Annotated in this window: 46 protein-coding genes and 1 pseudogene (1 of these 47 only partly in view); 15 read left to right on the top strand and 32 right to left on the bottom strand. The window is 43.1% G+C overall.

Going from position 1 to position 56,066, the window contains the following annotated elements:
• From FPL27_RS06475 to FPL27_RS06455, 5 genes are all read right to left on the bottom strand, one after another.
• Positions 1–1,218, bottom strand: a 1,218-nt coding sequence (locus FPL27_RS06475) for an IS1634 family transposase (protein ID WP_221936579.1), incomplete at its 3' end; no start/stop codon positions are given.
• Between the two features lie 79 nt (positions 1,219–1,297).
• On the bottom strand, positions 1,298–1,486 hold the full coding sequence (locus FPL27_RS06470) for a hypothetical protein (RefSeq protein WP_143960313.1): 189 nt from the start codon (positions 1,484–1,486) through the stop codon (positions 1,298–1,300).
• 177 nt (positions 1,487–1,663) lie between these two features.
• On the bottom strand, positions 1,664–2,329 hold the full coding sequence (locus tag FPL27_RS06465) for a periplasmic heavy metal sensor (protein ID WP_143960312.1): 666 nt from the start codon (positions 2,327–2,329) through the stop codon (positions 1,664–1,666).
• A 13-nt stretch (positions 2,330–2,342) separates the two neighbouring features.
• Positions 2,343–2,669 carry a hypothetical protein gene (locus FPL27_RS06460; protein WP_143960311.1) on the bottom strand — a complete coding sequence of 109 codons (327 nt, stop codon included), beginning with the start codon at positions 2,667–2,669 and terminating at the stop codon, positions 2,343–2,345.
• A complete protein-coding gene (locus FPL27_RS06455) occupies positions 2,653–3,144 on the bottom strand; it encodes an RNA polymerase sigma factor (RefSeq protein ID WP_143960310.1) in 492 nt (163 codons plus the stop codon). The genes FPL27_RS06460 and FPL27_RS06455 overlap by 17 nt, the downstream gene beginning before the upstream one ends.
• Before the next feature lie 99 nt (positions 3,145–3,243).
• Between FPL27_RS06455 and trhA the strand changes: the two are divergent.
• Positions 3,244–3,886 (top strand): annotated as a pseudogene (gene trhA, locus FPL27_RS20275) (PAQR family membrane homeostasis protein TrhA).
• 304 nt (positions 3,887–4,190) lie between these two features.
• Here trhA and FPL27_RS06445 read toward each other — a convergent pair.
• The 3 genes from FPL27_RS06445 to FPL27_RS06435 all read right to left on the bottom strand — a co-directional run bounded on the left by FPL27_RS06445 (position 4,191) and on the right by FPL27_RS06435 (position 7,819).
• Entirely contained in the window at positions 4,191–4,586 is a 396-nt protein-coding gene (locus FPL27_RS06445; RefSeq protein WP_143960309.1) for a DoxX family protein, read from the bottom strand.
• A 98-nt stretch (positions 4,587–4,684) separates the two neighbouring features.
• Positions 4,685–7,162, bottom strand: coding sequence for an ABC transporter permease (locus FPL27_RS06440; protein ID WP_143960308.1), 2,478 nt, complete (start codon positions 7,160–7,162; stop codon positions 4,685–4,687).
• 327 nt (positions 7,163–7,489) lie between these two features.
• Positions 7,490–7,819, bottom strand: a complete 330-nt coding sequence (locus tag FPL27_RS06435) for an RNA polymerase sigma factor (RefSeq protein WP_143960307.1) — start codon at positions 7,817–7,819, stop codon at positions 7,490–7,492.
• A gap of 121 nt (positions 7,820–7,940) precedes the next feature.
• Between FPL27_RS06435 and FPL27_RS06430 the strand changes: the two genes are divergently transcribed.
• Positions 7,941–9,350 (top strand): alpha/beta fold hydrolase, encoded by a 1,410-nt coding sequence (locus tag FPL27_RS06430; protein ID WP_143960306.1) that lies wholly within the window; start codon positions 7,941–7,943, stop codon positions 9,348–9,350.
• A 121-nt stretch (positions 9,351–9,471) separates the two neighbouring features.
• Here the strand turns inward: FPL27_RS06430 and FPL27_RS06425 are convergent, their stop codons facing one another.
• From FPL27_RS06425 to FPL27_RS06415, 3 genes are all read right to left on the bottom strand, one after another.
• The gene (locus FPL27_RS06425; RefSeq protein ID WP_143960305.1) at positions 9,472–11,913 is read right to left on the bottom strand and encodes an FtsX-like permease family protein; all 2,442 of its coding nucleotides are present in this window, start codon (positions 11,911–11,913) and stop codon (positions 9,472–9,474) included.
• 296 nt (positions 11,914–12,209) lie between these two features.
• The gene (locus tag FPL27_RS06420) at positions 12,210–14,837 is read right to left on the bottom strand and encodes an FtsX-like permease family protein (protein WP_143960304.1); all 2,628 of its coding nucleotides are present in this window, start codon (positions 14,835–14,837) and stop codon (positions 12,210–12,212) included.
• Positions 14,838–14,840: 3 nt separating this feature from the next.
• Positions 14,841–15,185 (bottom strand): PadR family transcriptional regulator, encoded by a 345-nt coding sequence (locus FPL27_RS06415; protein WP_143960303.1) that lies wholly within the window; start codon positions 15,183–15,185, stop codon positions 14,841–14,843.
• Positions 15,186–15,474: 289 nt separating this feature from the next.
• Between FPL27_RS06415 and FPL27_RS06410 the strand changes: the two genes are divergently transcribed.
• From FPL27_RS06410 to FPL27_RS06390, 4 genes are all read left to right on the top strand, one after another.
• Positions 15,475–15,978, top strand: a complete 504-nt coding sequence (locus FPL27_RS06410; protein WP_143960302.1) for a hypothetical protein — start codon at positions 15,475–15,477, stop codon at positions 15,976–15,978.
• A 148-nt stretch (positions 15,979–16,126) separates the two neighbouring features.
• Positions 16,127–16,270, top strand: a complete 144-nt coding sequence (locus tag FPL27_RS20270; protein ID WP_143962093.1) for a helix-turn-helix domain-containing protein — start codon at positions 16,127–16,129, stop codon at positions 16,268–16,270.
• A 55-nt stretch (positions 16,271–16,325) separates the two neighbouring features.
• Positions 16,326–17,459 (top strand): serine hydrolase domain-containing protein, encoded by a 1,134-nt coding sequence (locus FPL27_RS06395; RefSeq protein ID WP_143960301.1) that lies wholly within the window; start codon positions 16,326–16,328, stop codon positions 17,457–17,459.
• Positions 17,460–17,733: 274 nt separating this feature from the next.
• The gene (locus FPL27_RS06390; RefSeq protein ID WP_143960300.1) at positions 17,734–18,843 is read left to right on the top strand and encodes a Fic family protein; all 1,110 of its coding nucleotides are present in this window, start codon (positions 17,734–17,736) and stop codon (positions 18,841–18,843) included.
• A gap of 297 nt (positions 18,844–19,140) precedes the next feature.
• On the opposite strand, the gene FPL27_RS06385 is transcribed toward FPL27_RS06390, so the two are convergent.
• Complete coding sequence (locus FPL27_RS06385; protein ID WP_143960299.1) at positions 19,141–19,719, bottom strand: hypothetical protein; 579 nt, start codon at positions 19,717–19,719, stop codon at positions 19,141–19,143.
• Positions 19,720–19,793: 74 nt separating this feature from the next.
• On the bottom strand, positions 19,794–22,217 hold the full coding sequence (locus FPL27_RS06380) for an FtsX-like permease family protein (RefSeq protein WP_143960298.1): 2,424 nt from the start codon (positions 22,215–22,217) through the stop codon (positions 19,794–19,796).
• Between the two features lie 358 nt (positions 22,218–22,575).
• Here FPL27_RS06380 and FPL27_RS06375 point away from each other — a divergent pair, with 358 nt between their 5' ends.
• From FPL27_RS06375 to FPL27_RS06365, 3 genes are all read left to right on the top strand, one after another.
• On the top strand, positions 22,576–23,652 hold the full coding sequence (locus FPL27_RS06375; RefSeq protein ID WP_143960297.1) for a helix-turn-helix domain-containing protein: 1,077 nt from the start codon (positions 22,576–22,578) through the stop codon (positions 23,650–23,652).
• A gap of 134 nt (positions 23,653–23,786) precedes the next feature.
• Complete coding sequence (locus tag FPL27_RS06370) at positions 23,787–24,299, top strand: hypothetical protein (RefSeq protein WP_143960296.1); 513 nt, start codon at positions 23,787–23,789, stop codon at positions 24,297–24,299.
• Between the two features lie 355 nt (positions 24,300–24,654).
• Positions 24,655–25,296, top strand: coding sequence for a hypothetical protein (locus FPL27_RS06365; protein WP_143960295.1), 642 nt, complete (start codon positions 24,655–24,657; stop codon positions 25,294–25,296).
• Between the two features lie 245 nt (positions 25,297–25,541).
• Here FPL27_RS06365 and FPL27_RS06360 read toward each other — a convergent pair whose 3' ends face one another.
• Positions 25,542–27,920, bottom strand: coding sequence for an ABC transporter permease (locus FPL27_RS06360; RefSeq protein ID WP_143960294.1), 2,379 nt, complete (start codon positions 27,918–27,920; stop codon positions 25,542–25,544).
• Positions 27,921–28,349: 429 nt separating this feature from the next.
• Between FPL27_RS06360 and FPL27_RS06355 the strand changes: the two genes are divergently transcribed.
• Genes FPL27_RS06355 through FPL27_RS06345 form a run of 3 tightly spaced genes read left to right on the top strand, consistent with a single transcriptional unit; the run spans position 28,350 to position 32,070 of the window.
• Complete coding sequence (locus FPL27_RS06355; protein WP_143960293.1) at positions 28,350–28,847, top strand: (2Fe-2S)-binding protein; 498 nt, start codon at positions 28,350–28,352, stop codon at positions 28,845–28,847.
• On the top strand, positions 28,844–29,833 hold the full coding sequence (locus FPL27_RS06350) for an FAD binding domain-containing protein (RefSeq protein WP_143960292.1): 990 nt from the start codon (positions 28,844–28,846) through the stop codon (positions 29,831–29,833). Before FPL27_RS06355 ends, FPL27_RS06350 begins: the two co-directional genes overlap by 4 nt.
• A gap of 2 nt (positions 29,834–29,835) precedes the next feature.
• The gene (locus tag FPL27_RS06345) at positions 29,836–32,070 is read left to right on the top strand and encodes a xanthine dehydrogenase family protein molybdopterin-binding subunit (protein WP_143960291.1); all 2,235 of its coding nucleotides are present in this window, start codon (positions 29,836–29,838) and stop codon (positions 32,068–32,070) included.
• A gap of 402 nt (positions 32,071–32,472) precedes the next feature.
• Here the strand turns inward: FPL27_RS06345 and FPL27_RS06340 are convergent, their stop codons facing one another.
• The 13 genes from FPL27_RS06340 to FPL27_RS06280 form a co-directional block, all read right to left on the bottom strand.
• On the bottom strand, positions 32,473–33,093 hold the full coding sequence (locus FPL27_RS06340) for a CatB-related O-acetyltransferase (protein ID WP_143960290.1): 621 nt from the start codon (positions 33,091–33,093) through the stop codon (positions 32,473–32,475).
• Positions 33,094–33,452: 359 nt separating this feature from the next.
• Complete coding sequence (locus FPL27_RS06335; protein ID WP_143960289.1) at positions 33,453–34,469, bottom strand: gluzincin family metallopeptidase; 1,017 nt, start codon at positions 34,467–34,469, stop codon at positions 33,453–33,455.
• Positions 34,470–34,484: 15 nt separating this feature from the next.
• Positions 34,485–34,715, bottom strand: coding sequence for a hypothetical protein (locus FPL27_RS06330; protein WP_143960288.1), 231 nt, complete (start codon positions 34,713–34,715; stop codon positions 34,485–34,487).
• Between the two features lie 5 nt (positions 34,716–34,720).
• Entirely contained in the window at positions 34,721–35,776 is a 1,056-nt protein-coding gene (locus FPL27_RS06325) for a DUF4932 domain-containing protein (protein ID WP_143960287.1), read from the bottom strand.
• A gap of 17 nt (positions 35,777–35,793) precedes the next feature.
• Positions 35,794–37,254: a S41 family peptidase gene (locus FPL27_RS06320; RefSeq protein ID WP_221936583.1), complete on the bottom strand. Its 1,461-nt coding sequence runs from the start codon at positions 37,252–37,254 to the stop codon at positions 35,794–35,796.
• A gap of 277 nt (positions 37,255–37,531) precedes the next feature.
• Positions 37,532–38,272, bottom strand: coding sequence for a LytR/AlgR family response regulator transcription factor (locus FPL27_RS06315; protein ID WP_143960285.1), 741 nt, complete (start codon positions 38,270–38,272; stop codon positions 37,532–37,534).
• Positions 38,262–39,335 (bottom strand): sensor histidine kinase, encoded by a 1,074-nt coding sequence (locus FPL27_RS06310; protein WP_143960284.1) that lies wholly within the window; start codon positions 39,333–39,335, stop codon positions 38,262–38,264. The genes FPL27_RS06315 and FPL27_RS06310 overlap by 11 nt, the downstream gene beginning before the upstream one ends.
• Positions 39,332–40,396, bottom strand: coding sequence for a sensor histidine kinase (locus FPL27_RS06305; protein WP_143960283.1), 1,065 nt, complete (start codon positions 40,394–40,396; stop codon positions 39,332–39,334). The genes FPL27_RS06310 and FPL27_RS06305 overlap by 4 nt, the downstream gene beginning before the upstream one ends.
• Positions 40,393–41,229 (bottom strand): sensor histidine kinase, encoded by an 837-nt coding sequence (locus FPL27_RS06300; protein ID WP_143960282.1) that lies wholly within the window; start codon positions 41,227–41,229, stop codon positions 40,393–40,395. Before FPL27_RS06300 ends, FPL27_RS06305 begins: the two co-directional genes overlap by 4 nt.
• A gap of 293 nt (positions 41,230–41,522) precedes the next feature.
• Positions 41,523–43,952 carry an outer membrane beta-barrel family protein gene (locus tag FPL27_RS06295; protein WP_143960281.1) on the bottom strand — a complete coding sequence of 810 codons (2,430 nt, stop codon included), beginning with the start codon at positions 43,950–43,952 and terminating at the stop codon, positions 41,523–41,525.
• A gap of 182 nt (positions 43,953–44,134) precedes the next feature.
• On the bottom strand, positions 44,135–44,959 hold the full coding sequence (locus FPL27_RS06290; RefSeq protein WP_143960280.1) for a tetratricopeptide repeat protein: 825 nt from the start codon (positions 44,957–44,959) through the stop codon (positions 44,135–44,137).
• 77 nt (positions 44,960–45,036) lie between these two features.
• Complete coding sequence (locus tag FPL27_RS06285) at positions 45,037–45,546, bottom strand: hypothetical protein (RefSeq protein WP_143960279.1); 510 nt, start codon at positions 45,544–45,546, stop codon at positions 45,037–45,039.
• Between the two features lie 287 nt (positions 45,547–45,833).
• The gene (locus tag FPL27_RS06280; protein WP_143960278.1) at positions 45,834–47,297 is read right to left on the bottom strand and encodes a S41 family peptidase; all 1,464 of its coding nucleotides are present in this window, start codon (positions 47,295–47,297) and stop codon (positions 45,834–45,836) included.
• Between the two features lie 231 nt (positions 47,298–47,528).
• Here FPL27_RS06280 and FPL27_RS06275 point away from each other — a divergent pair, with 231 nt between their 5' ends.
• Complete coding sequence (locus FPL27_RS06275) at positions 47,529–48,464, top strand: polysaccharide deacetylase family protein (RefSeq protein ID WP_143960277.1); 936 nt, start codon at positions 47,529–47,531, stop codon at positions 48,462–48,464.
• 182 nt (positions 48,465–48,646) lie between these two features.
• Here the strand turns inward: FPL27_RS06275 and FPL27_RS06270 are convergent, their stop codons facing one another.
• Positions 48,647–49,708: a PAS domain-containing sensor histidine kinase gene (locus tag FPL27_RS06270; protein ID WP_143960276.1), complete on the bottom strand. Its 1,062-nt coding sequence runs from the start codon at positions 49,706–49,708 to the stop codon at positions 48,647–48,649.
• A gap of 457 nt (positions 49,709–50,165) precedes the next feature.
• Here FPL27_RS06270 and FPL27_RS06265 point away from each other — a divergent pair, with 457 nt between their 5' ends.
• Together FPL27_RS06265 and FPL27_RS06260 are read left to right on the top strand one after the other, a co-directional pair.
• The gene (locus FPL27_RS06265; RefSeq protein WP_143960275.1) at positions 50,166–50,867 is read left to right on the top strand and encodes a LytR/AlgR family response regulator transcription factor; all 702 of its coding nucleotides are present in this window, start codon (positions 50,166–50,168) and stop codon (positions 50,865–50,867) included.
• Positions 50,868–51,040: 173 nt separating this feature from the next.
• Positions 51,041–51,349 (top strand): hypothetical protein, encoded by a 309-nt coding sequence (locus tag FPL27_RS06260; RefSeq protein ID WP_143960274.1) that lies wholly within the window; start codon positions 51,041–51,043, stop codon positions 51,347–51,349.
• 382 nt (positions 51,350–51,731) lie between these two features.
• On the opposite strand, the gene FPL27_RS06255 is transcribed toward FPL27_RS06260, so the two are convergent.
• The 4 genes from FPL27_RS06255 to FPL27_RS06240 all read right to left on the bottom strand — a co-directional run.
• On the bottom strand, positions 51,732–54,089 hold the full coding sequence (locus FPL27_RS06255) for an ABC transporter permease (protein WP_143960273.1): 2,358 nt from the start codon (positions 54,087–54,089) through the stop codon (positions 51,732–51,734).
• Between the two features lie 244 nt (positions 54,090–54,333).
• Positions 54,334–54,933, bottom strand: a complete 600-nt coding sequence (locus tag FPL27_RS06250; protein ID WP_143960272.1) for an HD domain-containing protein — start codon at positions 54,931–54,933, stop codon at positions 54,334–54,336.
• A 1-nt stretch (position 54,934) separates the two neighbouring features.
• Entirely contained in the window at positions 54,935–55,822 is an 888-nt protein-coding gene (locus tag FPL27_RS06245) for a YitT family protein (RefSeq protein WP_143960271.1), read from the bottom strand.
• A gap of 105 nt (positions 55,823–55,927) precedes the next feature.
• Positions 55,928–56,066, bottom strand: partial view of an adenylate/guanylate cyclase domain-containing response regulator gene (locus tag FPL27_RS06240; RefSeq protein WP_143960270.1) — the 3' end only. Its footprint extends 902 nt past the window's final position; 139 of the gene's 1,041 nt are visible here — the last part of the coding sequence; the start codon falls outside the window, past its right edge; the stop codon is at positions 55,928–55,930.

Genomic DNA, 56,066 nt, shown 5'->3' with positions numbered 1-56,066 from the left:
TATTTTCCACAGATTGTTGTAGTTTTCTATTATTTGGTCTTTCCCCAGTCGTGTATTGGTGATATAGCCTTTCAGGCCGTCCCACCTGGAATCCTGTTCAAATCTTGCCCGGTCGATCTCAATTTTGATTTCGCCCTCCATTTTTAGGTACTTGTTGTAGCCCCTGTTGTTGATGTGCGATTTATTGAGCTTTCCCGACCTGAGCTGCTTCTCCAGCTTCTTCAGGCCCCTTTCCCTGTTGGACCGGTCTTTTCTGGCCCGCTTCTCAGAATAGCTGACAACCATTTTGAGCCCTTCTTCCCAATCCAGGATGGTGCTCTCCCCGTTGCACAGCTCAAGTGAAAGAACCTTTGATTTTTGGCCCTTACCGCCGGTCTTCAGCCTGGCTCCCAAAATGAACTCATATCCCTTTTCAACGAGGTCTTCAATATTCTTTTTTGAAAGCAGGCCCGAATCAGCTATGATGACGGGGGCGGGCAGGTTATATTTAGTCTTGAACTTCTCAATAACCGGGATCATCGTGTGGCCTTCAAACTTGTTTCCCTCGAAAATTTCATAGGCCAACGGATATCCCTCCAGCCCGACAAGAAGGCCCAGTACGATCTGTGGATTCTGATGTTTTCCCTCTTTCGAAAAACCTGTTTTTCTAAGGTCATCTTCCTGGTCTATTTCAAAATAGAGAGTGGTCACATCATAAAACACGACATTGATCGATCCCCCGAGTATTTTCCTGGTATGCTCAAAGCTGATCAGCTGGACGGTTTCTTTATAATTGTTGTACAGCTTGTCCATATACCTGTACAGGGCATGGACCTCGATGGAAAGCCCATGGAAATTGAAGAGGTACTCAGTGGTCTTGAGTTTACTGCCCGGAAAACACAGCCTTGAAAAAACCAGCCACCTGAATAGTTCATCCTTGACAGCGTTAAAGCCAATCATGTCAAAAATTTTCCCCAATAAAAGCTCTGTTCCGGTTACCGTAATTCCCGCAATATTGTCGAGAACGTTTTGAACAGCCTGCTTTTCGTTGTTGAATGGGAGCTCCAGTAGCCCACGTTGGGACTTAATCCACTGTTCTCCTTCCTTGACAAGTCTTTCTACTGTGTCCAAATCCGGGCTGCTGCCGACGGTTTTGACGACTTTATATTTACCAGATTTTTTCTCGATTACCTGGACACTGATTTTCCCGCTTTTATTGGGTTTTTTCCGGACAAACATGGGTGAAAATAAGGAAAAAGAAGGCTGGGACACCCATTGTCAACCACTAAAAATTATGATTTAATTGAAAATCAATTATTTAATCAAAAATGGGACTGACGACTGTCGAAAACAGGAAAAGGGTCGCTGTAAGAAGCAATAAAATGAATGCCACTACATACTCTATTGCATTTGGATAAGGCAAATGATAATAATCATCCTTTATTTTATAGGAAATCGCCAGGCCAAGGCAGGTAAGAAACAAAAAAATGATATAGAATTTTCTCATATTTAAAGTGAATAAAAATAATCTTTTCATTTCTATTTCTCCTAATCTTGGTCGATAGGTTAACCATAATTAACGAATGAGGGGTCAATTCAGCATTAAACACTGACAGCCTCCCGTATTAGGGGAGGCTGTCGTGTAGAAAATTAAAATGGATTGTTTTATGGCAGGACAGGAATTTTACTGATTTTCTTCTTTGAGGTTAATGATGACTACCCCGTTTTTACCTTCTTCACCAAACCGTTCTTTGGCTTTGGAGTCCTTGAGCACTTCAATGCTTTGAATATTGTCGGAGCCTATGCTTTCAATACCAGGTACCCGCTTCATCTTCCCATCCGTTCGAATATAATAAGTAGGCTGACCGCTAACAGCCGTACCGGAAATACTGATGCTTGGAGATCCCTCCACAAGCTTGGCCGGCTTAAGATTGCCGTAAGAGTAAGTAAAAGCAGCAGGTTTTCGCAAACCGTCCAATTCCTTAACCTGTTCGGCATCCAGTTCATTTTTAATGGCCACCAAAGTCGAGAGTTGTTTCTTTTTAAGGTCATTTTCCAAGGCCAATACCTTGTCCATCTGGCTCATAACAGCTTTTTCATCCGGTTTTTCAGTATCCAAGAGTCCTTTAAGTTTTTCGTTGGCAGCACCCAGATCCCACTTTAAGTTGCTGAATTCCCCGGCATTGCGGCTATGGATGCGCTTGATGCGCTCGGCCTGCTGTTCGGAGAGCTTTATTTTCTCTCTGTTTTTCATGACCAAGTCGGCCGAAAATAGCGACTGCTGAAAAAGATCCTGAGCCTGTGCAAATCCGGTCAGGCATACGAAGGCAATTACAATTAGATTTTTCATGGTAGATTTTGCTTTAAAATTCGGTCAATAAACTGCTGGTCTGGGGTTCCCAGACATCCATATAGGTAGTTTTTTCTATTAGGAGCTCCTGCTCTTGGTTTTCCCCTTCCACGAGTGTGATAATGATGATATCTCCCTCTATTTGAGATGATGGTGGTGTAGGGTAAAAAAACCAAAGCAAAGCTATGAAAGTAGCTGCAATCCCTATCGGCAGCCACCCAATGTGTTTCTTTTTTTGAGGCTTGGGAAAATCAGGAATGGACAACTTTTCATCCCGTTTTTTCAGCTCAGAGAAGAACAGTTTTAGATCCCTCTCCTCTCCACTATCTTGCGTCTTCATGGGCTTTTTTCTTTTCAATGAGTTTCTTCAGGTTTTTCTTACCCCTGTCATAGTGCGTCCGGACTGTACCAATATGCAGTCCCATCACAGAAGCGGCTTTTTCCAGGGTCATGTCATGGTAAAATATCAACAGCAATACTTCCCGTTGCCTTTCAGGCAGGTACTGCAGGAGTTCCTCGTGATCTTCAGCTTGATGAACAGCTTCGGGTTCCGGCAGATCCATTCCATCCAGAAAGGGTATTTGTCGGCTGTTTTGTCGGTACTCTTCCGAAGCCGTGTAGCGGATGATGGAGAAAAGCCAGGTTTTGGCCTTGGATTTCTCCGAAAACTCCGCTTTTCCTTCCAGAATTTTGAGGTAAGCCTGTTGCAATACGTCCCGGGCCATATTCCCATCAAACCCACAGCATTGTCGGGCCCAGATGTAGGCTTCCTGGTGTACTGATTTGACGAGTTGTTCTAGCTGATGCCGATTCATATCTGTCCTTTAGTGTCTAAAAGTTAAGAATATATGACACACCGTAGAAAAATTTTTTCTTGCTTTTACTAACGAGCCGGTAAATGGTATCTTTGACCCATGGCCGGACCGGTAGAAAGAAAACAGTCACTTCAGGAGGAGTTTGCAAACAGTGTAACGCATGGGGTTGGCATACTTTTCAGTGTGGTTGCCATCTCTCTGTTGGTCACTTTCTCGGTGCTCAAGGGATCGGCTGTACATGTTTTTGCCTGCAGCATGTTTGGGGCCTCCATTCTGCTGCTTTATACATTTTCCACCCTTTACCATGCCATACAGTCCCCAACGGTTAAACCGCTATTGAGGACCTTTGATCATATTAGTATTTACTTCTTGATAGCAGGGACCTATACTATTTCTTCTAATTGCCTTGGGTGGGATGTTGGGCTGGATTTATTTTGGGATAATTTGGGGATTGACCGTAGTGGGGGTGGTATTCAAAATTTTCTTTACCCATAGGTTTGCTACTTTATCCCTGGTCCTTTACCTGAGTATGGGATGGTTGGCGGTATTTTTCATTCAACCACTGGTCAGCCGCCTTGACGTTACGGAGCTGAGCCTAATTGGTGCCGGGGGAATTGCTTATACCTTAGGTATTATATTTTATACCAACAAAACCATGCCCTTTGCCCATGCAATTTGGCACCTGTTTGTGTTGGCTGGAACGGTGACGCATTTTATTGCGATTATGTTTTTGATTTCTTAAAAAATAGCACAAAGTACTATGTACCATGAACCAAGTACCATGTACCACGAACCAAGTACCATGCACCATGTACTAAGTATATTACAGGACGGAGGTAATTTCTTGCCGTTTTGAGGCTTTTCGGAAATTGCCCGTTGTCCCGAGGCTGCGCCTCGGGACTATGAAAATTGAGGCTTTGCCTCTATTTCTACCGATTCTGGATAAATGGGATTTTCATTAAGCATTATCATTTGATATACTGGAATGGGGATTACAAATCCCCCGATCTGAGGTTCGAGATTGCAAATCACGAACAGCATAGTGCTCAGTGCTCAGCACTCTGGCTACTGTATACCACCAACAATGAAACCAGGAGCAAAACACTATACTCCACCCCGCCTTGTCCATGACCTACCACAAACCAGCCGTTTGGGAGGTGAACAAGAAATATACCCGCGACTATGATCAAGGCATGGAATAGAGAAAGGTATTTCACCCATAAGCCATAAATGAGCAAGCTTCCGCTTAGGATTTCGCCTATTGTGACTGTCCAAGCAATAAGGTCTCCCACTATAAGCCCTTGACTGTTGAGAAATCCACCAAAATCCCCCACTGAACCGTAGTACAGTCTAGCTGCTCCATGACTAATAAAAATGACGCCCAAAACTATTCTAAGAACAGTAACAGCCTTAGGTTGAGAAAATGATGGAAGCGGTTTCATCAAATTGATTTAATATGTATTGTAGACCCTATCTTTAATAACTCACCACAGATTACTCTATTATTTGGCAGGTTTGTGGTGATTTTTTTTAAAACCACTCACTCCGATTTCAAAGAGTCCACCGGATTCGACATCGCAGCTCTCCAAGTTTGCACCAGGATGGTTGGGAAAGAAAATATAATGGCCACCAGGAATGCCAGCACAAAATAGCCTATTTGTATTTCGACCTTATAGGCAAATTGTTCCAACCAATACTCCATCGCAAACCAGGCCAAAGGGGAGGCAATCAGGATGGCACAGATGACCAACTTAACGTAGTCTTTGGAGAGAATCCCGACAATATGGAATTCAGAAGCTCCCAATACCTTTCTTACACCTATCTCCCTTACACGCTGCTCAATGGTCGCCATCACCAAACCAAATAGGCCTATGCAACCGATCAATACGGCAAGCACTGTAAATAACCAGAAGGTAAACCCTGCACGCCTGTCGGACTGATACATGGCCTCAATCTCATCATCCAAAAAGGTGGCATCATATGGCTGGGTTGAAACGATAGTTCCCCATTTATCTTCAATGCTTTCCAAAATTGGCGTCAAGTTTCCTTTTTCTAGCCGGAGCGTGATGAAAAGTTGCCTTGGATAGTAAGATTTTGAGGAAAAATGAAACAGGCCGAAAGGCATGATTTGAGAATGCAGGGATTCGGTATTAAAATCTTTAACAACCCCAATTACCTCAAACATTTGATTTCGATTGCCCGGGTATTGAATATAATTACCGACAGCACTTTCAGGCGTCCAGCCTATATGCCAGATCGCTGTTTCATTCAAGATGACGGAAGTGGAGTCATTGAAATCCAAAGAAAAATCCCGACCGAAAAGCAATTCCATACCCATAGTGGTAACATATTGCTCATCCACCATAAATGACCCCAAGGCCAAGTCTTTAACCAGGTCTGTTTCATCTTCAGAAGTCATAGGCATATAAAAATCACCATATGTATTCTTTCCTGGTACTCCGGTGCTGAGACTGGCATTTTGGATCCCGGCCATTTGTCTCAGTTCCTCCGTCAATACCGCTTGGCTGCCCCCTGCTTTTTCCACCTGGTTCAGCAACAGAACCTGTTCCTTATCAAATCCCAAATTCATTTGATTGGCATATTGGATCTGTTTGAAAATCACAATGGAAGAGATTATCAAGGCTGTAGAGATCACAAACTGAAAAACCACAAGCCCATTTCTGGCTGTCTGCTCACTGAAGATACTGCTGGGGTTGGAATTTCTCTTAAAGATCGTCATAGGCCTAAATCCACTAAGGTAAAATGCCGGATACAGGCCTGAAAACAGGGAGGTGACCAAAAACAACCCTAAAAATGCGAGAAGATGCCCTGTAGTGAAGAGGTCATTGATTAAAAAGGGTTTTCCTGTCAGTTGATTGAAAAAAGGAAGCAAATAGACCATCATGAAAATGGCGGTCACGGATGCCAAAAAACTAAAGAGTGCTGCCTCTACTAAAAATTGACCTATAAGTTGCTGGCGGGCTGACCCCAATACTTTTTTCACTGCAACTTCCTTGCTCCTCCGAATTGCCTTTGCGGTGGTCAGGTTCATGCAGTTGATACAGGCCATCACCAAAATCAATAGTGCAGTAAAAATAAATGCATTCACCGTAGTTGCATTTCCGTGGGAAATCTGATTGCTGAAAATCCCTGAGGATCCCAAATGAATATCCTCCATGGGCTGCAATAAAAGGTCCCACCTTCCCCCATTCGCTATAAACTCATCAAAGGGTTTCCCTATCCGCTCAAATGCCCCGGCTGCCAACAACTTCACTATAGAAGGCAGCTTTGCCTCAATTTTGGCTACCGTTTCCGGATTGGCCGATTCAGGATGTAATTTGACAAATGTATTCATTTGTAGCCACACCCAACTCCAATCAAAACGCTGCACCACAGGATTGGCTTCATTGGGGATCAGCAGGTCAAATTGAATGGATGAATTGGAAGGTAAATCCTCCAACACCGCGGTGACCAAAAAAGGCTTGCTCCATTCGTCAAAATGCAGTTCCTTACCCAGAGCAGACTGATTTCCAAAATATTTCTTGGCGGTACTTTCTGTCAGGACCACAGAATAGGGATGTATAAGGCTGCTATTTACATCTCCTTCCAACATTTGGAACTGGAAAAAACTGAGGAAGTTGGTATCCACCGAAAACATCCTAGTTTCCATAAAAATTTTGTTATCGGTACCATCCTGAAAACTTACATATTCAGGCGAATTTAGATACAGCCTTGTATAGTCTGCCACTTCTGGAAAATTATTCACAAGGGCCTTTCCAACGGGAGGGGGCGTATTTCCACCCACAAATTCTTCGGGACCCATTTTGCCGTCAATGTTTACCCGGTAAATCAGATCAGCCTCAGGCAGGAATTGATCAAAGCTTTTCTCATGATGGACATAAATCCCAATAAACATGACGCAAAGAAGGGCAATCCCCAATCCGGAAACATATAGGATACTGGTCAGTCTATTTCGAAAAAGATTTCTCCAGGCGATTTTCAGGTAGTTTTTCCACATATGTTTCTTTCAATAAAAAAGTTACTGTTTAAGCTGATGTTCCTTTCCATTCCCGTGCCACCCAAATATTGACTCTAATTGCCTTAATGGCATTGTTTGAAAAGCCAACATTCATTAAAACCGCTCATTTTTGTTCGCAAGCGAACAAATTAATATACTGAGTATTAAACTCTTAATTAAAGTTAAGGAATTTTTCTTGACGGAAATTTAGATGAAATAGCTAATTCTTTAGTGGGAAAGAGTGTTATTTTGTATAAATTATCCACACATTAAAATAACCTTGCATTTAGCTTTTTAAAACTCACAAGATGAACAAACCTGCCCTTTTTACAATTGGATTAGCTGCTGTTTTCTTTTCCTCGTGGTTTTCTGCTTGATGAACAGCTTCGGGCTCTGGCAGATCCATTTCATCCAGCCAGGGCATTTGTCGGCTGTTTTGCCGATACCATTCCGAAGCTGTGTAGCGGATGATAGAGAAAAGCCAGGTTTAGCTTTACATTTCTCCGAAAACTCTGTTTTGCCCTCTAGGATTTTAAGGTAAGCCTGCTGCAACACGTCACGAGCCATTCCCTCGTCAAAACCACAACATTGCCGGGCCCAGATGTAGGCCTCCTGGTGTACGGATTTGACGAGTTGTTCTAGCTGCTGCCGATTCATATCTGCCCTTTAGTGTAGAAAAGTTAGGAATATAGGACAAGATGGCGAAAATTTTTTATGCTAACTAAACTCCAATAACAGACTTTGACTAATTTAGCAATTATAAAATTATCAGACCCTGATGGCAAAGCTTCTTATCTTATTTCTATTTTTTAGTTTCACCCAATTAATTCACGCACAAGAAATAACCGGCAACTGGTACGGGCAACTTCCGGACAGGGAACACCTGCTGCTTGATGTGAGGAAGGCATCGGATGGATATTCGGCTTTGCTGGATATCCCGGAGAAAAACATATTCAGGACAAGATTTGATAGCATAGCCTTTCAAGACGGGCAGGTATTCCTGAAGCATAGCGGCCTGGACTATGAATTCATAGGCTCAATCAACGGTACCACTATCAAAGGGGAAATAATCGAAAGCGACACGCAAAGCCCTTTAACCTGGCATCGGGAACCGCTTGCCCGACGAACACAAATCGTAGAGCATCCTTTCCCCTATTATGCTAAAGATGTTAGCTTCTTGAGTGCCGAAGAACACATTGAGCTTGCAGGAACCCTTACCATGCCCGATGAACAGGGAAAGTTTCCTGCGGTTGTCCTCATTACCGGGAGCGGTGCCCAAAACCGGGACGAAGAAATTATGGGGCACAAACCTTTCTTGGTGTTGGCGGATCACCTCACCCGAAACGGAATAGCGGTGCTCCGCTATGATGATAGGGGCACGGGGGAATCCAAAGGCAAGTTTAGGCCTGCCACTGCTGAAAATTATGCAAGAGATACCCAAGGCGCTGTGCAATTTCTCCAAAACCATCCCAACATCCTAGCCGAGCAGATAGGGTTGGCAGGACACAGTGAAGGCGGCAATATTGCTCCATTGGTGGCGACATGGGAAGATATAGGTTTTCTGGTGCTATTGGCTGCTCCTGGAGTTTCCAACCTGGACATGGACCTTAAGCAATTGGAAATGATTTTTGAAAATGAAGCTCCTGAGGATTACGATAGGGATTTTGCCCATTGGGAGCGGGTGTATAGAAGTATGGCGGAAATCGACGATAAAGAAACTCTTAAGGCCACCTTGGACACGCTCTTCGACAGCTGGATGGCTACCGTCCCCGATGAAGAATTTGTTATTGAAGGGGGTAAGGAGAAATTTAAAAGGGAACAAATCGAAAGCCACACCTCAGATTGGTATCATTACTTTTTACAGTTTGATGTCAACCAATACCTACCCCATATGGACATGCCTATTTTGGCGCTCAATGGCAACAAGGATATGCAGATTGAGGCAGGTCAAAATCTGGATGGCTTCAGGAAAACCTTGGAGTCACTGGGGCATCCCAATTATAAATTGGTCGAGCTCGAAAACGTCAACCATTTTTTCCAGCCTTGTGAGGTTGGAACCTTTCCAGAAGTATATTTCCTGGAAGAAACCTTTTCCGTAGTGGCTCTGGAAGAAATCAGCGGATGGATTAAGGAGAATGTCATGGGAGAGGAATCGGAAAATAAATTAAAAAATGCGGCCAGAAAGTAAAATCAATTTCCCTTCGTCAAGTAACAAAAAGGGATTCAGCGGGAAAAGGGAATGATTAGCTTTGAAATCCATATAGAGATAGAAAATCCAAGTCTTCTTAGACAGATTGGACATGGAAAAACTACTCACTTTTCAATGAGTAGACAGGATTCATCTTGGCAGCTTTGATGGATTTAAAAGACAGGGTAACCAAGGCTATGACTATGGTCACCATACTTGCCCCCGCAAAGTAGTACCACTCCAATTTAACTTGATAGGCAAAGTTTTGGAGCCAATTATCCATTAGGAAATAAATTAACGGAGTTGCTAAGCCAATGGCCAAAAATATCAGCTTCATAAAATCCCAAGACAACAGCCTTACGATATTGGGAATAGAGGCTCCTATCAGTTTCCTGATTCCAATTTCCTTGGTCTTTTGTTGAGCCACCAAGGACACCAACCCATATAGTCCCAGACATCCTATGAAAATAGCCAAGCCAGAGGCAATTTGGAAAGCATTAAAAAGATATGTTTCTACCTTGTAGTGCCTTTTCAATTGGTCATCAACAAATTCAAATGAAAAATCCGCGTCGGGATATACTTCTTTCCAGGCGTTTTGGATGAGACTTATGGCTTTAGAGGGGTCCTCCAAATCAGCACGCAAGAGGATGTTGACCTCATCTTGAAAATGGCTTCCCCAAAAAGCCATAATGCACGGCATGATTTCCTCCTGCAAGACATTGTTGTGAAAATCCTCCACCACCCCGATGATGGGCGCCTTTCCTTCATTGGTCAGCAATTCCATCCCAACGGCCTCCTCAGCTTCCACTCCCAACTGCTTCAATAAGGCCTCATTCACCAAAAACCCATCCGAAAGCGTTGGATTGTATTGCCCCTCCGCCTTCCCTGCCAATAGATTTAATTGGAAAAGAGCGAAATATTCCTTGTCGATAAACTTCAACTCTGCCCCCCTCCTCATTTCAGGGGGTTCGTGGGATTGCCGAAAGCTGGTACCAAACTGCCTTTCATGGGTAGTAGGAGCTCCAGACGAAAAACTAACCTGTTGGATTTCCGGCCTTTGCCGCAACTTTTCGCGAACTGCGTTCTTTTTGTCCTGATCGGTATCCGGCAAATTCACCGAAATGATGTTTTCTTTTTGATAGCCTAGATCCTTCTGTAGGACATAGTGCATTTGACTGGCCACAACGAATGTTCCCGCTACCAAGGCCTGGGCGATAAAAAACTGAAAAACAATCATTCCATGCCGAAATGACAATCCAAACCTATTTTTGATTGCCCATTGGTTTTTCATGGCCAATATGGGGGAAAACCCTGACATGACCAGCGCAGGATAACATCCCGTTAAGAAAGTGATGGCAAAAATCAGGAGCAGACTAATGGATAAAAATCCAAAATCCATAGAAAACCTAAAATCCGCAAAGTCAACAAGCCGGTTGATTTCCCCGATTACCCAATCCCCCAAAAAGAAACCACAGAAAAAGGCACAGACAGTGAGCACGAATGCTTCGCACATATACTGGAGGAAAAGTTGCTTCCGGGTACTCCCCATCACCTTTCTTACACCAATCTCCTTTACCCTTTTCAAGGATTGTGCAGTGGCAAGATTTATAAAATTAACACAGGCTATCAAAATAAGGACAGCTGACAACAATACAAGGCCTCTAATTATCCCTTTACTGATAATGTAGCTTCCAGGACTGCTCCCATACAATGCATTGGTATGCACCTCGGAAAGAGGCTGGAGTCGATATTCGATCCTCGCGTCATCCTCTTTATTTAAATACCTTTTCTTGAGCGATGCTATTTGGGAATTGTAGGAATCCAGGTCTGCACCATCCGGCAACACCATATAAGTGGTGCCTTGATGATTCCCTTCCCAACTTTCCGCCTGTTGACCATGATGGGTTAAGAAATACTCGTAAGACAGCAGGATTTCAAAGGGAATATTGGAATTAAAAGGCGGATTTTGGATGATGCCTCTGACTACCAACAGGCTTTCGTCATTGAGCAAGAGGGGCTTTCCCAGCAGTTCATCGGGACGCTCCGACCCTTCCTGAAAATATTTTAGGGCTGCATTCAAAGTTAAAACAACCGCATTGGGTTCATCGAAGGCTTTGGCGGGATCTCCACTTATCCAAAGCCCTCCGGAAGGATATGCCTGGTCAAAGTCAAAAACGTTGAAATATCGTTGGTCCACAAACCATATTTTTTCCTCCTGAAACCTTTTCTCTTTCCTCTCATCAAGGGTGGATAAATAAGCTTGAATCGGTCCTGAAGCCTGTGTGACCTCCACCTCTGGAAACTCTTCCCGCAGGGCAGCTGCTAATGGGTAAGCAGTGGTATTCCAATATTGGGTACCATCGGCCGTATGGTTGTGGTGAACCAAACGGTAAGTATGCTCATATCTGCTGTGAAAGGCATCGAATCCTGTCTCATAGATGACGATGGTGTAGATAACCAAAGCTCCTGCAATTCCCAAGGTAAGGCCTATTACATTGATGAAGCCATTCGCTTTGTTTCTTTTCAGGTTTCGAAAAGCTGCCTTAAAATAATTTTTCCACATAATTCCATAGTATAAAAATCACCCTCCCCATCCATACTGTCTCGGTTTACCCCTCCTTTTCCATTCCCGTGCCACCCCAAATTAGGCTATAGCGCCTTTATATCCACTTCATACATTTTCAAAAATGCAATTTACGACCAATCTTGCTCGGTGGCGGACAATTGAAAAGAAATTCTTTTCAGCACAAGCCCCGTCATCCTCGGCATCTGAATACCCATAAACACTAGGTCTGACCTCAGTTCTTCGAGATCCCTAAAGGGGAATTATCGACGAAGTTGAACCGTGGGCATAAACACTTACTCTGCCTTTAAGCTCAGTACCGGATTAAGATAAGCCACACGAAGGACCTGATAACCGATAGTTATAGCAGCTATTAATAATGTACCAACACCCGCTATCACAAATGTCCATACATCTATCTGAATCCTGAACTCAAACTCTCGAAGCCAGTTTTGCATAAACCACCAGCCAATGGGTGATGCAATTACAAAACCTATCAAAACCAAACGTGCAAATTCTTTCCCAAACAACCATATGATGTGGGTCACCCCACTCCCCATTACTTTTCTGATACCTACTTCTTTTGTCTTTTGGGCCACCATAAATGAAATCAAACCGTATAAACCCAAGCAACTAATACTCAATGTAATAAGTGAAAACAGTTGAATCCCAGATAGCATCATGTTTTCAGTTTCGTAAAACTTCTCTATACGATCATCAAGAAACGCGTACTCAAACACCTGGTCTTGATAGTTTTCTTGCCATGTCGCATTAATTGCCTCAAGCGTATTCTGGTAGTCCCGTGGATCCATTTTAATAGCAAAACTGGAATAATGTCTACTGGCTGATGCTAAAACAATGGGGCTTATAGCTTCATGAAAGGATTTGTCGTGAAAGTCCTTCACCACGCCAACTATCTGCCCCTTCATATTCCCGGAATTGACTGCTATTTGGGTTCCCAATGCATCCTCTGGATTAATGATTCTTAATTGCTTAAGCAAAGTCTCATTGGCTAAAATTTCCATTACTGTATCAGATGCAACCAAATTACGCCCATAAATAATATCCAAATTGAAAGTGGAAACATAATTTTCGTCCACTAATTTCATATTGATAAGAAAATCCATCTTCTCCTGACTGCTTCCCCATAAAATGTCTGTTTCCCAGTTATCAGAAGATGCAGGGGCATTATTACAAAGGGATATCTGCTGCACACCTGGTAATCGGTTTATTTCATTTTTCACTGCCTCCATCTTTGAAGCAGCATTATCCCCTGCCTTAACCATCACAATAGCTTCCTTATCAAAACCCAGATCTGCATTTTTTGTAAAACGCATTTGGTTGATGACCACTATTAATGAAATAATCAATACCTGTGAAATCACAAACTGTGTTACAATCAAGGACCGGCGCAAATTAAATCCACCAATATGCTGCTGCGAAAGTTTCTGTCGAAAAGCTGTAATCGGTTGAAAAACTCCTAATAAATAGCCCGGATAAAATCCTGCTAAAAAGGTAATGACCAATCCCAAAACAACTATAAACAGTATCAAACTCGTATTGGAAAATAAGTCTAAACGAAGATTAATATCATATAGATTATTGAGACTAGGAAGTAAGGTATAGGCAGCGACAATAGCTATAATAATGCTTATAGCGGTAATAATTCCTGTTTCCACCATAAACTGCCAAAAGAGTTGCCAACGCTGCCCCCCCATCGTTTTGCGCACTCCTACTTCTTTGGCACGTCTTAAAGCCTGCGCTGTGGCAAGGTTTATAAAATTAACACATGCGGTAAGCAGTAAAAATATACCTATTGCCGAAAGGATCCACAGATGGTTTTTATCGATCACTCCTCCTCCAAATCTGTCTATAAAATGAATGTCATTAAGCGCTTGTAATTGGTAAACACTCTTAGTTTGCTTATTCATCGGGTATTCCTGCGCATAGTAGGTTAAAGCCTCTTCTGCCTCATAAGTAGATGTGCTTGGGTTTAGTAAAACAAATGTTTGGAGATTTCCGGATATACCTGCCCAAAAATCATCCGAAGCTAACCAAGGCATAAATGCTTCAAAAGTAGGGAAAGAGACTATAATCTCTGACCTGAAGCCCGTATTGTCAGGGATATCTTTTAGTATTCCAGTTATAGATAGCTCCAAATCATTTTCCATCAAAATGGTTTCTCCAATTGGATTCTTATCACCAAAATATTTAAGAGCCAATCCCTCGGAAATGACTGCTGCATTTACGGTATTCATAGAAGATTCAATGCTTCCCTTAATCAATGGAAAATTGAAAATTTCAAAAAATTCCGGCTCTGCGAAGGTTACTCCTTCGGGCTCCTTATATTTAGTTTTTTCTTCCTTATCTGTAAGTGTTATTAAAGCATTTGGATGAATGAAAATTCTAGCTGTCTTTTCGCTAAAAGTCTGGTTATCTCGAACCAATGCACCTAAAGGCGTAGGAACGCCTGTCGAATAGTGTTCATTTTCACTATGCATTTCAGTGACGATCCTATAGATCCGATCCTTGTTTTCGTGAAAATTATCAAATCCTAAATGGTGTTTGACCAATGTAAAGATAAACAGGCAACATGTAATGCTTAACGCCAACCCGGCAATATTCATCAGTGCATATTCTTTGTTTCGGATGAGCGTTCTCCACCCTATCTTGAAGTAACTTTTAAACATGTTGTTAGAATTTAGATTATGATTTTCTTGTCGGGGTTTTATAATACCAGGTCTAAATAGCAGCAGCACATCAAAGATGAATTTCCAGTCAGCTTTTCTTTTACCAAGTTTTTTAAGATTTCTATCGTAAACCTCCATCAGGTCTCCTTCTATATAATCTGACATATCAGGATGACAAAACCATCGGAAGAAGCTAAGAAAGAATTTGGGAGGTGTTTGCTTTTTATCCTTCATAGCTTAAATCCCCGCAAGTTTGGCCTGCCAAATCGTATCCGGTATCGCAGCCCATAACTGTTCGCGAGTAACCTTAGCATGCTGTATGGCTTTCTTGCCAAGTGCTGTAATTTCAAAATACCTCCTTGGCCTCCCTACCCTCTCCTCCGTAGCTTCACCGGCATAGGATCTAAGATATTCTTTATCCTCCATCCTTTTCAATGCTGTATGTAGAGCTCCCATACTCACCGTTCGGCTTAGGCGGGATTCTATTTCATCCTTTATGGCAATACTATAGGCGGCATTGTTAAGTATTCCTACCGTCAGTAAGACGATTTCTTCAAACTCCCCAAGTTGATAATCTTTCATAGCTATTGAATATTATCTAAATGTAGATTTAATAATTGTGCCAAGTGAGATATAGTCTCAAAGGGTTATAAATGGCACTCATCGGGAAAAGCTTAGCTCGTATTAGGACAAAAACGGTCGGGGACGGACAAAAAAAAAATAGCATTAAATTTTATACCCGTACCATCGGCTCCATCCGAAAACGTCCATTCCTTGTCCTAAATCGAACACCCCCGTCCCTATCTATCCCCTAAAGAATCGGTTACAGGCCCATTTTCTACTTGGCTCTATTTTAGCCAATACCCCATGCATGCAAGCATTAGAAGAAGGCGTGTTTTTCGGCAAAACCACCAACACCCAAAACCTCCATGGGCTGACGGTCACCGACACCATTTATACCCATGAGAGGGTGGATTGGCATTATCACAAAAATGCCTATTTTACCTTTATTATAGCTGGAAACCTTTACGAAGAGAACAAAAAGGACCGCAACCATTGTAGCGCAGGATCCCTGCTATTCCACAATTCCCAGGATCCCCATTACAACCTCAAGCCACCAGGGTTTACCAGAGGAATCCATTTGGAAATCGAGAACAATTGGTATGTGCGCCAAGCTATGGACAACCCATTGTCGGAAGGCAGTTTTTTGGTTCAAAATCCCGCAGTAAAACTGGAGTTCTACAGGATGTTTAGGGAGATGCAACTGGTGGATGACCTTTTTCCCCAAGCCATAGAAGAAATTACCTTAAATATCATCTGGAAACTTTCGGCCACCAAGACCTACCCCATACCTTATGGCCCAAACAAGTCCTAGCTTATCTCTATGATACCTATCAGGAGCCACTATCGCTACAGAAGCTATCAAATGAACTGAATATCCATCCCGTCCACCTGTCAAGGGGGTTTTCAAAACATTTCGGCATGACTCTCAGCGATTATATAAGAAGGCTTAGAATCGAAAAATCCTTTTCCCAAACCAAAACCTCTCCCTTACAGAAATTGCCTATTCCTGTGGTTTCGCCGACCAAAGCCATTTCAACAGGTGGTTTAAGGCTTTTCTGCACACCACCCCGGCAAAATATCGGGCTTTGCTGAGCACATGTTAATACCATACTATTTATATGCTTGGAATCTCCTTAGCCTTGTAAAAACTTAAAAGACATGAAGACAATATACCTCCTACTGATTCTGGCATTGGCCAACTTTAACCCTTTCACGGCTCAAGGACAGCAACGATTACAGAGCCAGAAATCCGGAAATGCTTTGGATATGGCTTCCCATCCAAAAATCATCGCCTTGGACAGTGCCATCAAGAATGGGCAATTCAAAAACATAACCAGTATACTGGTAGCCCAGGATGGGGTTACCATATATGAAAAATACTATAATGGCTACGCTGAGGCCTCCCACCACGACACCCGGTCAGCCACCAAAAGCATCACGGGTATGCTCATTGGATTGGCTATCGAAAATGGTTTTATCCCCTCAGAAAAAGAGCCTGTCGCCGCCTATTTTGAGGACAAACAACCATTCCTGAATCCCGACCCCCGGAAACAGGAAATAACCATTGAAGACCTCCTTACCATGAGTGCTACACTGGAATGTGACGATGACAACCAATTTTCCATGGGAAATGAAGAAAGGATGTATTTGATTGAGGATTATTATAGGTTCTTTCTGGATCTACCGATACGTGGCTATGCTGGCTTTGCCACCAAACCTGAAGAACTCCCTTTTGGCAGGAGTTTCAACTATTGTACGGCCGGTACCGTATTACTGGGAGGGATTTTGGAAAGGAGTACCGGCATGAAATTGGAGGATTTTGCAGACCAATACCTATTCCAGCCATTGGGTATTGAAAACGTAAAATGGCAAATCACCCCCATGGGCACACCCATGACAGGTGGCGGTCTGGGCTTAAAAAGCAGGGATTACCTAAAGCTTGCCATGCTCATGCAGCAGGAAGGACAGTGGCTGGGAAAACAATTGCTCTCCCAGGATTGGGTAAGGAAATCTGCCACCCCTCAGGTTTTCGTCAGGGACTTTCAGGGTTCTAAATACCATTATGGGTATTTGTTTTGGCTACAGGATCTGGGACCGGATGACTCCTACCCCACCTTTTACATGTCCGGCAATGGAGGAAGCAAGATAGCGGTCATACCCGAACTTTCCCTGACAGTGGTGATTACAAGCTCAATGTATGGCTCCTTCCAAGGACACCTCCAATCACAGGAAATACTTTCTGACTACCTGATAAATGCAATACTGGACCATAATCCCGAACAAGAGAAGTAACCAAATCAAACGATGAAAACCATCACTACCCGCCAGCTGGACCCCGTGCAAATCCAACAGCTGGACCAACTTTGGAATGAGCTAAGCAAAAAAACCTGCCAGGTTTAAATCCATGGTTACGAAAAACCTGGCAGGTTAGTATCAAACCGAAATCAAACCCTGCCAGGTTTAAACGAATCACGACAAAAAACCAAAAACACCATGAGCCGATTAGCTCTTGTAATCGGCTCATATTTTGCATATATTTGAGCCGATTAGAGAAATTAATTGGCTCATGGCATATAATTGGCAATTGAAAGGCTGGCCCTCCTTCCAGTGGAATGTAGAAGTTTTACAGCCGTTGATTCTGGAATTCGGTCTGGAATGGGGTGAGATGAAAGGGCTTCACCAAGGCCTGTCGAAGGAGCTGGAAGAAGAGACATTGATCGATGTGATGGTTTCGGAGGCCATCAAAACATCGGCAATCGAAGGGGAATTTTACAGCCGGGAAGATGTGATGTCTTCCATTAAAAACAAGCTGGAGCTTGACCCAAAAGTCTTCAAAATCCGAGACCGGAATGCCGCGGGCATATCGGAACTGATGGTCAAGGTGAGAAAATCCTACATGGACCCCCTGAGTACGGAAATGCTCAAGGACTGGCATGCTGCCTTAATGTCCAATGCAAGAAACATGGAGGTTGGGGATTGGAGGAAAGGCCAGGAACCCATGCAGGTAGTTTCCGGGCCTATTGGAAGAGAAACCGTCCATTTTGAGGCTCCCCCTTCCCAGCAGGTTCCGATGGAAATGGAGTCTTTTATAGCATGGTACAACAACCAGGAAATCCCCCTCAACAACGAAATCGGCCTTGCCTTATTCCAATCTTCTATTGCACACCTCTATTTTGAGTCCATCCATCCATTTGAAGATGGTAATGGAAGGATTGGGAGGGCCATTGCTGAAAAGGCCTTGGCACAGGGCTTAAAAGCTCCTGTGCTGCTAAGTCTTTCCAGAACCATCACCAATGACAAAAACGCCTATTATGAAGCAATCAAGGAAGCCCAAAAAACTTTGGACATCACCCATTGGCTCCAATATTTTATACAGGTGATCATAGATGCCCAACGGGACGCAAAGTTATTGGTGGCGTTCACGCTGAAAAAAGCCCGCTTTTTTGACCTGAATCAGGACAAGTTGGAAGAACGTCAAATCAAGGCACTCCAAAAAATGTTTGAAGCCGGCCCAGAAGGTTTTACCGGAGGGATGAGTGCCAAAAAATACATGTCCATCACCCAGGTCTCCAAGGCAACAGCCACCCGTGACCTTCAGCACCTCTACCAACAAGGCATGCTGAAGCAGGAAGGCGCAGGTAGATCGGTCAGGTATAATTTGAATCTGGATTTCTAGGAATGAAAAAATCTAACCGCAAAGGTTAAGAAGATGCGCAAAGAAAAAGAAGAGATGGAGGGGGAGTTGGACTAACGAAACACCAACTTACAAATTAACGCTCCTCGGAATTTGCAATTCCGAGGACAGATAAAGGGGATTTGCAATCCCCAAAATAAAAGGAGAAAATCGGTTGGCCTTGAACCGAAGGAACAAAAAAACCTGCCAAGATTAAATCAATGTTTGCGAAAAACCTGGCAGATTTACTGTCACTAACGTCGCTGGCGATCGATGATTAAAAATAGTTTACTTTCATGTTTATCGTAGATTTCTTTTCAGCAGCTCCATCTCCTTATGGATAAACTCCCTGAATTTGCGAACCTCCCCTATGTGATAGGCCTGATAGGCCAACAACAACAGCATGATTGGTACTTTAGTATAGCCCCACCAGCTACTGTTATCACTTAGAAACCCGGCGAAGGCCAGCACAAATAATACTACCACAAAAAGAATCACCAATGGTCGGGACTTAGTCAGCCGCCGAACCCAGGAAGACCAGGCCGGATCCTGCTCATCGAGCTTGTCTGGATGCTGTTCCCGGAGGAAACCAAAGAAGTCCAACCCAATCTTGCCTACGGCATACATCGGCCAAAATATTAGAAAAAGTAGGGAATTCATCAGTAGCAGCGGGGTCTTGCTCCAATCGAAGAAACCCTGGTTCTCCGACAATACCCCTCCTACCGCCATACTCAGAATAAGGGCCGTCAACACCATACTCATTGCAAAATGGAGGTAGGCTACATAATGGATTCCTTTATTGGGTTTTGTGAGGTCCTTAACTCCTATTTTGGCTGTTAAGTGATCTGTTCCCAACCGATAAGAATATTGATTTTGCATGACCCTAAACTAATGTTTTTTTCACAAATTCATGCTCAAGAAAAAAAAAAAAAACAGGCCCCTTACCTCTACCCTTACTCATTAAAAGCATCCACAGGATTAATCATAGCCGCTCGTATAGCTTGCGAACTTACCGTTACCGCTGCCACGAGAAAGGCTCCCAGCCCTGCAATCAGAAAAACGACCCACGACATGGAAATGCTATATGCAAAATTATCCAACCACTGACTCATGCCATACCAGGCAATTGGGATAGCAATAACAAATCCACCCAAGACCAGCTTTAGAGAATCCATCCCAATCAAGGCAACGATATTCCAAATGCTCGCACCCATCACTTTCCGTATGCTAATTTCTTTGGTTCGTTGCTCTGCGGCAAAAGCCGAAAGTCCAAACAATCCCAACACAGATATGATAATTGCCAAACCTGCAAATAAGCCAAACACCGCCCCCACTTTTTCCTCTGCTTCATAATGTTGATCAAACTTGTCTGCTACGGAGTAATAATTGAATGGGAAATTTGGCCGCATGGCAAGCCACTCCTGTTTTAAGTAAGCGATGGTTTCATCCTTCAGGGCTTTATCAACTTTGATGGCAACTTCGTTGATCCGGTCGGTTGGAATCAGAAAAACCATCGGGCTAATAGGTTGATGCAAGGATTCAAAATGGAAATCTTTGACCACTCCCACCACATGGCCTCTCCGGATGCCATAGTGCAATTGCTTTTCTATAGCCTCCTCCGGACTGGACCAACCTATGGCCCGGACGGCCGCTTCGTTCAGGATAAATGCTTGGGTGGAATCACTCGCCAGTTTAATATCGAAATCTCTCCCTGCCTGGAATTCCATACCGAAGGTTTTCATGAAGGTATGGCTAACATGAATATCTGACACGCGAACATCTATAGGACTGAGATCTCCGTTTACTTCGGCTGTTGTCCCCTGTGCATCCAGTAACCTTCCAGACGGAACCCTACTCCCAAGGGCCAATTCTTTTATCCCCCTCTGTTGCAGGAGTCTTTCGCGCATCGTCTCATAATTAGCAATAAATCCATCGTGTGCCGGCAACACCACTATCTCATCCTTGTCAAAACCCAGGTCTTTGTTCTTCAAGAAATCTAACTGGTTAAGCACCACCAATACGGCCACAATCAATATACTGCTGATGGCAAACTGACCCACCACTAAAACAGAACGTAGGTTTTCATGGATAGATTTAATCTTATAGGTGCCTTTTAGAACCTTGACAGGCTGAAAACCTGATAGAAATAAAGACGGGTAACTTCCTGACAAAATCCCGACTACCAAAACTAGAATCACAAGACCTAAAAGGTATTCGGGATGCTCTAAAAGATCGTATGATAGTTCCTTACCCGTAAAGTTGGCAAAATACGGTAACGCTAAGGATGCGATGAGCAAAGCGATGAACATGGCTAGCAATGACATGAAAATAGTCTCACTCATAAACTGTCTGACCAGCAACTGTCTATCAGCCCCCATTACTTTGCGCAGCCCCACTTCCATGGCCCTTTTAGCAGACCTGGCTGTGGCCAGATTCATGAAATTGATACAGGCAATCAACAAAATAAACAGGGCTATAGCCGTATAGATATACACATTCTCAATGCTGCTGTTGGGTTCTATTTCTGAATCCAGGTTAGAATACAGGTGTATATCTGTAATCGGCCAAAGCTGTAACCTCGTGGTGGCGGAAGCTGCCAAACCCTGGGAACTGGCGGAAATATGCCTATCTATAAAATCAGGTAATTCCGCCTCAAAGGATTTGTAGTCAACATTTTCTTTTAGCTTGAGGTAGGTTATAAAATTATTGTCCCCAAAATTTTGCATGATGACATCATAGCCTCCAAAATATTGGGTTAAAGGCTCCATTGATGCAAAAATATCAGCTTTAAAATGCGAATTATCCGGCACATCCTCAATTACCCCTCTTACAATCATCTCCATGCTTTCGCCTGCAATCATAATCGTAAGCGCTTTACCAATTGGCTCTTGATCTCCAAAATACTTATAGGCCATGGTTTCGCTGATCACCAAACCATCGGGATAAGTCAGTGCCCGGTCAGGGTCGCCTTCTACCATCTTCCAAGAAAAGACACGAAATATCTCAGGGTCAGAAAAGAAAAAGCGCTTTTCCTCAAAAATTTTATCGTCTTCTTTTACCACGACCTCCACATTCATCGCCCGCACGGCTTCTGACACCTGACCTTCAAAGTCTGATTTTAGCAAAGGTCCAAAGGGAGGTGCTGTATGTCCCAAATGCAGATTGGTCTCACCAGCAGGGGTACTAAATGCCCTTGACACACGAAAAATCCTGTCTTTGTTATCATGATAAGTGTCATAACTCAATTCATGCTGAACAAATAAAAAAATTAAAATACTTACCGCCATCCCAATGGATAGACCTAATATATTTATAAGGATATAAGTAGGACTCTTCTTTAGGTTCCTGAAAAAAATCTTGATATAATTAAAGAACATGAGGATTTCAAATTTATGGGCATGGGGTAATACAAAATTTAAAAGAATAGTAGACTACTACCATGCCAACAGAAAATGTACTTTTACGCCTAAATATCCTCCATTTTATTTATAATTAAAATCCCCTTTCGAACATAACCGTCCGTCAGCGGTCGAAACCCAAGAAACCTCCAACGGTTAGCCATTGAATACCTGACCATGGATGGCAGGGTGGAACTTCATTACTTTTCAAAACCGTTGAATCGCTAACTATCAAAAGGGTTTCTCCTAAACCAAAATTTGAAAAAGTTTATTTAGCTTTAGTACAACAAGCAAAACCATATAACTTACAATTTGAATAAACACTCCTGATGCCTCTATGCTAGCTTCTATCTATTTCATTGGGATTGCCCAGGGTTTGCTGCTTTGCATCCTCTTTTTCAGCAAAAGCAAAAGAGAAGCTTCCTTTTGGTGGCTTGGGGCGCTGATTTTAAACATTACCATCATGATAAGCGGTCAGTGGCTGTTTACCCTACAATGGCATCTGGACTGGTGGCCTCTGTACCTGTTCTCCTCCGGCTCGGTTTTTCTTATTGGGCCTTTGCTGTATGGCTTTATTCGGAAAAAAAACAAAGTCAAACCCCATCCAAAAACAGTTATACATTTGGCTCCTGCAGGCCTATATTATTTATTGCTTGTTTATGCGCTTTTTCCATTTTCGACTAGCCATATCCAGGATTTTTTGCTTTCTATTACTGCTTCCAAACAGGCTCAAGGCCTGCCTTTTTTAGGTTTAATAAAGTTATTCCACCTCTTGTGTTACACCCTGCTTTCCTACAAAGCGGTACAGCACAAAAAAGCTTCACAAGAGACCAAATTATTATACCTTTTCATCCTAGGCTATATTTCCCTTCAGGGTATGGCTTGGCTCATGATCATCGCTTCAGTGTTTGTAAACAGCGAGTTACTCCAGTTAGCTGACCATTCGGTGTCAATTCTACTGGTTTTGTATGTGTACCTATTTGGGTATATCAGCATGGAAAAACCGGATTTTTGGAAATTCCAAGCTAGTGGTGTGACGGAAAGATATCAAACCGGCGGTCTGGGCAAAAATGAAAGTGCAGCGTATTTTGAGCAACTCACCCAGATCATGGAGAAGGATAAGCCCTATTTGGAACCTACCTTAAATTTGGCAGGACTTGCAAGCCTTCTGAAAATTACCCCACACCAAACATCCCAAGTTATCAATGAGAATGCAGGCACTAACTTTTCCGATTACGTGAATGCCTATAGAGTAGATACGGTAAAAGAACTTTTGACCGAACCCCAATTTCGGAACTACACCCTGCTGGCCATAGCATTTGAGGCCGGCTTCAACAATAAAAACAGCTTTAATACTGCTTTCAAAAAGCATGTCGGTAAAACGCCTACAGCCTACCGTAAGGCCATTTGTTAGTCGCAGTTTGCAATTATTGATTATTTTTTTGTCAGGAATTATAATTTTGGGCGCCATAAAGCACCGTATTTCCCAATTTCGGTTCAAGGTTTATATAACAAGCTTTATGATTGCAACCACTATTCTCTATTCAAATGAAAAAAGAAAGACCTGTGAAATTCTTGACCCTAGGCAACCTCTTCCTGTTGGAAGCGAAAAATCCATTGGCCATTTCTGGTATGATTGTGATGTTGTTATCTTTCATTCTGTGGACTCCTCTTTTTGCCATCCGTTTTTGGATACAAGAACCATATGAAAGATATGATATTAGCACTATTGAAAAAGAAGGTGTGCGGACGGAGGCCATCATTTCTGCCATCAAAACTCTGGATCAGATCAGGATCTTTGGTAAAAGTCCGAAGGTAATTTCCTATAACTTTACCTACCAAGATCAGCCCAGTTCGGATCAGTTTCAAACGCTCGAAGAACTTGAATTTTCGATTGGCGATAAAATCGGGATAAAAGTCCATGAAAACCAATCCATAATTGAGGGCATACAGCCATTTAGGATTCCTTTCCACCTATTACATATCATCCCTTTATTCTATCTGATCATAGGAAGTTCTTTGTTTTTGGCAGGGCTGCGTCCTTTTTTTTTTAAAATATAGCTTGTACAGAATCAAAAAAACCTCCACATAATGGAGGCGTTTTTGAATTGTCATAAACCTTATGAGATAGTATCTCAAGGTAGTGTTGCCAACAAATATACCATATAAAACCCCTCTAATTCGTCTAAAAAAGCAGATTTCCGGATTTCCAATATTTTAAATCTGAACAACTTTGTGCGTGATCGGACTATATGGAGCGGACCCCAATAATTTTAATTATATTCGGTACACTAAGAAGGCAATTTATAATCACAACAGAAGATTATTCGCACAAGACTTTTTATAGCGTAATTATTTCATTAATCAAACCTTTTTATCAAGTAGGTACCTATCAAAAAAATTTAAACACTTCAAGATGAAAAACATATTATACTCTTATAATAATTCAATTACAATTTTGGCTAATGATATATGGAAAAATTCTGCTAAATTCTTGGCGTGGCCTATCATTTTTGTTCCTATTACCATAATGTTACATGAAATGGGTCATTATATTATTGGCTTTATGTTTCAGTTCCCTAATCTCCAGTTGCACTATGGTTCTGTCAGTCATACGGCCACAGAATTAGATTTTCCTCCTTGGCAACTTGCTCTCCAAGCATCTGCAGGCCCATTAATCACTATACTTATTGCCTCCTTACCCTGCTATTTTGCAACTAAAAGGGAGCAAAATATATTCTTAATATCTTTGGGAATTGTTGCTCCGATACGATTTCTTATTGGCTCAGTTTATTTATTTTGGATTGTCATAATATTCTTTTCTGGTGGAAGTATGGGTGCTTCTAATTTTGATGAATATAACGTAGCAAGTTTGACAACCATTCCTTTAGCTTTTATTTTAATCGTAGAAACAATTTTTATGTTGTGGACTTGGTGGTTCCTTGGAAATAGAATCCATAAAAAGGGACGCATTATATTTATAGCGTCAATAATAGCAGGAACTTCTTTAGGAATTTCTCTATGGCTCAATATAGTCGGTCCTATTCTATTGCCATAAATTATTATATTCAGGTGTGAAATTTCTTCAAAAATCATGAGGCAGGTAGGGATTGAGACTTGCATTGCGTATGTAGCATAACAGTCCCAAATACCTCAGGAACATTACTCTATCCCCATTGGATGGAATAGCCTGTACCATGGTCAGTGCCATAGGTGCTGAGGGGCAGGTTTAGATCACCAACAACGAAGATGGCCCCTTATTGAAAGACACCTGGCAGGTGAAAGTTTCCCCTTCTCATTAGCTCATTCGCTTTTCAAATTGTCGACAGGATTGGATTGGGCCGCCTTCAAAGTTTGTGAAAAAACAGTAGTCAAACCCAAAGCCGCCACAAGCAGAAGGCTTACAAAAACTTCAATAAACCCTATTTTAATACTGTAATGCTGTACATTAGGCAATAAATTATCAAACAGCAGATAGGTCACCGGAACAGCAATGAGACTTGCAATTACCATCAATTTAATATAGTCTTTAGAAAGGGCAAAAATTAGGTTTTCCGTTGAGGCTCCAAGCACCTTTTTAATACTTACCTCCTTTAACCGGTTCTTAATGGTAAAGACAACGGTACCAAGCAGACCAAGACACGCTACAGTTATGGCCAAAAGCCCTAAAAACCCCCATAACTTAATGATTTCAAAATAAAACCCATAGACATCATTGATCTGATGGTTGTAAAATTGGGCTTTAAACTCCTTTGTTCCACTCAAATTTTTCCACATCTCTTCCATACCTGCAAGATCTTTGAAATCCTCCCTAGAGCTTAAATGTAGGTTGGCATAAGCAAATTCCTCAGGGTCATACTTAAAAAAGAAACTATTAATGGGATCCATAAGATTTGAGTAATGGAAATTTTCCACAACTCCACCAATAACAACAGTCCTTCCATTTGGTAGAAATAGGTTTCTGTTAATGGCCATATGGGGTTGAGCAATATCAAGTTTCTTAACAAACTCCTCATTGACTATGATATAGGATTGGTTTCCTCCCGCTTGATCCCCAAAATTCCCCCCTGCCAAAAACTTCAAATCCATATTGGGAATGAAATTTTCATCAATGAACATATATGAAGCCCCAAGGGAGTCACTTTCATCCGCATATCTCAAATAGTCATAATGGGTTGACCCTATGCCCAATAAGTGGGAGGACATGGATATTTCATTTACAGATGCAAGTTTCCCAAATTCATTCTTGACTATCTGGGGATCAACATCCTGTAATTCCATATTGAGAATATTCTCCTGCTCAAACTCAAAACTATAATTTACAGAAAACCGGTACTGCTGTATAATGATGACCACAGCCATAATAAAGCCTATTGAAAGTACAAACTGAACCGCTATAACAATTTTCTGCATTGGAAAACTATTCTTATTAGATTTTGGAATTTTACCTTTTAAGGTATTGACAGGCGAAATTTTAGAAAAATAAAGGGCTGGAATAAAGCCAGCGACAAACCCAACAAACAGGATGAACATGAAAAAATAAACCACCGTCAAGAAATCCGGTGTTAAATCCAGCAAGTCTCCCAAATATTTCATGGATTCTTCACGAATCAACTCAAAAATAAAAAAGGACAACACTGAAGCCATCAACATCATCAAAGTCGTCTCCATGATAAACTGAAAGAATATTTGATTTTTGGATCCTCCCATCACCTTTCTTACACCTATTTCCCTCATGCGGTTTAAAGATTGGGCAATGGATAAATTTATGTAATTAAAACAGGCCGGTACCAGAATGATCAAGGTGATCAAACCCACTAAAATAAGGGAGGTGTAATCCCATTTAGGCCCTATTGAATTCAAAAGGTCTGGGCCCGGTACAATTTTATTTAAGGCTTGTAGTTCAAAAGAGGCCTTAAAATCTTCATGCTCGCCATATTTTTCTTTAGCTATCACATTTAGGTAATCCTGGATTTTGGTCGGTTTTTCTCCTTGTGGCAAAAGGAGGTAAATATAGGAGTTGATAAACTCATCCCAACTTTCTTTACTTTCAGAAAAAGTACCACCAGCATATGATGAAAGGGTGGCCAGTGAGGCTAAAGCCTCAAATTGCATATGAGAATTTGTAGGCAGATCTTTCATTACCCCCGTTACCAAATAATCCCCCTCCGGATTTATTTTGATCATTTCCCCAATAGGATCTTCGCTCCCAAAAATCTTGGTGGACAAAGTTTCTGAAATCACAATTGTATTTGGCCTAGTAAGAGCTGAAGCAATATTCCCTTTAAGGAGAGGGAAATTGAAGGTTTTTAAAAATTCAGAATCAACAAAATAACCATCCACAAATACCTCCTTTTCCAAATATAAGGCATCACCTTTCAATGTTTTCTGAATCGGCACCACCCTTTCTATTCCTGGAAAATCATTCCTCAACCTTGAGACCAATCCAACAGGAGCAGATGAATATTTAGGATTGGCTTCCTTATCATGCACTTGTGTTACTACCCTATATATCTCATCTTTATTAGGATGAAAGTTGTCATAGGTAAACAAAAATGTGAGCATGGCAATGAACAGAAGGTTAAGAGACAACCCTAATGCTAAACAGAAGACATTGATAGAGGTGAAGAATTTATATTTTGCCAGATTACGTGCAGCGATTATAAAATAATTTTTCAGCATAAGGAAAGAAATTAAAAGAGAGAAAGTCTTTTCTACAAAATTTGAGACATTGCATCCTGAGCCTGGATTCTATCCCTAGGTAAAATTAATATTAGGGAATAATTAATAAATTGCAGAAGATGTGCCACCCATTTTAGGTTCATTATGAGGCATTCTCCCCCTCCTACCCTCTCTGGGTGTCCGATAACCAACAGTCATTGTGCGGATATAACACATTATTCACTTAGCTCTTTTTGAGTAAAAGTAAGTCTCCTTTCATCCATTCTCAGGTCAGAAACCAATACGCCAAATTCAACCCCTCTGGCGTTCCAGCTCACCCTACCCAAGTTTTTAGCGAATTTGCCCAAACAATCGGATGACTGTCAGGTTCCTATTTTACCTTTTGTTGCTCCTCAGTCAATACTTTTTACCACTTTTTGATAATCAGCCATGGAAAAAAACACACCAAGCCCAATCCAAAAGGAAAGCATCATGCTAACCATCAACGGGACCGTCCACCGACTGGAAGTGGAAGTCTGGACCACCCTGCTCGACCTCCTGCGGGAGCGGCTAAAGCTCACCGGCACCAAAAAAGGCTGCGACCAGGGGCAATGCGGTGCCTGTACAGTCCTCCTGGATGGACAACGCATCAACTCCTGCCTCACCTTGGCCGTGATGCACGACGGCTCAGAAATCACTACCATCGAAGGCTTGGCCCAAAACGGCAAATTAAACCCGGTTCAGCAAGCCTTCATTGACCGCGACGCCTTTCAATGTGGTTACTGCACACCTGGGCAGATTTGCTCTGCAATCGGCCTTATTCAAGAAGGCAAAGCAAAGACCAAAGCCGAGGTCCGCGAGCTGATGAGCGGCAACCTCTGCCGATGTGGAGCTTATACCCATATCACCGAAGTGGTGCTTGAGGCACTGGAAAGGAGCCGGACATGAAACCTTTCAGCTATCAAAAGGTAATGGGCATAACCGAAGCAGTGAGCGATTTAAAGGAAAAAAACCAATCTTACATTATCGCGGGAGGCACCAACCTACTCGACCTGATGAAAGTCCACGTGATGCAGCCCCAACACCTCATCGACATCAATGGCTTAAAGCTCCATGATATTTCAGAAAGAGATGGAGGTGGCCTGCACCTTGGGGCCTTAGCTAGCAATGCCCAAACAGCCTACCACCCACTCGTTGAAGGCCGCTATCCACTCCTCTCCCAAGCAATCCTTGCCGGCGCATCCGCACAATTGCGCAACAAAGCCACCAATGGAGGCAACCTGCTCCAACGTACCCGCTGCTCGTATTTCTACGACAACAGCACCTCCTGCAACAAACGTGAACCCGAATCCGGCTGTGCCGCCCTCCATGGGTACAACCGTGACCATGCCATCCTGGGCCACAGTGAACATTGCATTGCCACCCACCCCTCCGATATGGCTGTAGCACTTGCCGCTTTGGAAGCAAGAGTGGTGGCCACCGGACCGGATGGGGCACGCAGCATACCCATGGCCGACTTTCATCGCCTTCCAAGCAACAACCCACAAGTGGACAGCAACCTGGAAGCGGAGGAACTGATCACAGGCATACAATTACCTCCGGAGGGATTTGCTGAACACTATGCCTATCTCAAAGTCCGTGACAGGGCTTCCTATTCCTTTGCGTTGGTTTCGGTGGCAGTTGGATTGCGCATGGAGGGAAATACCATCCTTAAGGCAAGAGTGGCTCTTGGTGGAGTGGCCCACAAGCCCTGGCGGGTTCCCGGCGCAGAAGAATTGCTAGAGGGAAAAGAGGCGGACCGGGAAAATTTCAAGGTTTTAAGCGAAGCATACCTCACAGGTTCGGAAGCCTTCAAGCATAACAAATTCAAAATCAAATTGGCTAAGCAAACCCTTGTCCGGGCGTTGATGCAAGCCTCAAACCTGAAATTATAAACATGGCAGCAACAAAAAACGGAGAAGCCAGAAACCGGGTAGATGGCTATCAAAAAGTCACCGGACAAGCAAAATATGCAGGAGAGTGGCAGCCACCAGGGCTGCTACATGGGGTTGTGCTCAACAGTACCATAGCAAAAGGAAAAATCCTCCACATTGAGACAGAAAAAGCATTGCAACTGGATGGGGTTCTGCAGGTTTTCACCCATGAAAACCGCCCGCCCCTTGCCCATTATGATAAAAGCTACCAAGACTTGGACGCCCCTCCCGGAACACCTTTTAGACCCCTGTTCGACAACAAAATACTGTTCAACATGCAGCCCATCGCCCTGGTGGTGGCCGAAAGTCTGGAGCTGGCCCGGTATGCTGCCTCTTTGGTCACGGTCAATTACGAGAAGAAACAGCATGAGGTGGATTTCGAAAAGCAACTCCAGCATGCTTTTATACCGAAAGATTACAAGGCTGTAGCACCACCCGAACCTTGGGGATCCCCCGCCGAGGCTTATCATGACGCCAAGCACCGGCTATCAGCCACCTATACCCACCCCAGCCAGCACCACCATCCGATGGAGCCCCACGCCTCGACCGTCCTGTGGGAAGAAAACGGCCGCATCACCGTCTACGACAAAATCCAAGGCGCCCTCAACAGCCAAAAGTATCTCATGGGAGTATTTGGACTGGCCCAAGAGGATGTTAGAGTACTTTCACCTTTTGTGGGAGGTGCATTCGGTTCAGGCCTGAGGCCCCAATACCAGTTATTCCTAGCCACCATGGCCGCCTTGGAACTGAGATGCTCCGTCCGCGTGGTGCTGTCGCGACCGCAGATGTTTTCCTTTGGGCACAGGCCCAAAACCCACCAACGCTTCTCCCTGGCCGCTTCTGAAGATGGGCAGCTGCAGGCAATGATCCAGGAAGTGTACGGAGAAACATCCCGCTTTGAGGACTACAGCGAAAATGTCATCAGCTGGCCCCTCGTACTTTACAATTGCGCCAACGCCAGCTTGAGTTACAAACTGGTGGGGCTGGATGTCTACACGCCCCTGGACATGCGGGCACCGGGTGGGGCCAGTGGCATCTTTGCATTGGAGTGTGCCATGGACGAATTGGCCTACCAAGTGGGCATGAACCCCTTGGATTTCCGGTTAAAGAATTATGCTGAAAAGGACCAATTTGAGGACAAACCCTTTTCAAGCAAGGAACTTCGGGAGTGCTTTCGCCAAGGGGCTGAAAAATTTGGCTGGAAAAACCGTCCTAACCAGCCGCGCACCATGCAGGAAGGTCACGAACTCATCGGTTGGGGACTGGCCAACGGAGCCTGGGAAGCAAACCAAAAGCCAGCACATGCCAAAGCTGTCCTGGCTGTGGACGGCAAGCTCACCGTCAGCAGCGCCACCGCCGACATCGGTACCGGCACCTACACCATCATGAGCCAGGTGGCCGCCGAAACCATGGGCCTGGAATTGGAGCAGGTGACCTTCAAGCTTGGTGACTCCTCCCTGCCCAAAGCCCCCTTAGAGGGAGGTTCTGCCACCGCCTCCTCTGTCGGTTCAGCCGTCAGGGAAGCTTGTAGGCAACTCGGCAAAAAGCTGCTTGAACTTGCCCAGGAAGTGGATGGTTCCCCATTGAAGGATATCCCGTTTTGGGAGGTGGAAATGGAAGCCGGGCAGCTACGGCTCAAAAAGGATCCAACCAAAGCCATGGCACTGACGGACATCCTACACCAAAATCAAAAGGACAGCTTAGCGGCAACCATCGATTCCCAACCTTCCGAGGAGCAGGACAATTATGCCATTTACAGCCATTCGGCGGTCTTTGTGGAGGTAAGGGTGGACGAAGCATTGGGAACAGTCAGGGTTTCGCGGATGGTGAATGCCATTGCGGGCGGTCGCATCCTTAACCCAAAGACGGCCAAAAGCCAAATATTGGGAGGAATGGTTTGGGGTGTGGGCATGGCATTGGAGGAAGAATCTGTCATGGACACGCATTATGGACGGTTCATCAACCATGATTTGGCCGGCTACCACATTCCCGTCAACGCCGACCTGCAAGAGCTCGACGTGATCTTTGTCGAAGAGGAGGATGACATCGTCAACCCCATTGGCGCCAAAGGCCTGGGGGAGGTGGGCAATGTGGCCGTTGCCCCGGCCATTGTCAACGCCATTTTCCATGCCACCGGAAAAAGGTTCCGGGACCTGCCCGTTACGGTCGATAAGATCTTGGAAAATGATGAGGTTTAGGCCGTGGTAGTCCCCGACTCCCCAATCAAATTAATGGCTGCTCATCGGGACAGTGAGAGTACGTGGGTTTGCCCGTGCATAAATCATTGACAACAATGACAACAGCCCGGGGAGGCGGAGTTTACCTCCCTCGGGAGGCCCATTACCCCCATTCCCTCCAAAACCTCCATTGTCACCCCTTTCCTCATCTTTATTTTACTTTCCCGCACCTGGCATCCCACAAACCAGCAATTGTCTTTACCTTCCCAATTAGTTTACTCATACGGAATCTCTAATCTTTTAAAAAGCAGGGCTTTTAATCCTTTCTCCGTACGTCGGTTTCTCGTTTATCAAACCTGATAAAAACACAGGCAATATTTGGTACTACAAAATATTTTTATGCTGTTTGAGAATAACTTAAGCTCATTTAATTAAATCAAGGTCATTGCCAGTCAAATGCTGGACATTGCGGGTGATCTTGTCGATCTCCCAGTCCCACCACCTGATTTCCAAAAGCTTTTGGATCTTTTCGTCCGAAAATCTCTTCTTCACCTCCCTGGCCGGATTGCCTGCTACAACGGTGTAGGGTTCCACATCCTTAGTCACCACGGCATGGCTGGCAATGATTGCTCCATCACCGACCCTTACCCCAGGCATGATGGTGGCTCTGTGCCCTATCCAGACGTCGTTTCCGATATGTGTATCCCCCTTGGAAGGATAGCTTCTACCCTCCATGGCTTTTTCCCATCCATGGCCGAAAATGGCAAAGGGATAGCTTGTCAAAGCATCGGTCAGGTGGTTGCCGCCGTTCATGATAAAAGTAACATCAGAGGCTATCATGCAGAATTTGCCAATAAAAAGCTTATCCCCGATAAAATCAAAATGGTATTTTACATTTTTCTCAAAATTGTGCACATCCTCAAAATCATCGTAATAGGTATAGTCCCCCACAATGATGTTTGGGTTGGTTATGATGTTTTTCAGAAAGCATAGCCTTCCATAGTGAGGTAATGGGAACGGGGTGTTCTTGTCAGGTCCTGTCATATATTAGCTGGTTACCGCCTGCCTCCTGCAAAGGCAGGTCGCCGATTTTCCTTTTATTGGTGGGACGGAAGACCGAAGACCGATGACCGAAGAGGCGGGCCATGTTAGCATTAAACCAAGGGTGAAGCAATTTTATCACTTTACAGGTGTTATTGATTACAGATAATTTATATATCAATCTGGCCAAATTAGCTCAAATTCATCACAAGCAACGATCATATTAATTCCAATGTCGAGATTCTGATAAAGGCTTTTGCCACACCATCCCAATCTGTATCAACATATATATCACCTATCTATTTTCTGAAGACGATAACACTTTAAAGAGGTAGAGGTGGCTCCCCTGATCCCCCGCTATTCTACCTCTTCAACAATTCCTCAAACTCCTTCCGTATATCAGCTGAGGTTTGGTCCTCAAGCACCTCCAAAAGATGTCCTGTAGTAGCCACTTGGTCTCTATTAACCGCCACCATAAAGTCTACAAATATTTCATAGCCAAGCCGGTTTTCCAACTGAGATAAGATATATGGCCCTTTTTCATAGATCAGTGCATCACCATATCTCCCAAACCTATCCCCTCCCAATAGAGGAGGCAGTTTTTCAGCACGGCCTGCAAGCTTCTCGATGATCATATTAAACCTTTCTTCCCCCTGCTCATGTCGAATAAACATCATCTCCGAATATTGGGCAAATGATTCAGTCAGCCATTTTTCGGTTGTAAGGGGATCGCCCCTGTTCCACCAGAAATGGGATATCTCATGCGCCAAGGTGGCGGTATTCTCATGTTGCTTTGCAAAAACTACCGAAGGCTTAAAGGACCTGGTGACCTTATGTTCATGATACGGAATCGGTCTGTACAGCACAGAACAGAAAGTGACGGGTTCTTCTCTGGCAAAAGTACTGTTGAAGAAATCAAAAATCCTCAAGGCCGCATCTCTTACATATCGGGCACTGTCTGCATATTCGGAAAACACCCTAACTTCTTTACCATCAACTGAATAATCATATAACCCAAGACCATTTTTTTGATTATTGCTGGCCAAAATGGGGTTGATATAATAGGATGTGGTATTGGATGTCACCTCGATTTCTCGGGATAAACTACCCTTTTGTACATCTATAAGTTTATAGTTTGCATTATCCAAACTTGCCTTTATTTTATACTCAAAGTCTTCCAGTGTACTGAATACAGGCAGGATCATAAAATCCGGATCAATATCCACCCATTGGTATTCCTCAATCCAAAATCCTTGGGAGGGTTTACCGGAATAAGCAATTGAAAAGGAAGTTTCCTTCCCTTCCGATAGGGCTTCTTCAAAGTCTATTGTGAGAGTAGCGAAGGGTTTTGCTTCCTGATCAAAACTATAACTTTTCACTAGGTCACCATCTACTTATTGGATCTCCATTGCTGAATCCATCCAAAAGCTTAGGCTGGATCGGGCACTGTCTTTGGCCACATAAGTAAAAGCAAGGGCTACCTCTACGGATTGATCATCAACTGATATGTTAAGGTTTCCCTGGACAAAAGTTCCACCATCGCCCCGTTTGTTACCTGATTCCGCAATCACATCGGCACAAAAAAATGTGAAGGAAATTAATATTATAGTGCTTAACCTGTTCATAAATATCAATGGTTTTTATTTTCTATCATTTCTATGAGATGTGGGATGAATTCCCGGAAGTTTTGCTCCTCTCTGTTTGGATAATATTCCCTATCAAGCAATTCCACCATCTCACGGTATAGGGGGCTGCCCATACCTTCATTGATGGCCAAATGCGCATCGGCCTCTTCTATGCTGGAAAATTTTCGTTTGAGCAATATCGCTACACCATCGGCCACCACCTCATGAATAAAAAAGTAGGTGTCCATCCCTTTATCGGCAAAGGTGTTGAAATTCACAGACAGAGCATCCTCATAATCCAGATTCAGCAGGCGCTGTCTAAAGGGTGCTACCATTACCTCCCAGTACAGGTGGCTGGCTTCATGCCATACCGCATGGTTGAGGGATTTACGGTTGTAGGCAAAGTTGGGCGTATCTGTTTGCTCATCCACGTAGGCCCGGTCGAAGGGAACGATTATAGGAGCATACTGGCTAAATTCGGGATTGATTTCTTCCAAAAAGAGGTTGACTTTGAGCGTAGCGCCCATGGGTGCAATAGAAAAATAGATGGTTTTGCCCAAGTCCGCCCTATAGAAATCCGTCAAGGCGGCCAGAGGCTGTTCACGCTCCAAGCCGTCGGTAAACTCCTTTTCCCAAATGCGGTAATTTGGCTCCTGCTCTTGATAAAAAGCCCAAAAGTCGGATTTCTCGGCAAATTCCCGGCTTAAGATCAGGTAGCGTTCCAGATACTCCCTATCCATGATTTTGTCCAGGTAGCCATATCCATCGGGGATTTTCAGCTCATTGTCCGGGAAATCAAAACACCAGCCCAAGTCCGTAAAATCATTGTAGGGCAAGGCCGCGGCATGCAATACCGCCGGATGTTCCCGATACTCCCCAAACCAGTCCTCCACCGCTTCCAGATAGCTGGACTCCCTGGCCGTGGGCCGATACACCTCCGCCAGGTAATTGACCACGTGCAAGAGCTCCGTGCCGGGATGCACCTTTACTTCATAGGATGGCTGGGCCTGCAGAGGTAATGTACAGGACAACAGCAAAAAGAGACTAAATACCTTCTTCATATCGCTTCCTATCAAAATCAGTCAGTTTGGGAGGTGGCGAACTGCAGTTTTTGGCCATGCTCATTTTCCAACAATTGACGCATATGTTCAATAGCATATTCCAAGACATCCACTTTTTCATTGACATACACATCGGGAGCTATTCCATGCGGGTCAATCGGGTTTTCCTTAAGATCTTTTGCCCGAAATGAGGTAGGAAAAATAGCTTCAAAACTACCAATTTCAATTCCAAAACCATTGAAACCATCTACCACTCCTGCGGTACTCTGTCCATAGACCACTACCCTATCACTTTGTTTGGCCCGGAATACTAAGGTTTCTCCTGAACTTGCCGTTTCATAATCCTGAAGAATTATAATTTTTTGCGGCCCCATATAGAGGGTATCCGCATTATAGGTATAGGAATAATCTGGATTTTCAAAAAATGGGGTTCCTTTGTTTGACATCATCACATCAAACTTTTCTTTTTCATTGGGTGTATAGTCTTCCACTTTTTTATTCGGTTCTCCTGTAATGTAGTCCATCCAGAATTGGATATTATAATCAGTATACCAATAGCCGCTCACAGGAACCTCTATCGGCCCACTGAGGATATAGGGAAGTAAAGGAAAATAAGTATAGTCACTACCCCCACTATTTCCCCTGATATCCACTATCATAAAATCCGATTTCATGATGTTTTCGTGATGGGCTTGCAAGGTACTGTCTACAAAGGATGCTCCCACAGACCCAAAACTAGGGAGCCTTAGGTATGGAATTTCCTCAATGTATGATAAATGAAACTCCTTGAATTTAGCGTCTATTTCGTTTACAGGTTTTTGGGTTTGTTCAGGCCATATCTTTTGCCAAGCGTTTAAACCATCTAATTCTAGTAAGGAATTATTGACCTGCTGACCGGTAGTTTGGTAAATGGAATGATCCCCCAGCATAAAGTTTACCTGGTAATCGGTGCCAAAATCTGAAATTAATTCAAACTTTACGTCTGTTTGCTCCCAATCAGGATTACCGCTGTCTAGGATGATTCCTACATAGTCTCTTTCACGATTATTATCTTCCGGGTTGGGGATGATGGCGACGGTATAGCTGCCACTTTCCCAGATACCGAGGATTGGGTTTAAGGTAAAATTCTTGGCTTTGTAATCATCCTTAAACTGTTTTTCGGAAAGGGGTATCTTTTCAAAGTATAAATCCTCCTCGCTGCTGCTGGAATTCAGGATATAGGTATGCCCATCCCTGAAGAAATGTAGATACCTGTCTAGAACAGTCTTACATTCACTTAAAGTAGAGACTTGGCCGGCTTTATTCCGCATCAATTCCTTGTGTGCATCGTATAGGCTTTGGTTTTGGTCTGTTACTTTATAGATAAATAAGGCATAATTTTCTTCATAGGCTTGTACGGTTGCCTCAAAGGCATCTTTGCAATTACAATCCTGAGCTTGTAAAGAAATCAACGTAGATATAAATAGTACTAAAGTCAATAGCGTTTTAAAATAGTCTTCATCAGTATGTATTATAAGGGGAAACTTGTTGCTTGAATTTGTAAAGCTGTTTAGATAGCATGTTGAGGACCCGCTTCACTAAAGGCTACTCAAAATTGCTTCCTTAAAAACCCCCATGGCAAACTGAAATCCTCAACAGTGTATAAATTTGCTTCATATGGTTCTTGTAAAATTGATTTCCTGAAATAACCCATTTCCTTACAAGGGCGAAATTCTTTTAGACCAACCTAGTGAATTTTTCGACTAAAGGCCGAGCCTACCGAAACCACTCCTGGATTTCACTTTTGATGGCTTCCCGATAGGTGGGGCCGATCAGTACTTCGTCCCCCAAAGCGGTTTCTATCATATTCCCATTGATAGCCCTGATGGATGATTTTTGAATGATGCAGGATCTACTGACACGCATAAAATCCTGATCCGGCAGGACTTCTTCCATCCTTTTCATGGTAAGGTAGGTGATGATGTTTCTGCCTTCCAGGTGAATCTGCACATAATCTTTCAAGCCTGTGACCATATGGACTTCCTTAAAAGTAAGCTGTATGGATTTTCCGCCCTCCTTTACCCAAAACACTTCCCTTGGGCTTCCTGGCTTCTGGTAAGTCTCCTTCAAAGAGGAAAGCTCCCGCTTGGTGTGGGTATGGTCATAGACCTTATACACGGCCTTGTAAAACCTGTCAAATGATATGGGCTTCAACAGGTAATCGGATACCTCCATTTCAAATCCCTCCAATGCAAATTGGGGAAAGGCAGTCGTCAGGATGATCTGGGGACGAAATTGCTGTAATATCTTAAGCATTTCCAGTCCGCTCATCTCCGGCATCTGGATGTCCAGAAAAACCAGGTCAGGCTTCAGTTCCTGGATATCCTTGAAACCTTCGATGGCATTGTTGGACTTCTTCAACAAGGTCAAAAAGGGCACCTTCTGGATATGGTTCTCAATAACCTGCTGTGCAATGGGCTCATCTTCAATGATGAGGCAGGAAAGGTTAATTTCCATGGTCAATTATAGTTAAAGCTATTTTAAAAGTATTTTCTTCCACCGAAACCTTAAAGGTGTGTTTTTCTGGATAAAGCAGTTCAAGTCTTCTTTGCGCGTTTTCGAGTCCTATCCCTCCCACTTCTAACGGTTGCTTGTTTTGCGGTATGCTATTGCAGACAACGAAGCTCAGCGAATTCCCTTCTTGGGTGAGGTTTATCTTGACCCAGGAGGCTGCTATGCTTTTGTTTACCCCGTGCTTGAAGGCATTTTCAACAAAGGAGATCAGCAAGAGGGGAGCAATGGGAGTTTCCATGTTTGTCACTTTCACATCAAAATCAATGGCCACATGATCGTGGTGCCTGATTTTTTCCAGGTGTATATAATCTTCCAAAAACTGTATTTCCCGGCTAAGGGGAATGCTGGACTCCTGGCTCTCATACAGGGAAAATCTCAACAAATCGGACATCTTCAACACCGCCTCTCCGGCTTTCTCATTCTCCATCACCAAGCCGTAGATATTGTTGAGGGTATTGAAAAGAAAGTGCGGGTGGAACTGTGCCTTCAGGTTTTCCAGCTCCAGGCCTGCGTTCAATACCATCAGGTCTGCGTTGTTTTTGACCGCAGCCATATGCTTCATCATGACATAACCACAGGTATAGATTACAAGGGGTAAATAAATATAGGTACTCACCCAGGCAAAACCGATAAGGGTAAACACTTTGTCAAAAGCATCTACATAAGCCAATCCATACCACCTGACCAACCGGGGAATACCCGCATATATTTGCATGAAATATTTTAATGGGTAGACGGTGAGAAAATAATTTATAAAGTATAGGATTGTCGAAGCAATAAGTAATAAAAATACCCTCTCCCATACTTTAGGCACCCGAAGGACGGTATCGAGCGCCCAAAAATTCAACATTACAAGACCCATGATAGACAGGGAGAACACCCAAATGGGAAAGTCATAAAGTGGAATTCCGAGGCTTACCTGTGCCATGCCTGTCATCAAAACCCAAAGAAATATCAGGAACCAAATTTGGGCTCGTTTATAATCTTTTTCCACCCAACCCATCATGTAGTAATTTTAAATGTTAGGGAAAAAACCTCCTGCTGATCGGACACCACAAGCTCATGCTTTTGGGGATAAAGCAGCGTCAGCCTTCGCTTTACATTTTCAAGGCCTATGCCTCCTGGCCCTTCTTTTTTACTTCCTTTGGCAGGTTTACTGTTGGACACTTCAAAGGTTATGATGTTTTCCTGTTGCCTCAAATTAATTTTAACCCAGGAATTACGGATACTGCTGTTCACCCCATGCTTAAAGGCATTCTCTACAAAAGTGATCAGCAAAAGGGGAGCAATAGGAGAATCATCATCTTCCACTGTCACCTCAAAATCTATAGATACATGCTCGTGATGCCGGATTTTCTCCAAATGGATATAATCTTCCAAAAACCGGATTTCCCTGCTGAGCGGTATGCGGTCTTCCTTGCTTTCATATAAGGAAAACCTCAAAAGCCCGGATAACTTCAAGACTGCATCACCCGCTTGCTCGTTGGTCATGACCAAACCGTAAATATTGTTGAGGGTGTTGAAAAGAAAGTGCGGGTGGAATTGGTTCTTCAGGTTTTCAAGTTCCAAGCCTGCATTCAATACCAATAGGTCTGCCTTCTTATTGACTGCAGCCATATGCTTCATCATCATAAAACCACAGGAATAAAGGATGAAAGGGAAGTAAATGAATTCAATCATCCAGCCCACACTGACCAAACTAAACAAGTTTTCATGTGCATTTACGAAAGCCCTCTCATGCCATCTGACCACCATAGGAATATCAGCATATATTTGGATAAAATATTTTAAAGGGAATACGAGGAGGAAAAAACCAATTCCGTAAAGGAGTGTTGATACAATCAGCAACAGCAGTACCCTCACCCATATAATGGGCACATGAAAAATTTTATAGGAAACCCAAAAATTAAACAATACCAGACATAAGATGTAGATGGAGTACACCAACACCGGGAAGTCATAAAAAGGGACTTCAAAGATAAGCTGTACATTGGTCCCTATTAACACCCAAAGCACTACCAATAGCCCAATTTGGGCTTGCCTCATGTTTTTTCCGACCCACTTCATGTTGTAGCCAATTTTAATGCTAAGGAAAAAACACCCTTCTTGTCGGATACCACAAGTTCATATTTTTGAGGATAAAGGAGGGTCAGCCTTCGTTTTACATTTTCGAGGCCTATGCCTCCAGGCACTTCTTCTTTACTGCTTTGGGCAGGTTTACTATTGGACACTTCAAAAGCAATGGTATTTCCCTTTTGCATTAAGCATATATTCACCCAAGAATTACGGATACTGTTGTTCACTCCATGCTTGAAGGCATTTTCCACAAAAGTGATCAACAAAAGGGGAGCAATAGGCGATTCCTGATCTTCTACTTTTACTTCAAAATCAATGGTGACATGCTCGTGATGCCGGATTCTTTCCAAATGGATATAATCTTCCAAAAACTGGATTTCCCTGCTAAGGGGGATGCTGTCTTCCTCGCTCTCATACAGGGAAAACCTTAGCAAATCAGACATTTTCAATACTGCTTCACCCGCTTGCTCATTCTCCATGACCAAGCCGTAAATGTTGTTCAGCGTATTGAAAAGGAAGTGGGGGTGAAACTGGGCTTTCAAGAAATTCAGTTCAATCTCTGTCTTCTCCTTTTGAAGTAAGATATTCCTTTTATTGGTCTCATAGTTTCTGATAAATGCTTCAAACGTAGCCGTCATAATATTACCAAAAAGGACTGATGTTAAAACCCAGATAAATGGTAGAAGAGAAAAAACATCAGAAAATGAGCGTATACCGTACCGCTGGCTGAGCACTGCCATATGAGTATATTCAGGAAACTGCCCTGCAAAAAATTCTAGGGACAAGGGAGCAATATATGACAAACCAAAAAGCAGGATTAACATAAAAATATAAGTAATATGATATTTTCTGTGCAAAAGCTTTTCCCCCCAATTAAACAAAAAATAATGGTTTAAAAGAATAAGGGAGAATACAAAGATGGTATACAGCAAGGTGAGCTGACTCAAGTATTCCGCCTTGAACAAAATCGAAATATTCCATATCCAGATGAGGAAAATTAAAATCCAGGAGCCTAAATACCAGCCCCTGGAATTGTTAACACCCGAAAAAACGGGGAAATTGTTTTTTAATGTTTCTACCACTTAAATCAATATTATCAGTGTATTTTCTTCCCAACTTAATTAGCCCGATTGATCACATCCTCGTTGCCTAGTTTTTGACTATTAGCCCCTTTGACGGTTTTCTTTCCAAACTTATAGACCAATCCCAGCTGCACCCTCCTGGCGTCATGGTATTCCCTAGACCGCAGAAAGCCATTGTAGGAAGTAACCTCTCCCCCATCAAAGCTGGTCCTGAACAAATCCAGCCCGGAAATCACATATTGTAGATTATTGTCCAGCAGGTTCCCTTTTAAGGCTATCCTGGTGTACTGGCTTCTGACGGTCCTCACCAACCCATAATCAAAAGGCTCTTGGATACTATATGCCAAATCCAGGCTCATGCCCTTGGGAAGACTGATAGTATTGTTGAAACCATAGGTCTGGAAAAAACTCCTGGGAATGGACAGGTTTTCGAAAGCCTGTTCATATATTTCCCCGTTGTAAATCGCTCCCATGCCAAACACACTTCCGGACCACCAGTTCGTGAAATCAAAACTATAATTTATTGTGGTACTATAATAATCCAAATTGAAATTAGTGGGGCTCAGGACAAAAGCCCCGTTGTTGAAGACAGGCAGGTTCGTGCTCGCATCCACCTGCTTTTGGTATTCCAGCTCAACGAAAAGGTTGTTTTTAATGACACTGTTCACACTGAAGGACCTGTTGTACTGGGGTCTCAGCCTTGGATTGCCGGATACATTGGTATAGTCATCCACATAAACCTGAAATGGAGTCAGGGAATTAAATCCGGGCCTGTTGATGGTTTCCCGGTAGTTGGCTGACAGTACCCAATGCTCTGACATGGGTCTGGTCAGTTGGAAGGTCGGGAAGAAATCCGTCAGCTTTCTGTTGACGATTTCGGTTTGTGTTTTCAAATCCCTCACCAGCATGGTGGAATGCTCCATTCTCAATCCGGCACTCAACTGGGTTTTCCCAAAGCTTTTATTCACATTGCCATATGCAGCCAAGATATTTTCCTCAAAATTATTGCTGAAAGTAAAGGCCTCGTCCACTACATATCCAGTTGGGGTCAACAGTTCCTGGGTAGGACGGGTATTGTTGGTGGAAAAGGCAAGCTTAGTGCCTGCTGTTGCCTGCCAGCCATTATGGAAAGGCAAATCCAAGTCCACCTGCGTCACAAGAATCTCCGCATTGGAGACATTCCTGTTTCTGAATCTTCTCAAAGGAGTCAAAACCTGTCCCTCGGGAGAAATGATATCCTGCTGTCTCATTACATCCAGTTCATCAACGGCCAATGGGGAATAGGTAAAAACCACATCCAACTGCTTGCCCAAGCTGTCCAATTGGCCTGAATAATAAAAACTGTAATTCTCTGAAGTCCGGTGACCGGAATTGACCATATGCGACACCAGCAAAGAATCGGGACTCTGATGGGGCCTTTCAGAAAACCGAAGTGTCTGCCTATTAAATGATCCCTCTTGAATTGACCTTAAAGAATTGAAGTTTTGGAAACCTATCTTGTGGTTTTTGTTGAGGTAATATTCAAATCTCCCTCTAAGTCCCAATCTTCCGGACAAGGTAGACCCTTCGCTGGACTCACTAATAGCCATTTCGGTACCATCTACAGCAAACAAACGGTGCCCCTCTCTTGTAAAAAGCCAATCCTGCAAGCCATAGGTAAGGTTGAGGTCCACCAGCCATTTTTCCTTCCTATAGGTCAATTGTACCCCGGTACTGGACCTGAACCTTCTGCCTTGCGACAGGGTGGTCCTGGCAGTACCCGAAAGGCCATAGTTCTTCGATTTTTTGGTAGTGATTTTGATGACTGAGTTGATGTTGGAAGGATATCGGGAGGAGGGGTTGGTAATGAATTCAATGTTCTCGATTTCATCCCCGGTCATTGTTTCCAGGATGGAACTCATGGTGGCACCCGGCATCTGGACATTGTCCAGCACGATCAGGATGCCTGCCTTACCGTTGATGGAAATGCCCTCGCCCTGTACCTGCACAAAAGGCAGGGCCCTGAAGATATCCAGCAGGTTTTCCGCCTGGAAGGAACTGGCCGTCACATCCATCACAAACCTGTCGGATTTCCGCTCCACCACTGGTCTTTGCGCACTGACCACCACCTCATCCAAGCCTAATTCAGTTTGGCTTAAAATGATTTCCTTCATTTTAAGCGGAGTCTGGTTGGCATTAAACCCAAAAGGACTTCCTACATAGGGCATGAAACCTACCGAAGAAACCGAAAGGAGATAACTTCCCGAACTTACCTGCTGAAGCAGAAAAATTCCGTTTTCGTCCGTAATGGCACCTTTTGCCATACTGCTATCTGCAGCGTTCAGCAGCGTAACGGTCGCAAAGGCCGCCCCCGAGGCCCCGGATTCCAATATCCGCCCCTGAATCTGCCCCTGAGCCATAATCTCAAACCCTAAACAAAAACAACAATACACAAACAACAGCGCCGAAAAGCCAGCTTTTTTCATGACCAAAAGATTTAAAATAATTGAATATCCGAATTAAGGACCAATCCACCCGGGCAGCAATTCTTTTAGACGAAGGCGGGGTTATTTTCGACTAAAACGATTCCTGTTGTTGCTTGAGTTTCGAAAGCTTAGAGCTGGCTTTTAGTGGGTGAAAATTTATCACTCGGATGTCAAACAATCAGTTAATTGGCACCATTTCGCTCCTCATTTTCAATCGTACTCATATATACCTTATCCATATGATGGGTATAGACGTCGTGCATCCTTTGTTTGTTTTGGTAGTATTCACGAGCGAGGGACAGGTTTTCTACATAGGCCTCTTTTTGGTTTAAGGCCTTATGGGCAAGTGCAGCATAGTATCTGTTTTCTGATAGGTCGTTTATCTTTTTCTGTTTGTCCAGAAATTCAATGGCCTTGGCGTAATTTCCTTTTTCCAGGTACATTACCCCCAGATGCAGTTGGTCATATACTCCAACAAAATATGTTTCATCCCCAAGCTTTTCCAGAATAAGATCAATAGCCAAATCGGTCTTTCCAATAGCCTTATAGCAGAGTGCCAAGGCGATGTCCAGATGGTAATGGCCATTTACAGATATTCCCATATCATTGTTGGTCAATTTTTTCAAAAGCAAAAGGTCTTCAATGGCACCTTTGTAATCTCTGAAAAACTGATACCTGCACCAACCCCGATATTCAAGATAGCCTAAGGTATCATATTCCACAGCCTTATCAATGAGCTTTTTCCATTCAATAAAGTCTCCGCTTTTGAGATAAGCCACAGATTTTGCCCTGTAGGGATAGGCCCAGGTAGGATCCATCTGGATAACCCTGTCAAATACCTGTTGGTATTCCTTGCTGAACTGATAATGGCCTGCAGCTTTTTCGGCTTCCAAACAGGCTTCATACCGCTTCATTTCACCGTTCAGTTTGAAATAGTTGCAGTTTGGCTGGGCAAGTGAAGTAGCTAAAACCAAGAGGAATAGCATAGCGGTAAGCGAATATTTCATGAGGTTAAAATTTACTCTTCTAAATCAAGTTTTCCCACGATGAAACCTCGAAGTCTCTTTCCCATCAACAAATTAACTTAGGGCAGGATTTCTTCGATTCTACCTTGGTGGATTTTGAACACTAAGTATTGGTAATAGTCAATGGGTTGTTCGGCAGTTTCGAATCCATTCCAGGCGTCCAGCGATTTTGTCAGCGATAAGAGTTGGTCAGAGATCTTTTGGTCGAATGGTCTTTCTTTATAATTCTCATCAGATTCCGTCATCCTAAACCGGCCAGCCTCACCTTTGCAATTGACGATGAACCGGATCCTTATCCAGCCCGATTGATCTAAGTTTACAGAATTGTAGTTTTTAAGAAAATAGTCCTCGATGTAGGGCTTCTCTTCCTTGATATGGTCTTCGTGGGTAAGGCTGAAATATTGATAGACCATGCTGTCGCTCCCGCAAATTTCAAAATCAACCTCATCCACTTTTGGGTCGTGAGCGATATCGCCAATCCACCTCAAATATTCCTGCTGTTGTTCTGTTTGGGCACTGCAAGAGAAAAATATGCAAAGGATAAACAGTGCAAAGGGAATTCCTTTCATCTCATAAATTTTAAATGGCATCTATTTATCCTTGACCTAACCAAGCGTAGAAAAATAGGTTTTAAAAAGAAATCTAGTTTTTTAACTGGGTATAATTTTACTATAATTTTGAGAAATTACCAACTACTTATACCGATATGGGCTTATCTTTCTTGTATGGTGCGTTTGAATTCTCAAAACGTCATTAAGTTGCCCGGGTAAACGTCCCTTAGGCGCGGGGTAATCCCGAAATAATCGGGGAAGCCAACTAGACTTGCCTCCTTCCGGCCCCCGATTAGTCTCCCCCATTATTGCGTAACGCTTACTAACTGCCTCATATGCCGCAGTGCAAATTCCAGGGCATCAACCGATTTATCCAGATAGACATCCGGAGCAATACCGTAGGGATCAATGGGATTGGTATCTACATCTAGCGCTCTCACGCTCAAGGGATACCTCAGCGTCATACAGCCCAACTCCAGTTCAGCACCATTGAATCCATCGATTATCCCTGCCGTATTTTGCCCATAGACGGTGACCCTAGAACTTTTTTTGGCCCTCAATACAAAGGTTTCTCCGGAACTGATAGTTTTATCACTAGTGAGGATAGCTACTCTTACGGGGTTGGCATAGATGGTATCGGGACTATAAGTATAGGATTCACCTCCAAAGGCAAGCAAAGTATCCATGCTGCTGTAAAAGAGCCTCAACAGCGCCTTATCCTCCTCGTCCTCGAGTTCATCGATTTCCTCTTCTGTAATTCCCACACCTAACTGCGTTTTGTTGTAGGCACTCAGGTAGTGGTACACGTTGGGCATTTGGATGGGGCCGGTCAGGATATAGGGCATCAAGGGGTGATAGACAGAATCATATCCACCACTGTTCTTTCGCACATCCATTACCATGAAAGGAGCCTTAATTAACTGCCCATGGTACTCCTCCAGCACCTTTCTCAGGCTTTCATTGGAGGAAGGCATAAAGCCGGGAAACCTAAAATAAGGAATGCCACCGTCCAGTATTTCAAAATGAAAGCCCTCATAGGCCATTGCCTCGGGTTGCTTCTTTTGCGCCACACGGTTTCCTGGCCAGACCTTATCCCAATCGTTCAAGCCTTCAAATTGTAGCAGCCCCCCATGCTTCAACTTTGATTCTACCGCTTTGGGTGAATGATCTCCCATGAAAAAAGTGGCTTTGTAATCATTGCCGTACACCTTTTGAAGGGTAAACTTCACCTCACCGGGCTGCCAGTCCGGGTTTTCACTCCCCAGGATAACACCGATAAAATCCCTGTTTTTGCCGCCCGGATCCGCTTCGGCTATAATGGCCACCCGGTAGCTCCCGCTTTCCCAGATACCAAGGAGATCTTCCTGCTCCCCTGCTGCTGCCAGATAACTGCTCTTGAAGTCTTCTTCCCCCAAGGCAACCCGCTCAAAAACTTTCTCCCCTGCTTCTTCCTGAAAATTCAACCACATGTGTCCATCCCTAAAAAAGCCCAGCCAGGTATTGAGGACCTGTTTGCACTCCTCAAAACCCGAGGCAGCTCCCGCTTGCTGCTTCATGACGGCGGTGAATGCCTCATACACCTCCCGGTTTTGATCCGTCACTTTGAACCTAAACAGGGAATAATTCTGCTCTACACCAACAGCCAAAGCATCCAGGGATTCCTCACAGGAACAGCTTTGTGCTGAAAGGGATTGTTGCGACAACATGAGGAAAAGAGAAATGGCCAGGCATACCCAGGCGGAATGGGAACGAATAAAAAGAAAGCTCATATGTAAGAAATTGAGCCCTAATTAACGTAAAAAATCTTTTATAAACGCTATCTGTCCTTTGAATTGATACACATAGAGCCTACCGCTCTATGGATTTTGATAGCCCCGAAAGGGCTTCTCAGATATAATATTTAATTAATTTACCGCACATTCTTTTGAATCCGATTACCTCAAGCATCAACCAGCTGATTTACTTCACTATATTTGAAATAACGATAAAAATATAACCCCATGTTTCACAAACCCCTGCTAGTACTGTTTTTTAGCTTCATCATCTCCATCTCCTGGAGCCAAAACCATGAGGTGTGCTTCACTTTTGATGACCTTACCTTTGTCCCCTACTCCCATCAAGATATAGGGTTCCAGCAAATGATGACGGCCAAACTACTGGAAACGCTCAAGGAAAACGATATCCCGGCCATTGGTTTCGTCAATGAAACCAAGCTTTACCAAGAAGGATCCCTAGATGAACAAAGGGTGGGGCTGTTGAAGGAATGGCTGGCACAAGGCTTTGAATTGGGCAACCATACCTTCTCTCATGCCAATTACCATCAGGTCGGTTTTGAGAAATACACCCAAGATATCCTCCAAGGAGAAAGGGTGGCCAAACCCCTTTTGGAGGAGTTTGGAAGGCATTATAAGTATTTCCGCCACCCCTACCTGCGGATTGGCCGCAGCAAAGCAGCACATGATTCACTCAACCTTTTTCTCGCTTCACATGGGTATCAGGAAGCCCCGGTAACCATTGATAATGAAGACTACCTCTTTGCCGCCGCCTATGACAAGGCCCTAGCCTCGGAAGATGAAGGCCTGCAATCGAAAGTCGGTTCGGCCTATATCCGGTACATGGAGAAAAAGCTGTTGTACTACCAGCAAATGTCGAACAAACTGTTTGACCGGAACATCAAGCAAATCCTACTTTTACATGCCAACGCACTCAATGCCGATTTCCTGGATGCATTGGCAGAAATGTACCGCCAAAACGGGTACACCTTTATTTCCCTGGAAGAGGCATTAGAAGACCCAGCCTTCAATACCCCCATCAGCAAGTACGGCGACTGGGGCATATCATGGCTGGACCGGTGGGCATTGAGCCTGGGTAAAGGGGGGGAATTCTTCGAAGGCGATCCGAGGACTCCCCGGTTTATCAGGGATTTGCTGAAGTGATTTTTGAAAAAAACTGCCAGGTTTAAATCACCTTGACACGAAAACCTAGTAGGTTTAATCCCCGCCAGGACACCGGGCTCCTCACCTGTGAAACATGTGCACTTTATTTACAAAATCAAACATCAGAGAGAAGAGAAAGGATATTCGGGTGTGCATCCGGGTTTGAAGCTGTCCAAAGGATTTTATCTTTCATATGGCAACTCTATGGTGAATGCAGATCCCAATTTTTCTTCACTTGAAAAAGAGATGTTGCCTCCCAGCCTATTGATAAATTCCTTAACGATGTTCAAACCCAAGCCGGTGCCCGGAATTTGCCGAACATTACTTGCCCTATAAAAGAAATCAAAAATAAATTCCTGATCTTCTTTAGGAATACCGATCCCGTAATCGGCTACTTTCAAAATAAAATGATTGGTTTTGTATACCAAGAGCAATACAGGGATTTCATTGGAAGCCCCGGAAAATTTAACAGCATTCTCTATAAGGTTTTTGACTATACAGGAAAGCCAATGAGGATCTGATTGGACAGACCTATCCTCCTCAGGAAAAACCATACGGATGAAGTTTTCACCATGGCTTTCCTCCATGCCCAATACGAGTTGTTCCAGGAAACATCTGATAGGGACCGGCACAAAACGGATATCTGTGATGGTTTCCACGTTTTCCCGCATGAACATACTGCTGTTGATCATTTCGGTCAACCGGTGTGTCTGTTTTGTGATTCTGGCCAGATGAACCTTAAGTTTTTCCTGCAACGGAGATGCAGAGACATCCTCAATGAGGGGAGCAAGGATTTCCTCGCTACTCATCATAATGGCCAAAGGGTTCCTGAACTCATGCAAGGCTGCCGAAGCAAGCCGTAGGACAAATCTGTTTTTCTCTTTTTCCTCATACAGCGCTTCCTCCAGATTATTGATCATAGATTCCCGCTCGGTCACATCCCTGGAGGTGGTAAGAATTGATTCTACCTTACCACTGGAAGTATGCAGAGGCTTGGAAGAAATTTCCAGAATCACTTTTTTACTTTTAATGGTTTTGTGCTTTACAGGGACAATTATTTTTTGGGGAAAGGATAAATTTAAGTTAACCGAATATCCGAATATTTCTTTTGGAGTTTTGTTCAGGATTTCGTGTGGTTGATATCCCAAAATATTGGTGATGGAGGGGGACACATATTTATATACCAGCTCCTGATCCTGGAGAGCAATTATAACATCTGTGTTCTCAACTATTAATCTGTGCATAATTACAAATTCTTTAACTGACAAGACAGAGCCGTTTTTTACCCATTGAGATAGCCGAAACTTAAATCTCCATGAAAGCTTTTCCTGGAGAGCTTCAGGATGGCGGATAAACCTTACATCTGAAGCTATTCCTTTACAACTCCTTAATCATTCACTTGTTGGAAAAGTCTGCTTTTAGGCTCCAAACACCTTCCGTCTGAAATACTCCACAAAATATACTGAGGGGTTTTTAACAGCTATCCCTATACTTCACATTTGCCGGATAGTGTTTTTCAATTTGGTTTATAAACCAGGTTTTGGTAATTCCGTGCTGATGCTACTGCTGGGATCTAGGGCGATTTTTAAGAAAACGTAAAATAAGGGAATTTAAATCATTAAATTTCTCCAATCATTTACAATTTCAAACACTTAGTTAATCTCTCCTTATTTTTTGCCATATTTTATGGAACTTTGAAATATGGAGAGGATTTTAATTGTAGAGGATGACCATGAACTCGCTACAAATTTTCAAGATATCCTTGAAGATTTGGGTTATGAAGTACCGGCTATACTTGCTGACGGTAAAGAAATCCTGAATTATCTGCATGCTGAAAAAATCGACCTGATTCTTCTAGATATATTGATCCATGGCAAAATGGAAGGTTTGGAGCTTGCCCAAACCATTAAACAGGTCTTTCCAGAAATTTCCATAGTTTTCTGTACCGGACTTTCGGAGAAGTCAATATTGGACAGGGTCTCCACTATTCATCAAAATGGATATTTATTAAAGCCCTTTACTAAGGACAGTCTTAAATCGGCAGTCTACCTTGCCCTGAACGGTAGACACAGGACTGAGGATTTTAAGATAAGAAGTTGTCTGAAAATAAGGGACAAAGGCCATTTGGTTTTGGTGCCGGTAGAAGAGGTGTTGTTTTTAAAAGCAGATGGCATGTATACTAAAATTCACACCCTTTCTAAATGTTATACCGTGAGGGATATTCTTAAAGATGTGGTGGAAGGAATCACCGACCACAGGTTTCAAAGGGTTCATAAGTCCTTTATCATCAACGTAGACCATGTAACTTCCTTCAACTCAAAAGAAATCGTGATCCAGGATCACATTATTCCAATGAGAAGGGGGTTTTCCAAAGTGCTCAAAAGGTTATTTGAAGTTTATTGATCCCCACCCGAGAATCACATATTCCTTTTATTTACATTTTTTTACCAAATTGGATTTCCCTGCCAGTCATTTTTATTCTGATTGAAAATTTCCTATAATTTTATGTAAGGATTTGATAATCGACTGCTGATTTATAGTCTTTTCCTTTAGGATTTCTGAATATAATGTGCCCGATGCTTTTTGAATTTTTTCTCATCCTCCTTCTGCTGATTGCTTTAATGGTGACTTTATTGAATCTCCCTACAAAAAGAAGATACTCCTCAAGTCAGCTTATGGCCACCCTTAAAAAAGCCCAACAACAATCGAAAAAAGCCATCCAAGAAGGAAGAATATTTGAAGCCATTGAAATCTTACAAAAAGCCCATAAACAGATTGAAGATATCGATGTGGGTTACGACAGAAACAAAAAAAAGAAAAAAGCCCTAAGGCTGATCCAAACCAAATTGAAGGTGCTGAACGGGGAGTTTTCAACCTATAGGTAAGGGATGGTCGAAAGTATTTCTTTTTGCTAGGGCTAAACTTGGTGAACTACAACAACCCCCTCTCCACCAGTGTGATGGAGTTTCAGGAAAAATTGATATTTTCACCTTTGCTCCCTTCCAAAACCAAAAGTGGAGCTACCAGACCTCCAGCACCAAATATTTCTATGCCACCGGCTTCAACATGGCCAGGCTCTTGGACAGAATGGGCGTAGAATACAAAGAGCGGCTGTTTCTGGAGGGAGGTCTTTCCTTAGAGGATTTATTGAAGGAAGCCAAGTAATAACTGAAGTTATCAAAACAATAGCCAGCATCTTGGGCAGTAGCAAGAACATTGTTCTACTTTTTGATTAAAGGCTTTACCATCAATCCTGAGTCACTTGGATTATTCATCCTTCAATATTTTAGCAGGATTGATCAATGCTGTTTTAATGGCCTGCGAACTGACGGTCAAAAAGGCTATAAGCAAAGCCAACACTGACGTCCAAAGGAATATTTTCCAGTCAATGGATGTCCGGTAAGCAAAACTTCGCAGCCAGGAATCCATGACATACCAAGCCACGGGAATTCCCAGCACCACCGCTATCAGGACCAATTTTGTAAACTCTGAGGAAATCAGCCTAACCAAACCGGGCACTGACGCACCCAATACTTTCCTGACTGATATTTCCTTCCTCCTTTGTTCGGCGATGAAAGCTGCCAACCCGAAAAGTCCCAAACAAGAAATGACGATGGCCAAACCCGTGAATATCCCCATCAATTTGGATGTACGCTGTTGGTTGGTGAATTTTCTTGCGTGTATTTGGTCAACAAACTCATATTCAAATGGAGCATCTGGATTGAATTTATTGAATACCTCAGCAAGATTCATCATTGTACTCTGATTGTCATTTCCCTCTTTTAGCCTGATATGTATAAAATTCAGATTCCTCTTTGGTCCAAAAACCACAATAGGCTGCACCTCGTCAAAGGGGGAATCCATGATAAAATCTTTGACAACGCCTACTACCGTAAAATTGAAATCCCCATCTTGAATCACTTGACCTAAAGGTTCTTCAAAGCCCATAATTTCCAGTGCTTTCTCGTTAAGAATCACAGCATTGCTGTCACCGGGATAGGTATACACATCTATATCTCTTCCCGCAATCAACTCCATCCCTGCCGTCTCTACCAAATTGGCGTCAGAACCCATTCTGGAAATACTTTTATTGTTTTCCTCGTTTTTTCCTTGCCATATCATTCCTCCTGTATCACTGTAAATATTTGTCAGTGGAGAAAAAGTATAAGTTACAGCCGCTACCTCAGGCATAGCAAGTAGCTCCTCCCGGAAAGCCAATTTGCTTTTTCGGATGGGTTCTGTGACCGGATGAAAAATCAGGTTTTCTTTATCAAGTCCTAAGTCTCTGTTTTGGACAAAATTCATCTGATCTCTGACTATCCATACACTGGAAATCAAAATGGCCACAATGGCAAATTGAAAAACTACGAGTGCCTGCCTCGGGTTAATCCAATATTTATGGTTGTTAAGCTTGGTTTTGAAAACAATGGAGGGGCTGAATGAGCTTAACAAAAAAGCGGGATAGCTCCCGGCCAAAACGCCTATTACAAAAATACAAACAATACTCAACAGCCAGAAATAAGTATGTTCAAAAGGGTTTTGAAGGTGCTTACCGATGAGGTCTTGGAACCATGGCAATGATAAGGAAACAATCAGTATAGCAACTCCAAATGCAAACAAGGTTATCAGAATCGACTCTACCAAAAACTGACTGATCAACATTGCACGGCCTGCCCCTGTCACTTTTCTCACACCTACTTCTTTAGCCCTGTTTTGACTTTGGGCTGTACTTAAGTTGATAAAATTGATACAGGCTATCAGCAAAACGATGACCGCTAAAATACCGAATAGGCGAATCAATTCTATCTTTCCGCCTACAGACTGCCCATTTTCAAATTTTGAATGCAAGTGCAGGTCAGCCATAGGAAACAGGAAGTCGCTGGTACTGCTTGCATCCATGTGCATAGCTGTAAATCCGGAGAATTTTTCATTAAAGGTTTCCAAGTCCGTCCCTTTCTGGAGTAAGACAAAAGTCCGGAAAGAATTGCTATCCCAGTTGGGACTTGCCCATCCCATATCTTCCAGTTTTCTGAAAGGAAGAAAAAATCTGAATTTAAAATCAGTATTTTCCGGCAAATCCTTGATGATGGCTTTGACCATGAAGTCCAGCCTTTTTTCTACAAGAACCATTTTCCCCATGGCATCCTCATCGGGAAACAATTTCTTGGCAACTGTCTCAGTAAGAATGATCGAATTGGGATCCTCCAAAGCAGAAACCGGATCACCTTCAAGCACTTCAAAAGGAAAAATCTTAAAAAATCCCGGATCAACAAATGAGCTTTCTTCATAGAAACTGTTTGTTCCAACGGTAAGCAACTGTGCATCCCATTCTGTAATTCTTGTTGTTTCTTCTACTTCAGGGAATTTCTCCTTTAATGCAGGGCTATATGGTGCAGGGGTATAATCCCAAGTAAAGATTTCACCTTGCATTTCAGCGTTCCTCCAAACCGCATAAATCCTATCCGAATGCTCATAAAACCGGTCTACGCTGAGCTCAAACTGCACCCAAACCATTATCAAAATAGAAGCGGCAATCCCGATTCCCAAACCTCCGATATTGATAAATGCATATCCCTTGCTTCTGATGATGTTTCTCCAGGCGATTTTAAGGTAGTTTTTCCACATATTTTTCCCTTAATAAAAATTGCTGTTTTGTTGAATCCCAATGAGTAGACGATCTTCTTTCCCATTCCCGTGCCACCCCTATAATGGCTATAAAGACGCTGAGTACATGGTTTGAAAGGCCATTCATCCATAAAACCGCTCATTTTTGTCCGTAAGCGAACAAATTGTTTCTATGGATATTAATTCCTTAATTAAATTTAAGGAATTTAGATGGGTAAGGAGTATGTGAAAATGAATACCCAAGTCATTGACCAGCTGTTAGCTCAGCCAGTTTGACTTTCAGCTTCTGCAGGTTTTCCTGTTTCTTTTGCTCACGGTTCGCGATACAGAAATGGGTGTGGTAGGAATGTCTTTCCAAAAAGTCTATTTGTATTTTAAGCCAGTCCACCCCATTCAGAGCAGGATCAAAATGCTTCATTTCCTGATACAGTCTTCTGCTTTTTTCATCAAATTGATCAGTGCCTAGGTACTCCAGATCAGCATCGGCCACAACCCTCTCCAAAATGGTCATAGGCGCTTGGGGAATTTTTGTGCCCATTATCATTCCGCAGACTTTTTCTACTTGATCCTTTGAAAAACCAAAGCCAGGAAGTTCTTCCCTTACCATAGCACATCCTATTTCCTCATGGTTTTCAGCTTGAACCAGAAAACCGGCATCGTGATATAGCGCTGCGGTTTGGATAAGCTTTAAATCCAACGGATCAATATCTTCATTTTCCGCAATTAGCAAGCAGCTATGCAGTACATCAAGGGTATGGGCTACATTATGATAACAGAGAAAGTCAGGTAGATCCCGTTCGAGCTTTGGTATCAATTGGCTGTAAACAAAATTAAAATCAACCATTTTAATGCTGCTCTGTTTTTCTTTTGATCAGTCCCCCCTTTACTTCCTTGATACTTTGGATATAAAAAAATGCTTCAGCATCTATTTCGTTAACTGCCTCTTTGATTCGATGGATCTCCAAGCGGGTGACGATGGTCATGATGATGTCACACTCGTATTTCAAATGAAAATTCTCAGGCAGATAGCCTCTTTCTCCTTTGTACACCGAGATAGCTTTCCCAAAATTATTGACTATAAGGTCTTTAATCGGCTCGTGTTCCTTGGATATGATGGTCAAGGCAGTATACTCTTCAAAACCATCAACCACATAATCCGAAGTTTTCATGGCCGTGAAATATACTAGGATAGAATACATGGCGGTCTCTATACCGAATTTAAAAGCGGCACCCAAGATGATGATCGTGTTTAAGGCCAATATTATTTCCCCCGAAGTAAAACCGGATTTTTTCTTGGTGTAATACCCTATGACTTCCAGCCCGTCTATTACCCCTCCACCTCTTATCACAAACCCTATCCCCATCCCAATAAAAAAACCACCAAAGACGGCAATCAAAACTTTATCTGTTGTGAAAATAGGGATTTCAATAAAATACATTCCGGCTGCCAACATCAATACTGCTATCAGTGCCTTCAGACTGAAGGTCTGCCCAATTTTGCTATAGCCGATAATCAGGAAAGGAAGGTTGAATACTATTAAAAGAATACTGATATGAACGTCTGCAAACCCTTTTACCAATATTGAGATACCGGTAATTCCCCCATCCAGAAAATTATTGGGCACCATAAAGCCCTGAAGACCCACCACTGCAAAAGAAACCCCAATAAGCGTAAAGGCTATGGATTTAAGTGAAAAAACAGACTTCCAATTTATTTTTTTCAAATCACTCATTAACTTTATATTTAAACCCCTGCCTCAGAGGGACAGTCCCCTTATTCGTCTTCGGTCTTCAGTCTCCCGTCTCCGGTCTTCGGTCTTCGGTCTTCGGTCTCCCCCCTACTCCAAAACCTCATAGACCACTACCGGATCCTTCTTGTTCTTCAACTTCAACACATTGGATTCCTTACATTTGAAAGATTCCTTTACCTTTTGGTAGTTAGCTTCGGTAATGAGTATTTGATTTTTATCCGCCGCT

Source organism: Litoribacter populi (assembly GCF_007483685.1).
Taxonomy (GTDB): Bacteria; Bacteroidota; Bacteroidia; order Cytophagales; family Cyclobacteriaceae; genus Litoribacter; species Litoribacter populi.
This window is presented reverse-complemented; position numbering and strand designations above follow the sequence as displayed.

Bases quoted from the DNA above. Each gene is read 5' to 3' on its own strand.
- FPL27_RS06380 (WP_143960298.1), bottom strand. From the start codon at position 22,217: ATGTTCTTTAATTATATCAAGATTTTTTTCAGGAACCTAAAGAAGAGT.
- FPL27_RS06365 (WP_143960295.1), top strand. From the start codon at position 24,655: ATGAAAAACATATTATACTCTTATAATAATTCAATTACAATTTTGGCT.
- FPL27_RS06305 (WP_143960283.1), bottom strand. From the start codon at position 40,396: ATGAAGTGGGTCGGAAAAAACATGAGGCAAGCCCAAATTGGGCTATTG.
- FPL27_RS06425 (WP_143960305.1), bottom strand. From the start codon at position 11,913: ATGTGGAAAAATTATTTTAAGGCAGCTTTTCGAAACCTGAAAAGAAAC.
- FPL27_RS06455 (WP_143960310.1), bottom strand. From the start codon at position 3,144: ATGAATCGGCATCAGCTAGAACAACTCGTCAAATCAGTACACCAGGAA.
- FPL27_RS06275 (WP_143960277.1), top strand. From the start codon at position 47,529: ATGTTTCACAAACCCCTGCTAGTACTGTTTTTTAGCTTCATCATCTCC.
- FPL27_RS06325 (WP_143960287.1), bottom strand. From the start codon at position 35,776: ATGAAGAAGGTATTTAGTCTCTTTTTGCTGTTGTCCTGTACATTACCT.
- FPL27_RS06255 (WP_143960273.1), bottom strand. From the start codon at position 54,089: ATGTGGAAAAACTACCTTAAAATCGCCTGGAGAAACATCATCAGAAGC.
- FPL27_RS06245 (WP_143960271.1), bottom strand. From the start codon at position 55,822: ATGAGTGATTTGAAAAAAATAAATTGGAAGTCTGTTTTTTCACTTAAA.
- FPL27_RS06340 (WP_143960290.1), bottom strand. From the start codon at position 33,093: ATGACAGGACCTGACAAGAACACCCCGTTCCCATTACCTCACTATGGA.
- FPL27_RS06445 (WP_143960309.1), bottom strand. From the start codon at position 4,586: ATGAAACCGCTTCCATCATTTTCTCAACCTAAGGCTGTTACTGTTCTT.
- FPL27_RS06350 (WP_143960292.1), top strand. From the start codon at position 28,844: ATGAAACCTTTCAGCTATCAAAAGGTAATGGGCATAACCGAAGCAGTG.
- FPL27_RS06300 (WP_143960282.1), bottom strand. From the start codon at position 41,229: ATGTTAATCCTGCTTTTTGGTTTGTCATATATTGCTCCCTTGTCCCTA.
- FPL27_RS06265 (WP_143960275.1), top strand. From the start codon at position 50,166: ATGGAGAGGATTTTAATTGTAGAGGATGACCATGAACTCGCTACAAAT.
- FPL27_RS06370 (WP_143960296.1), top strand. From the start codon at position 23,787: ATGAAAAAAGAAAGACCTGTGAAATTCTTGACCCTAGGCAACCTCTTC.
- FPL27_RS06310 (WP_143960284.1), bottom strand. From the start codon at position 39,335: ATGATGGGTTGGGTGGAAAAAGATTATAAACGAGCCCAAATTTGGTTC.
- FPL27_RS06270 (WP_143960276.1), bottom strand. From the start codon at position 49,708: ATGCACAGATTAATAGTTGAGAACACAGATGTTATAATTGCTCTCCAG.
- FPL27_RS06285 (WP_143960279.1), bottom strand. From the start codon at position 45,546: ATGAAAGGAATTCCCTTTGCACTGTTTATCCTTTGCATATTTTTCTCT.
- FPL27_RS06375 (WP_143960297.1), top strand. From the start codon at position 22,576: ATGCTAGCTTCTATCTATTTCATTGGGATTGCCCAGGGTTTGCTGCTT.
- FPL27_RS06250 (WP_143960272.1), bottom strand. From the start codon at position 54,933: ATGGTTGATTTTAATTTTGTTTACAGCCAATTGATACCAAAGCTCGAA.
- FPL27_RS06460 (WP_143960311.1), bottom strand. From the start codon at position 2,669: ATGAAGACGCAAGATAGTGGAGAGGAGAGGGATCTAAAACTGTTCTTC.
- FPL27_RS06435 (WP_143960307.1), bottom strand. From the start codon at position 7,819: ATGAATCGGCAGCAGCTAGAACAACTCGTCAAATCCGTACACCAGGAG.
- FPL27_RS06260 (WP_143960274.1), top strand. From the start codon at position 51,041: ATGCTTTTTGAATTTTTTCTCATCCTCCTTCTGCTGATTGCTTTAATG.
- FPL27_RS06415 (WP_143960303.1), bottom strand. From the start codon at position 15,185: ATGAAAGATTATCAACTTGGGGAGTTTGAAGAAATCGTCTTACTGACG.
- FPL27_RS06470 (WP_143960313.1), bottom strand. From the start codon at position 1,486: ATGAGAAAATTCTATATCATTTTTTTGTTTCTTACCTGCCTTGGCCTG.
- FPL27_RS06465 (WP_143960312.1), bottom strand. From the start codon at position 2,329: ATGAAAAATCTAATTGTAATTGCCTTCGTATGCCTGACCGGATTTGCA.
- FPL27_RS06280 (WP_143960278.1), bottom strand. From the start codon at position 47,297: ATGAGCTTTCTTTTTATTCGTTCCCATTCCGCCTGGGTATGCCTGGCC.
- FPL27_RS06410 (WP_143960302.1), top strand. From the start codon at position 15,475: ATGCAAGCATTAGAAGAAGGCGTGTTTTTCGGCAAAACCACCAACACC.
- FPL27_RS06430 (WP_143960306.1), top strand. From the start codon at position 7,941: ATGGCAAAGCTTCTTATCTTATTTCTATTTTTTAGTTTCACCCAATTA.
- FPL27_RS06295 (WP_143960281.1), bottom strand. From the start codon at position 43,952: ATGAAAAAAGCTGGCTTTTCGGCGCTGTTGTTTGTGTATTGTTGTTTT.
- FPL27_RS06440 (WP_143960308.1), bottom strand. From the start codon at position 7,162: ATGTGGAAAAACTACCTGAAAATCGCCTGGAGAAATCTTTTTCGAAAT.
- FPL27_RS06355 (WP_143960293.1), top strand. From the start codon at position 28,350: ATGGAAAAAAACACACCAAGCCCAATCCAAAAGGAAAGCATCATGCTA.
- FPL27_RS06290 (WP_143960280.1), bottom strand. From the start codon at position 44,959: ATGAAATATTCGCTTACCGCTATGCTATTCCTCTTGGTTTTAGCTACT.
- FPL27_RS06315 (WP_143960285.1), bottom strand. From the start codon at position 38,272: ATGGAAATTAACCTTTCCTGCCTCATCATTGAAGATGAGCCCATTGCA.
- FPL27_RS06385 (WP_143960299.1), bottom strand. From the start codon at position 19,719: ATGCAAAATCAATATTCTTATCGGTTGGGAACAGATCACTTAACAGCC.
- FPL27_RS06330 (WP_143960288.1), bottom strand. From the start codon at position 34,715: ATGAACAGGTTAAGCACTATAATATTAATTTCCTTCACATTTTTTTGT.
- FPL27_RS06345 (WP_143960291.1), top strand. From the start codon at position 29,836: ATGGCAGCAACAAAAAACGGAGAAGCCAGAAACCGGGTAGATGGCTAT.
- FPL27_RS06390 (WP_143960300.1), top strand. From the start codon at position 17,734: ATGGCATATAATTGGCAATTGAAAGGCTGGCCCTCCTTCCAGTGGAAT.
- FPL27_RS06420 (WP_143960304.1), bottom strand. From the start codon at position 14,837: ATGAAGGATAAAAAGCAAACACCTCCCAAATTCTTTCTTAGCTTCTTC.
- FPL27_RS06360 (WP_143960294.1), bottom strand. From the start codon at position 27,920: ATGCTGAAAAATTATTTTATAATCGCTGCACGTAATCTGGCAAAATAT.
- FPL27_RS06395 (WP_143960301.1), top strand. From the start codon at position 16,326: ATGAAGACAATATACCTCCTACTGATTCTGGCATTGGCCAACTTTAAC.